Source organism: Paracoccus sp. P2 (assembly GCF_046335115.1).
Lineage (GTDB): Bacteria > Pseudomonadota > Alphaproteobacteria > Rhodobacterales > Rhodobacteraceae > Paracoccus > Paracoccus pantotrophus.
In genome coordinates this window covers 1-54,971 of the sequence record NZ_JBGOSN010000003.1, presented here as the reverse complement: position 1 = coordinate 54,971, position 54,971 = coordinate 1, and the positions used below count along the sequence as shown (strand labels likewise).

General features: G+C 68.2%; 54 protein-coding genes, 1 other RNA gene and 1 pseudogene (1 of these 56 running past the window's edge). 38 read left to right on the top strand and 18 right to left on the bottom strand.

Features of this window, described 5'->3' with window-relative positions; translation table 11 throughout:
• Positions 1 to 437, bottom strand: partial view of an alpha/beta hydrolase gene (locus ACDP63_RS02630; RefSeq protein WP_024845182.1) — the 5' end (the start) only. Its footprint begins 508 nt before the window's first position; 437 of the gene's 945 nt are visible here — the first part of the coding sequence; its start codon is at positions 435 to 437; the stop codon falls past the left edge of the window.
• 3 nt (positions 438 to 440) lie between these two features.
• Positions 441 to 725 (bottom strand): SCP2 sterol-binding domain-containing protein, encoded by a 285-nt coding sequence (locus tag ACDP63_RS02625; RefSeq protein ID WP_024845183.1) that lies wholly within the window; start codon positions 723 to 725, stop codon positions 441 to 443.
• A gap of 49 nt (positions 726 to 774) precedes the next feature.
• Here ACDP63_RS02625 and ACDP63_RS02620 point away from each other — a divergent pair, with 49 nt between their 5' ends.
• From ACDP63_RS02620 to ACDP63_RS02600, 5 genes are all read left to right on the top strand, one after another.
• Positions 775 to 1,500 (top strand): tetratricopeptide repeat protein, encoded by a 726-nt coding sequence (locus ACDP63_RS02620; protein WP_028709880.1) that lies wholly within the window; start codon positions 775 to 777, stop codon positions 1,498 to 1,500.
• The gene (locus ACDP63_RS02615; RefSeq protein WP_028709881.1) at positions 1,500 to 4,427 is read left to right on the top strand and encodes a helicase-related protein; all 2,928 of its coding nucleotides are present in this window, start codon (positions 1,500 to 1,502) and stop codon (positions 4,425 to 4,427) included. The genes ACDP63_RS02620 and ACDP63_RS02615 overlap by 1 nt, the downstream gene beginning before the upstream one ends.
• Entirely contained in the window at positions 4,424 to 4,693 is a 270-nt protein-coding gene (locus ACDP63_RS02610; protein ID WP_024845186.1) for an RNA-binding S4 domain-containing protein, read from the top strand. The genes ACDP63_RS02615 and ACDP63_RS02610 overlap by 4 nt, the downstream gene beginning before the upstream one ends.
• A gap of 164 nt (positions 4,694 to 4,857) precedes the next feature.
• Positions 4,858 to 5,196, top strand: a complete 339-nt coding sequence (gene fdxA / locus ACDP63_RS02605; RefSeq protein WP_024845187.1) for a ferredoxin FdxA — start codon at positions 4,858 to 4,860, stop codon at positions 5,194 to 5,196.
• A 465-nt stretch (positions 5,197 to 5,661) separates the two neighbouring features.
• Positions 5,662 to 6,171, top strand: a complete 510-nt coding sequence (locus ACDP63_RS02600; protein WP_024845188.1) for a CarD family transcriptional regulator — start codon at positions 5,662 to 5,664, stop codon at positions 6,169 to 6,171.
• Positions 6,172 to 6,300: 129 nt separating this feature from the next.
• Here the strand turns inward: ACDP63_RS02600 and ACDP63_RS02595 are convergent, their stop codons facing one another.
• Both ACDP63_RS02595 and ACDP63_RS02590 read right to left on the bottom strand, forming a co-directional pair.
• Positions 6,301 to 6,876 (bottom strand): LysE family translocator, encoded by a 576-nt coding sequence (locus ACDP63_RS02595; protein ID WP_409927680.1) that lies wholly within the window; start codon positions 6,874 to 6,876, stop codon positions 6,301 to 6,303.
• A gap of 168 nt (positions 6,877 to 7,044) precedes the next feature.
• The gene (locus ACDP63_RS02590; RefSeq protein WP_024845190.1) at positions 7,045 to 8,430 is read right to left on the bottom strand and encodes a M20/M25/M40 family metallo-hydrolase; all 1,386 of its coding nucleotides are present in this window, start codon (positions 8,428 to 8,430) and stop codon (positions 7,045 to 7,047) included.
• A gap of 169 nt (positions 8,431 to 8,599) precedes the next feature.
• Here ACDP63_RS02590 and hemA point away from each other — a divergent pair, with 169 nt between their 5' ends.
• The 3 genes from hemA (at position 8,600) to ispG (ending at position 12,432) form a co-directional block, all read left to right on the top strand.
• Entirely contained in the window at positions 8,600 to 9,829 is a 1,230-nt protein-coding gene (hemA, locus tag ACDP63_RS02585) for a 5-aminolevulinate synthase (RefSeq protein WP_024845191.1), read from the top strand.
• Between the two features lie 108 nt (positions 9,830 to 9,937).
• Positions 9,938 to 11,158: a helix-turn-helix domain-containing protein gene (locus ACDP63_RS02580; RefSeq protein ID WP_024845192.1), complete on the top strand. Its 1,221-nt coding sequence runs from the start codon at positions 9,938 to 9,940 to the stop codon at positions 11,156 to 11,158.
• Between the two features lie 152 nt (positions 11,159 to 11,310).
• Entirely contained in the window at positions 11,311 to 12,432 is a 1,122-nt protein-coding gene (ispG, locus tag ACDP63_RS02575; protein WP_024845193.1) for a flavodoxin-dependent (E)-4-hydroxy-3-methylbut-2-enyl-diphosphate synthase, read from the top strand.
• Between the two features lie 89 nt (positions 12,433 to 12,521).
• On the opposite strand, the gene ACDP63_RS02570 is transcribed toward ispG, so the two are convergent.
• A complete protein-coding gene (locus ACDP63_RS02570) occupies positions 12,522 to 13,274 on the bottom strand; it encodes a DsbA family protein (RefSeq protein WP_074990313.1) in 753 nt (250 codons plus the stop codon).
• 135 nt (positions 13,275 to 13,409) lie between these two features.
• On the opposite strand from ACDP63_RS02570, the gene ACDP63_RS02565 reads away from it, so the two are divergent.
• The 5 genes from ACDP63_RS02565 (at position 13,410) to ACDP63_RS02545 (ending at position 20,904) form a co-directional block, all read left to right on the top strand.
• The gene (locus tag ACDP63_RS02565) at positions 13,410 to 14,546 is read left to right on the top strand and encodes a pyridoxal phosphate-dependent aminotransferase (protein ID WP_024845195.1); all 1,137 of its coding nucleotides are present in this window, start codon (positions 13,410 to 13,412) and stop codon (positions 14,544 to 14,546) included.
• Complete coding sequence (locus ACDP63_RS02560; RefSeq protein ID WP_024845196.1) at positions 14,543 to 15,778, top strand: N-acetylmuramoyl-L-alanine amidase; 1,236 nt, start codon at positions 14,543 to 14,545, stop codon at positions 15,776 to 15,778. Before ACDP63_RS02565 ends, ACDP63_RS02560 begins: the two co-directional genes overlap by 4 nt.
• A gap of 70 nt (positions 15,779 to 15,848) precedes the next feature.
• Positions 15,849 to 18,386: a penicillin-binding protein 1A gene (locus tag ACDP63_RS02555; protein WP_024845197.1), complete on the top strand. Its 2,538-nt coding sequence runs from the start codon at positions 15,849 to 15,851 to the stop codon at positions 18,384 to 18,386.
• Between the two features lie 88 nt (positions 18,387 to 18,474).
• On the top strand, positions 18,475 to 19,602 hold the full coding sequence (gene prfB / locus ACDP63_RS02550; protein ID WP_024845198.1) for a peptide chain release factor 2: 1,128 nt from the start codon (positions 18,475 to 18,477) through the stop codon (positions 19,600 to 19,602).
• A 246-nt stretch (positions 19,603 to 19,848) separates the two neighbouring features.
• On the top strand, positions 19,849 to 20,904 hold the full coding sequence (locus ACDP63_RS02545) for a patatin-like phospholipase family protein (RefSeq protein WP_024845199.1): 1,056 nt from the start codon (positions 19,849 to 19,851) through the stop codon (positions 20,902 to 20,904).
• A 65-nt stretch (positions 20,905 to 20,969) separates the two neighbouring features.
• On the opposite strand, the gene ffs is transcribed toward ACDP63_RS02545, so the two are convergent.
• Positions 20,970 to 21,066: signal recognition particle sRNA small type (gene ffs / locus ACDP63_RS02540), an RNA gene on the bottom strand.
• A gap of 48 nt (positions 21,067 to 21,114) precedes the next feature.
• Positions 21,115 to 22,974, bottom strand: a complete 1,860-nt coding sequence (locus ACDP63_RS02535; RefSeq protein WP_074990309.1) for a bifunctional 2',3'-cyclic-nucleotide 2'-phosphodiesterase/3'-nucleotidase — start codon at positions 22,972 to 22,974, stop codon at positions 21,115 to 21,117.
• 155 nt (positions 22,975 to 23,129) lie between these two features.
• Between ACDP63_RS02535 and ACDP63_RS02530 the strand changes: the two genes are divergently transcribed.
• Positions 23,130 to 23,594 carry a hypothetical protein gene (locus ACDP63_RS02530; protein WP_409927679.1) on the top strand — a complete coding sequence of 155 codons (465 nt, stop codon included), beginning with the start codon at positions 23,130 to 23,132 and terminating at the stop codon, positions 23,592 to 23,594.
• 12 nt (positions 23,595 to 23,606) lie between these two features.
• Here the strand turns inward: ACDP63_RS02530 and ACDP63_RS02525 are convergent, their stop codons facing one another.
• On the bottom strand, positions 23,607 to 24,491 hold the full coding sequence (locus ACDP63_RS02525; protein ID WP_024845202.1) for a prephenate dehydratase: 885 nt from the start codon (positions 24,489 to 24,491) through the stop codon (positions 23,607 to 23,609).
• Between the two features lie 163 nt (positions 24,492 to 24,654).
• On the opposite strand from ACDP63_RS02525, the gene ACDP63_RS02520 reads away from it, so the two are divergent.
• From ACDP63_RS02520 to ACDP63_RS02495, 6 genes are all read left to right on the top strand, one after another.
• Positions 24,655 to 25,185 (top strand): c-type cytochrome, encoded by a 531-nt coding sequence (locus tag ACDP63_RS02520; RefSeq protein ID WP_024845203.1) that lies wholly within the window; start codon positions 24,655 to 24,657, stop codon positions 25,183 to 25,185.
• A 204-nt stretch (positions 25,186 to 25,389) separates the two neighbouring features.
• On the top strand, positions 25,390 to 27,252 hold the full coding sequence (locus ACDP63_RS02515) for an extracellular solute-binding protein (RefSeq protein ID WP_024845204.1): 1,863 nt from the start codon (positions 25,390 to 25,392) through the stop codon (positions 27,250 to 27,252).
• A gap of 43 nt (positions 27,253 to 27,295) precedes the next feature.
• Complete coding sequence (locus tag ACDP63_RS02510; RefSeq protein WP_024845205.1) at positions 27,296 to 28,435, top strand: microcin C ABC transporter permease YejB; 1,140 nt, start codon at positions 27,296 to 27,298, stop codon at positions 28,433 to 28,435.
• Positions 28,435 to 29,541, top strand: a complete 1,107-nt coding sequence (locus ACDP63_RS02505; RefSeq protein ID WP_024845206.1) for an ABC transporter permease — start codon at positions 28,435 to 28,437, stop codon at positions 29,539 to 29,541. Before ACDP63_RS02510 ends, ACDP63_RS02505 begins: the two co-directional genes overlap by 1 nt.
• Entirely contained in the window at positions 29,538 to 31,154 is a 1,617-nt protein-coding gene (locus ACDP63_RS02500) for an ABC transporter ATP-binding protein (RefSeq protein WP_024845207.1), read from the top strand. Before ACDP63_RS02505 ends, ACDP63_RS02500 begins: the two co-directional genes overlap by 4 nt.
• Positions 31,151 to 32,368 (top strand): glycosyltransferase, encoded by a 1,218-nt coding sequence (locus tag ACDP63_RS02495; protein WP_024845208.1) that lies wholly within the window; start codon positions 31,151 to 31,153, stop codon positions 32,366 to 32,368. Before ACDP63_RS02500 ends, ACDP63_RS02495 begins: the two co-directional genes overlap by 4 nt.
• Here the strand turns inward: ACDP63_RS02495 and ACDP63_RS02490 are convergent.
• The 3 genes from ACDP63_RS02490 to ACDP63_RS02480 all read right to left on the bottom strand — a co-directional run bounded on the left by ACDP63_RS02490 (position 32,365) and on the right by ACDP63_RS02480 (position 34,520).
• Complete coding sequence (locus ACDP63_RS02490; protein WP_024845209.1) at positions 32,365 to 32,847, bottom strand: hypothetical protein; 483 nt, start codon at positions 32,845 to 32,847, stop codon at positions 32,365 to 32,367. The genes ACDP63_RS02495 and ACDP63_RS02490 overlap by 4 nt on opposite strands.
• Positions 32,848 to 32,927: 80 nt before the next feature.
• A complete protein-coding gene (locus ACDP63_RS02485) occupies positions 32,928 to 33,983 on the bottom strand; it encodes a lysine-2,3-aminomutase-like protein (RefSeq protein ID WP_024845210.1) in 1,056 nt (351 codons plus the stop codon).
• 81 nt (positions 33,984 to 34,064) lie between these two features.
• A complete protein-coding gene (locus ACDP63_RS02480; RefSeq protein WP_231486861.1) occupies positions 34,065 to 34,520 on the bottom strand; it encodes an Lrp/AsnC family transcriptional regulator in 456 nt (151 codons plus the stop codon).
• Positions 34,521 to 34,659: 139 nt separating this feature from the next.
• Here ACDP63_RS02480 and hppD point away from each other — a divergent pair, with 139 nt between their 5' ends.
• Positions 34,660 to 35,772 (top strand): 4-hydroxyphenylpyruvate dioxygenase, encoded by a 1,113-nt coding sequence (hppD, locus tag ACDP63_RS02475; RefSeq protein ID WP_028709884.1) that lies wholly within the window; start codon positions 34,660 to 34,662, stop codon positions 35,770 to 35,772.
• Between the two features lie 30 nt (positions 35,773 to 35,802).
• Here hppD and ACDP63_RS02470 read toward each other — a convergent pair whose 3' ends face one another.
• Both ACDP63_RS02470 and ACDP63_RS02465 read right to left on the bottom strand, forming a co-directional pair.
• Entirely contained in the window at positions 35,803 to 36,267 is a 465-nt protein-coding gene (locus ACDP63_RS02470) for an SRPBCC family protein (RefSeq protein WP_024845836.1), read from the bottom strand.
• A gap of 208 nt (positions 36,268 to 36,475) precedes the next feature.
• Positions 36,476 to 36,856 carry a hypothetical protein gene (locus ACDP63_RS02465; RefSeq protein ID WP_024845837.1) on the bottom strand — a complete coding sequence of 127 codons (381 nt, stop codon included), beginning with the start codon at positions 36,854 to 36,856 and terminating at the stop codon, positions 36,476 to 36,478.
• On the opposite strand from ACDP63_RS02465, the gene ACDP63_RS02460 reads away from it, so the two are divergent.
• The 3 genes from ACDP63_RS02460 to ACDP63_RS02450 all read left to right on the top strand — a co-directional run bounded on the left by ACDP63_RS02460 (position 36,805) and on the right by ACDP63_RS02450 (position 38,130).
• On the top strand, positions 36,805 to 37,410 hold the full coding sequence (locus ACDP63_RS02460; RefSeq protein WP_338119174.1) for a PepSY domain-containing protein: 606 nt from the start codon (positions 36,805 to 36,807) through the stop codon (positions 37,408 to 37,410). The two genes, ACDP63_RS02465 and ACDP63_RS02460, sit on opposite strands and share 52 nt — an antisense overlap.
• Positions 37,410 to 37,691: a response regulator transcription factor gene (locus ACDP63_RS02455; protein WP_024845839.1), complete on the top strand. Its 282-nt coding sequence runs from the start codon at positions 37,410 to 37,412 to the stop codon at positions 37,689 to 37,691. The genes ACDP63_RS02460 and ACDP63_RS02455 overlap by 1 nt, the downstream gene beginning before the upstream one ends.
• Positions 37,692 to 37,827: 136 nt before the next feature.
• Complete coding sequence (locus ACDP63_RS02450; RefSeq protein WP_409927678.1) at positions 37,828 to 38,130, top strand: ATP-binding protein; 303 nt, start codon at positions 37,828 to 37,830, stop codon at positions 38,128 to 38,130.
• 40 nt (positions 38,131 to 38,170) lie between these two features.
• Here the strand turns inward: ACDP63_RS02450 and panC are convergent, their stop codons facing one another.
• Complete coding sequence (gene panC, locus ACDP63_RS02445) at positions 38,171 to 39,019, bottom strand: pantoate--beta-alanine ligase (protein ID WP_024845841.1); 849 nt, start codon at positions 39,017 to 39,019, stop codon at positions 38,171 to 38,173.
• The gene (gene panB, locus ACDP63_RS02440) at positions 39,016 to 39,846 is read right to left on the bottom strand and encodes a 3-methyl-2-oxobutanoate hydroxymethyltransferase (protein WP_024845842.1); all 831 of its coding nucleotides are present in this window, start codon (positions 39,844 to 39,846) and stop codon (positions 39,016 to 39,018) included. The genes panC and panB overlap by 4 nt, the downstream gene beginning before the upstream one ends.
• Before the next feature lie 448 nt (positions 39,847 to 40,294).
• Here panB and argC point away from each other — a divergent pair, with 448 nt between their 5' ends.
• Together argC and ACDP63_RS02430 are read left to right on the top strand one after the other, a co-directional pair.
• The gene (argC, locus tag ACDP63_RS02435) at positions 40,295 to 41,323 is read left to right on the top strand and encodes an N-acetyl-gamma-glutamyl-phosphate reductase (RefSeq protein WP_024845843.1); all 1,029 of its coding nucleotides are present in this window, start codon (positions 40,295 to 40,297) and stop codon (positions 41,321 to 41,323) included.
• Positions 41,324 to 41,400: 77 nt separating this feature from the next.
• Positions 41,401 to 41,568 (top strand): hypothetical protein, encoded by a 168-nt coding sequence (locus ACDP63_RS02430; protein WP_167521697.1) that lies wholly within the window; start codon positions 41,401 to 41,403, stop codon positions 41,566 to 41,568.
• Positions 41,569 to 41,656: 88 nt separating this feature from the next.
• On the opposite strand, the gene efp is transcribed toward ACDP63_RS02430, so the two are convergent.
• Positions 41,657 to 42,223 carry an elongation factor P gene (gene efp, locus ACDP63_RS02425; RefSeq protein WP_024845844.1) on the bottom strand — a complete coding sequence of 189 codons (567 nt, stop codon included), beginning with the start codon at positions 42,221 to 42,223 and terminating at the stop codon, positions 41,657 to 41,659.
• 134 nt (positions 42,224 to 42,357) lie between these two features.
• Between efp and epmA the strand changes: the two genes are divergently transcribed.
• From epmA to ACDP63_RS02405, 4 genes and pseudogenes are all read left to right on the top strand, one after another.
• Positions 42,358 to 43,407, top strand: a complete 1,050-nt coding sequence (epmA, locus tag ACDP63_RS02420; protein WP_024845845.1) for an EF-P lysine aminoacylase EpmA — start codon at positions 42,358 to 42,360, stop codon at positions 43,405 to 43,407.
• Between the two features lie 130 nt (positions 43,408 to 43,537).
• A complete protein-coding gene (locus ACDP63_RS02415; RefSeq protein ID WP_024845846.1) occupies positions 43,538 to 44,812 on the top strand; it encodes a lytic murein transglycosylase in 1,275 nt (424 codons plus the stop codon).
• 406 nt (positions 44,813 to 45,218) lie between these two features.
• Positions 45,219 to 45,906 (top strand): annotated as a pseudogene (locus ACDP63_RS02410) (IS5 family transposase); the annotation flags it as partial.
• A gap of 149 nt (positions 45,907 to 46,055) precedes the next feature.
• Positions 46,056 to 46,664: an AmiS/UreI family transporter gene (locus ACDP63_RS02405; RefSeq protein ID WP_024845848.1), complete on the top strand. Its 609-nt coding sequence runs from the start codon at positions 46,056 to 46,058 to the stop codon at positions 46,662 to 46,664.
• Here ACDP63_RS02405 and pobA read toward each other — a convergent pair.
• Positions 46,658 to 47,827 carry a 4-hydroxybenzoate 3-monooxygenase gene (gene pobA / locus ACDP63_RS02400; protein ID WP_024845849.1) on the bottom strand — a complete coding sequence of 390 codons (1,170 nt, stop codon included), beginning with the start codon at positions 47,825 to 47,827 and terminating at the stop codon, positions 46,658 to 46,660. The two genes, ACDP63_RS02405 and pobA, sit on opposite strands and share 7 nt — an antisense overlap.
• A 93-nt stretch (positions 47,828 to 47,920) precedes the next feature.
• Here pobA and ACDP63_RS02395 point away from each other — a divergent pair, with 93 nt between their 5' ends.
• On the top strand, positions 47,921 to 48,778 hold the full coding sequence (locus tag ACDP63_RS02395) for a helix-turn-helix domain-containing protein (protein ID WP_409927677.1): 858 nt from the start codon (positions 47,921 to 47,923) through the stop codon (positions 48,776 to 48,778).
• A 21-nt stretch (positions 48,779 to 48,799) separates the two neighbouring features.
• Here ACDP63_RS02395 and ACDP63_RS02390 read toward each other — a convergent pair whose 3' ends face one another.
• Positions 48,800 to 49,720 (bottom strand): LysR substrate-binding domain-containing protein, encoded by a 921-nt coding sequence (locus ACDP63_RS02390; RefSeq protein ID WP_177209307.1) that lies wholly within the window; start codon positions 49,718 to 49,720, stop codon positions 48,800 to 48,802.
• A gap of 67 nt (positions 49,721 to 49,787) precedes the next feature.
• Between ACDP63_RS02390 and pcaD the strand changes: the two genes are divergently transcribed.
• The 7 genes from pcaD to ACDP63_RS02355 all read left to right on the top strand — a co-directional run.
• The gene (gene pcaD, locus ACDP63_RS02385) at positions 49,788 to 50,564 is read left to right on the top strand and encodes a 3-oxoadipate enol-lactonase (RefSeq protein ID WP_024845852.1); all 777 of its coding nucleotides are present in this window, start codon (positions 49,788 to 49,790) and stop codon (positions 50,562 to 50,564) included.
• The gene (gene pcaC, locus ACDP63_RS02380) at positions 50,561 to 50,944 is read left to right on the top strand and encodes a 4-carboxymuconolactone decarboxylase (RefSeq protein ID WP_024845853.1); all 384 of its coding nucleotides are present in this window, start codon (positions 50,561 to 50,563) and stop codon (positions 50,942 to 50,944) included. Before pcaD ends, pcaC begins: the two co-directional genes overlap by 4 nt.
• A complete protein-coding gene (gene pcaH / locus ACDP63_RS02375; protein ID WP_024845854.1) occupies positions 50,941 to 51,678 on the top strand; it encodes a protocatechuate 3,4-dioxygenase subunit beta in 738 nt (245 codons plus the stop codon). Before pcaC ends, pcaH begins: the two co-directional genes overlap by 4 nt.
• Positions 51,678 to 52,289, top strand: a complete 612-nt coding sequence (gene pcaG, locus ACDP63_RS02370; protein WP_036748373.1) for a protocatechuate 3,4-dioxygenase subunit alpha — start codon at positions 51,678 to 51,680, stop codon at positions 52,287 to 52,289. Before pcaH ends, pcaG begins: the two co-directional genes overlap by 1 nt.
• 10 nt (positions 52,290 to 52,299) lie before the next feature.
• On the top strand, positions 52,300 to 53,148 hold the full coding sequence (locus ACDP63_RS02365) for a 3-keto-5-aminohexanoate cleavage protein (protein WP_024845856.1): 849 nt from the start codon (positions 52,300 to 52,302) through the stop codon (positions 53,146 to 53,148).
• A gap of 103 nt (positions 53,149 to 53,251) precedes the next feature.
• Positions 53,252 to 54,565, top strand: a complete 1,314-nt coding sequence (locus ACDP63_RS02360) for a lyase family protein (protein ID WP_024845857.1) — start codon at positions 53,252 to 53,254, stop codon at positions 54,563 to 54,565.
• Positions 54,566 to 54,652: 87 nt separating this feature from the next.
• Positions 54,653 to 54,971: helix-turn-helix domain-containing protein (locus ACDP63_RS02355; RefSeq protein ID WP_409927676.1), on the top strand; the 319-nt coding region annotated here is incomplete at its 3' end.

Genomic DNA, 54,971 nt, shown 5'->3' with positions numbered 1-54,971 from the left:
ACCACGCTTTGCACCGGCAGGCCCGCACCAAGCGCGGCAAGGCCGATGGTGCCGCCCATGGAATGCGCCAGCAGGTGCCAGGGCCGCGGCAGGTCCAGTTCCTGCGCCGCGACCACCAGTTCGACCACGTCGCGCTGGTAATCGGCGAAATCGCCGATATGGCCGGGCCGGGCATTGTCCTGCAACCGGTCGGACATGCCCTGTCCGCGCCAGTCCAGCGCCAGCACGTCCAGCCCGGCGGCGTTCAGCTCGGCCGCGACCTCGGCATATTTCTCCAGGTATTCGGTGCGGCCCGGAAACAGCAGCACCGTTCCCGAGGCGCCGCCCGCCGGCCAATGCGCCGCCCGCAGGCGCACCCCGTCCTCGGCCCGCAGCCAGAAGGCGCGGGCCGTGGGCAGCGGATCGCCGGGCAAGGTGTTGAAGGGCGCCGGCCTCATCGCTCAGGACAGCAGCGCGCCCAGCTTCATCGCCGTGCCCATCGAGCCGTCGACCCGCAGCTTGCCGGTCATGAAGGCGGTGGTCGGGTTCACGTCGCCCGACAGCAGGCCCTCGAAGGTCTCGCGGCTGGCGGTCAGCGTCACCTCGGCCTCGTCATCGGCGGCGCGGGCGCCGTCGGCGTCGATATAGACCGATCCCTCGCCCTCGATGACGAATTTGGCGGTGCCGTCGAAGCCCTTGGCCTTTTCGTCCAGAGCGGCCACGGCTGCCTCGACCACTTTGCTCATTCTCGATCTCCTGTTCTCGTGTCTGGAATTAGACGATGGGGAAAGTTACATGGGGAATATGCTTTTGCCAGTCCCCCATTTCCATCATGCCGTCGCGGCAGCACTTTTCCTGGGGCTGGCGGGGGCCGGGGCCGGCCATGCGCGGCAGGACGGCGCCGCCGCGCCCGATGCGATGCCGGTGCAGGATCTGCCGCTGCCAGAGGATCCGCCGCAAGCCGAAAGCGATGCGCTGCCCGAAAGCCCGCTTTCCGAACCCGCCGCCGCCTCCGAGCCGACCGCCGAGGCGCGGCTGCGCGAGCGCGAAGACCTGGACCTGCTGTTCGCCGAGCTGGCCCAGCCGGGCGGCGAGACCTGGGCGCGGGCCGAGACCGACATCCTGCGCATCTGGTCGCGTTCCGGCTCGGCGGCGATGGACCTGCTCTACAAGCGGGGCGAGGCGGCGCTGGACGCGGGCGATACCGTCACCGCCATCGGCCACCTGACCGCGCTGACCGATCATGCGCCGGATTTCGCGGCCGGCTGGTATCTGCGCTCGGTCGCCTTCTATCTGGACGGCGATTTCGGCCCGGCCATCGCCGACCTGGGGCAGGTGCTGCGGCTGGAGCCGCGCCATTTCGGCGCCCTGACCCAGCTCGGCACCATCCTCGAGGAACTGGGCGACGACCGGGACGCGCTGGTGGCCTTTCGCCGGAGCCTGAAGATCCATCCCCATCAACAGGAGGCGCAGGATGCCGTCCAGCGCCTCGAACGCAAACTGCAGGGCACCGACGCCTGATGAATGACAGATCGCGGGTCACGGCCGTCCTTGGCCCGACCAATACCGGCAAGACGCATTACGCCATCGACCGGATGCTGGCGCATCGCACCGGGGTCATCGGCCTGCCGCTGCGGCTGCTGGCGCGCGAGGTCTATGACCGCATCGTCAAGGCGCGCGGCCCCTCGGTCGTGGCGCTGGTCACGGGCGAGGAGCGGATCGTGCCCGAGCGCGTGCAATACTGGGTCGCCACCACCGAGGCCATGCCCGAGGTCGGGGCCGATTTCGTCGCCATCGACGAAATCCAGCTTTGCGCCGACCCGGAACGCGGCCATGTCTTCACCGACCGGCTGCTGAACATGCGCGGCCTGCATGAAACCCTGCTGCTGGGCAGCGACACCATGCGCCCGGCCATCGCCGCCTTGGTGCCGCAGGCGCAGTTCATGCGGCGCGAGCGATTCTCGACGCTTTCCTGGGCCGGTTCGAAGAAGATCAGCCGCATGCCGCCGCGTTCGGCCATCGTCTGCTTCTCGGTCGAGGAGGTCTATGCCACGGCCGAGCTGATCCGTCGCCAGAAGGGCGGCTGCGCCGTGGTCATGGGGGCGCTGAGCCCGCGCACCCGCAATGCCCAGGTCGCCATGTATCAGCAGGGCGAGGTCGATTACCTGGTCGCCACCGACGCCATCGGCATGGGGCTGAACCTCGACATCCGCCACATCGCCTTTTCCGCCACCGAGAAATTCGACGGCCGCCGCTATCGGCCGCTGTTTCCGCACGAGCTGGGCCAGATCGCCGGCCGCGCCGGGCGGCATACCGAGCCGGGCACATTCGGCGTCACCGGCGATGCGAGCCCCCTGGACGAGGGGCTGGTCGAGGCGATCGAGAACCACCGCTTCCAGCCGATCAGCCGGCTGATGTGGCGCAATGCCGCGCTGGAATTCGGCACGGTCGAGCGGCTGCTGCAAGGACTGGAGACGCAGCCGCAATCGGAATGGCTGGCGCGCGGGCGCGAGGCGGACGACATCCGCGCGCTCAAGGCGCTGTCGGCGATGCCCGAGATCCGCGACCAGGTGACGCATCCGCGCGAGGTGCGGCTGCTCTGGGACGTCTGCCGGATCCCGGATTTCCGCTCGATCTCGGCGGCCGAGCATTCGACGCTGCTGGCGCGGATCTTCGGCTTTCTGCGCGAGGGCAAGCTGCCTGGCGACTGGCTGGAGGGGCAGATCCGCCGCATTGACCGGATTCAGGGCGACATCGACACATTGTCGAAACGATTGGCATATATACGCACCTGGACCTATGTTGCCCAACGATCCGGCTGGGTGTCGGACGAAAGTCATTGGCGTGCCGAGACGCGCGCGGTAGAAGATCGGTTGTCGGACGCGTTGCACGCGGCTCTGACGCAAAGATTCGTGGACCGGCGCACGTCCGTGCTGCTGCGCCGGCTCAAGCAGAAGGAGAGCCTTTTGGCCGAGGTGAATGACAAGGGCGAAGTGACGGTCGAGGGCGAGTTCGCCGGCCGTCTGGAAGGCTTCCGCTTCCACGCCGATCCGAGCGCAACCGGGGACGAGGCGCGGATGCTGCAACGCGCCGCCTATGAGGCGCTGCGCCCCGAGTTCCATCTGCGCGCCGACCGCTTCTACAACGCGCCGGATACCGAGTTGGACTTCACCGAACAGGGCGGCCTGATGTGGGGCGCCTCGGCGGTGGGCAAGCTGGTCAAGGGCGCCGAGGCGCTGAAGCCCGGCGTCGAGGCCTTCGTCGATGAGGAGGCGGGCCCCGAGATCGCCGAGAAGGTGCGCCGCCGGCTGCAGCATTTCATCGACCGTAAGATCGCCACCCTGTTCGAGCCGCTCTTGGCGCTGAAAAACGACGAGACGCTGGCCGGGCTGGCCCGCGGCTTCGCCTTCCGCCTGGTCGAGGCGCTGGGCGTGCTGCCGCGCGAGGGCGTCGCCGCCGAGGTCAAGGAACTGGACCAGGATGCGCGCGGCCTCTTGCGCAAGCATGGCGTGCGCTTCGGCCAGTTCACCATTTTCCAGCCGGCGCTGCTGAAGCCGGCGCCGACCCGGCTGCGGCTGGTGCTTTGGGGGCTGGACCAGGGCCTGTCGGAATTTCCCGAAAGCCCGCCCCCCGGCCTGGTGACGATCCCGAACCTGCCCGACGTGCCCAAGGGCTATTACACGCTCTCGGGCTATCACCCGGCGGGTGAACGCGCGATCCGCATCGACATGCTGGAACGGCTGGCCGACATGCTGCGCGGCCAGGACAGCCGTGGCGGCTTCGAGGCGACGCCGGACATGCTGTCGATCACCGGCATGACGCTGGAACAATTCGCCGGGCTGATGCAGGGCCTGGGTTATCGCGCCGAAAAGGGCGAGAGGCCCAAGGTCCGCGTCGAAACGGCTCCTGCCGCGGCGCCGGCGCCGGAGGAGGCCGATCACGAGCATCCGCTGACCGAGGAAGAAAGCGTGCTTGCCGCCGAAACCCGCGCCAAATGGGAGGCCGAGCAGGCCGCTCGCAAGGCCGCCGAGGCGGAGGCTCAGGCCGAAGCCGGGGATCCGGCCGGGGCAGGGGACGAAGCCGGCGAACCGGCGCCCGAGACCGAGGTGTTCTATACCTTCACCTGGGCGCCGCGCCCCCGCGGCGGCCATCGCCGGCCCGAGCGCGGCGAGCGCCAGGGTCAGGGCCAGGGGCGTCCGCAAGGCGAACGTGGCCCGCGCCGCGAGCGCGAGGCCGGACAGGAGAACCGGCGCGAGGGCAAGCCCTTCGAAGGCAAGCCGCGTGGTGAACGCGGCGACCGACCCGAACGCGGGCCGAAGGGCAAACCCAAGGGCAAGCCGCGCCATGACGGTCCCAAGAGCTTCGAGGCCCGCCCGCCGCGGGCCGAGAAACAGGCCGACCCGGACAGCCCCTTCGCCGTTCTCGCCGCGCTCAAGAACAAGACGTGATCGGGGAAGGCGGCGAAAGCATCAGGCTCGACCGCTGGCTGCATCACGCGCGGCTGTTCAAGACCCGCACCCTGGCCGCCGATGCGATCGGCGCCGGGGGCATCCGGCTGAACGGCCAGCCTTGCAGCAAGCCGGCGCAGGCGGTGCGGGGCGGCGATACCGTCACCGTTTCGGCCCATGGCCGGGTGCGGGTGCTGCGGATCCTGCTTCTGGGCGCGCGGCGCGGCCCGGCCAGCGAGGCGGCGACGCTTTACGAGGAACTCTAGGCAAGGCGGGGCAAAGAACCGGGTTCCGGTCCGCGCCCCTGCGACAGAACGCCATCCCATCCCGGACGGGGCTCGGCCATATCCTCGTCTTTTCGCCGGCGGTGGCCTTGATTGATGGCGGCGGCGGGCGTAACTAGCCGATCAGGAAACAGGAATATCTCGCCATGACCTATGTCGTCACTGAAAACTGCATCATGTGCAAATACACCGACTGCGTCGAGGTGTGCCCCGTGGACTGTTTTTATGAAGGCGAGAACACGCTGGTCATCCATCCCGACGAATGCATCGACTGCGGCGTCTGCGAACCGGAATGCCCGGCTGACGCGATTCGCCCCGATACCGAGCCCGACATGGAGACATGGGTCGAGTTCAACCGCAAATATGCCGAATCCTGGCCGGTGATCACGCGCAAGAAGGATCCGATGCCCGGCTATCAGGAGATGGACGGCATGCCCGGCAAGCTGGAGAAATATTTCTCGGAAGCGCCCGGTGAAGGGGATTGAGACCTCCGGTTCCGCTGGTGGTCCCCGATCTTGTTTGAAATGCTAACGACTGTGCCTGCCGCGCATCATGTCCCGTCTCATATGTGGGATTTGACTGCCGCATCGCTGGCGGGCCGGGGGCGCGGCCGCTAGATCGTGTCCGTGGCGAGGGCGTCGATTCGCCCTGACCATGCATCGGCTCTGTTCGGTGAGGCGTTTTCCTGGTGTTGAGTTTAAACGATTTTCTTTCGCCAAACGGGGCCGGTGCCGCTTTTCAGGGAACCTTTGAACCGGCGCGATTTTTGTGCTATGGTGCAGCCATCTCGCGCCGGTCGGGCTGCTTTTGTGGCCTGGCCGGCGTTGCTGCCTGTCCTGATCGACTGCCCGGTCAGAAGTGCAAGAACAACAATGTTGGCCCGTAAGGGGGGATCGTCCCTCCTTGGGGGTTTTTGTGTCGCGCGGCGGCGCAACTGCGAAGGATGCCCAATGTCGAAAGCCAAGAAGACCGAATTTCGCCCCGATGACTTTGTCGTCTATCCCACGCATGGCGTGGGCCGCATCGTGTCGATCGAAGAGCAGGAGGTGGCGGGGCTGCGCCTCGAGATGTTCGTGATCTCGTTCGAGAAGGACAAAATGACCCTGCGCGTGCCCACCGCCCGCGCGACCGAGATCGGCATGCGCGGCCTCTCGACCCCGGACCTGGTCGAGCGGGCGCTGGACACGCTGAAGGGCAAGGCCCGCGTCAAGCGGGCGATGTGGTCGCGCCGCGCCCAGGAATATGAGCAGAAGATCAATTCGGGCGATCTGATGTCGATCGCCGAGGTGGTGCGCGACCTGCATCGCACCGACGACCAGCGCGAACAGTCCTATTCCGAGCGCCAGCTTTACGAGGCCGCGCTGGACCGCCTGACCCGCGAGGTCGCCGCCGTTTCCGGCATGGACGAGGCCGGCGCCCAGAAGAAGGTCGAGACCGTGCTGACCGCCCGCGCCGCCTGAAGGACGGCCCGCCGGGATGATCGGGGCGCCCGCGGGGCGCCCCTTTTCATGCCGGGATGCGGGTCCGCGCCGAGGCTGCCTGCCGCCCCGGAGCCGAGGCGGAGCCCCGCGGGACAGCGCCGCCGGGCATCAGACGCGCATGAGGCCGAACACCAGCGAAATCGAGACGAATGCAAGCCAGACCGAGGCGACGCGCTGGACGCCCTGCAGCCGTTCCCGGCCGCCGTTTCCCGCCTGCGCCAGGATCCCGGCGCAGCCCCAGGCCAAGGCCGCGCCGATCACCATCAGGCAGAACATCCCCAGCCGCGTCGCGAAAGCCGGATCCTGCGGCGCGGGCAGCAGGACAAGGCCAAGGATCAGCGCCTTGGGGTTCAGGACGGTGGTCACATAGATCCGCCGGGCGCCGATGTCCCGGCTTTCTCCATCGCTGCCCGGCGCCCGCCACAGGGCCGTCGCCAGAACCATGATCCAGCTGGCCGCCGCCAGTTTCAGCCCGACCGCCAGGGCCGGCATCTGTTCAAGCAGCCCCGCGCCCAGGAAGGCCAGCGGCAGGATGGCGGTCAGGTAGCCTGCCAGCTCTGCCGGCAGCAGGCGCGCGACGCGGGCCAGGCCACGCTGCGCCCCCGCGATTCCCATCAACGTATTCGTCGGCCCCGGCGCCAGCAGCAGCGCCAGAACCGTCGAAACGAATGCAGCCGTGGTCATGTTGGATGCCTGTCCTTTCAATGCTGCCCGCGCCCTATCACGGCGCTTGCCCCCATGAATTGATCTGGGTCACGGGCGCAAGCCAAGGATCCGGTCTCGGCCCCTTTTTCGCCGCTGCCGCCGCGCCGAGGGAGGCGACCCGGCCGGGCCGCCGTCCCCGGTCTCCTCTCAGCCCAGGGCGGCCAGGATGCGCGCCCAGCTGCGCGCGCCCCTGGCAAAGCTGTCGAGGTCGTATTTCTCGTTCGGGGAATGGATGCGGTCGTCGTCGCGGGCAAAGCCGATCAGCATGGAGTCCATGCCCAGGATCTCCTTGAAATCCCCGGCGATGGGGATCGAGCCGCCGGCGCCGATATAGGCGGCCTCGCGGCCCCATTCCTGGCTCAGCGCCGCCTTGGCCGCGGCGAAGGCCGGGTCCGAGATGTCCATGCGGCTGGCCGGGCTTGCGCCATGGCCATGGAACTCGACGGTGCAATCCTCGGGCACATGGGCGCGGACATGGGCGCGGAAGGTCTCGCGGATGCGGTCGGGATCCTGGGTGCCGGTCAGGCGGAAGCTGACCTTGGCGCGGGCCTCGGCCGGCAGGACGGTCTTGAAGCCCTCGCCGGTATAGCCGCCGGTGATGCCGTTGATCTCGAAGGTGGGGCGGTTCCAGACCATCTCCAGCCCGGTGCGGCCCGTCTCGCCGACCGGATGCTTCAGCCCGACGCGCGCCAGGAACTCGGCCGGGTCGAAGCCGAGCGCGTCCCAGTCGGCGCGCAGTTCCGGGGACAGTTCCTCGACGCCCTCGTAGAAGCCGGGCAGGGTGACGCGGCCGCTGGCGTCCTTGACCGTCGCAAGCGCGTTGACAAGGATCTGGACCGGGTTCGCCGCCAGCCCGCCGAAGCTGCCGGAATGCAGGTCGCGGTCCGCGGCGCGGATCACGATCTCCTCGCCGCAAAGCCCGCGCAGCTGGGTGGTGATGGCCGGGCGGCCGTCGGCATAAAGCCCGGTGTCGCAGATCATGGCGATGCCGGCGCGCAATTCCCCGGCATTCTCGCGCAGGAAGGGGCGCAGGCTGGGCGAGCCGGATTCCTCCTCGCCCTCGAACAGCAGCACCAGGTCCGAGGGCAGGCTGCCATGCACGGCCTTCCAGGCCCGGAACGCCTCGATGAAGGTCATCAGCTGGCCCTTGTCGTCCGAGGCGCCGCGGCCGCGGATCACCCTGCCCTGGGGCGTATGCTCGATGCGGGGCTCGAAGGGGGGATGGTGCCACAGTTCCAGCGGATCGACCGGCTGCACGTCGTAATGGCCATAGAACAGCAAGGGCCGCCGCGTGCCCTTGGGCGAATGCGCGACCACCATCGGATGGCCGGGCGTGTCGCGCAACGCGGCCTGGAAGCCCAGCGAGGTCAGTTCGGCGCAAAGCCACTCCGCCGCCCGCCGCACCTCGGCCGCATAGGCCGGGTCGGTCGAGACCGAGGGAATGCGAAGAAATTCCATCAGCCGGTCGAGCGCCTGGGGCAGCCCCGCGTCCAGCGTTGAAAGTACTTCGCCGATTCTGGAATTGTCCGTCATCCTTCGCCTTTCCTGATTGATTTTATCAGAGAAAATGCCTGTCATCTTGGTATGGGTGCGACATTTTTACGCTGTATTTTCTCTGGCTTGATGCGTATCAAGGTATGACCCGCGGGATCGCAGCATGATCCCCCAAGCGAGCAAGTTCAAGCAAGGCAAGGGATCCGTGATGGACTATTCAGCCGCCCTCGATCAGGCCATCGGCAAGCTGCACGAAGAGGGTCGTTATCGCACCTTCATCGACATCGAGCGCCGCAAGGGGGCCTATCCGCAGGCGGTCTGGACCCGTCCCGACGGGACCGAGACCCAGATCACCGTATGGTGCGGGAACGACTACCTGGGCATGGGCCAGCATCCGGTGGTGCTGGCGGCGATGCACGAGGCGCTGGATGCCACGGGGGCGGGTTCCGGCGGCACGCGCAACATCTCGGGCACCACCGTCTATCACAAGCGCCTGGAAGGGGAACTGGCCGATCTGCACGGGAAAGAGGCCGCGCTGGTCTTTTCCAGCGCCTATACCGCCAATGACGCGACGCTCTCGACCCTGCGCAAGCTGTTTCCCGGCCTCATCATCTATTCGGACGAGCTGAACCACGCCTCGATGATCGAGGGGATCAAGCGTTTCGATGGCGCCAAGCGCATCTTCCGCCACAACGACGTGGCGCATCTGCGCGAGCTGCTGGAGGCCGACGATCCCGAGGCGCCCAAGCTGATCGCCTTCGAGTCGATCTATTCCATGGATGGCGATTTCGGCCCCATCGCCGCGATCTGCGACCTCGCGGACGAGTTCAACGCCCTGACCTATCTGGACGAGGTCCATGCCGTCGGCATGTATGGCCCCCGCGGCGGCGGCGTGGCCGAGCGCGACGGGCTGAGCCATCGCATTGACATCTTCAACGGCACGCTGGGAAAGGCTTTCGGCGTCTTCGGCGGTTATATTGCCGCCTCGGCCAAGATGGTGGACGCGATCCGCTCCTATGCGCCGGGCTTCATCTTCACCACTTCGCTGCCGCCGGCGGTGGCGGCGGGCGCCGCGGCCTCGATCGCCTTCCTCAAGACGGCCGAGGGGCAGTTGCTGCGCGACCAGCAGCAGCTGAACGCCCGCATCCTGAAGATGCGGCTGCGCGGGCTGGGCATGCCGATCATGGACCATGGCAGCCATATCGTGCCGGTGCATGTCGGCAACCCGGTGCATTGCAAGGCGCTGTCCGACATGCTGCTGGCCGATTTCGGCATCTATGTGCAGCCGATCAACTTCCCGACCGTGCCGCGCGGCACGGAACGGCTGCGCTTCACGCCCTCGCCGGTGCATGACCCCAAGCAGATCGACCACCTGGTGAAGGCCATGGACAGCCTCTGGTCGCAGTGCAAACTGAACCGTTCAACTTCGGCTGCCTGAGACGGTTTCGGGGTGAAGACCTCTCGCGCCCGTGATAACCTTGCTTTAATCAAGTTCTGAGAGTCTTCCGATTCGCGGGGACGAGCAGCAAAGTATGGGGCAGGCGCAATGATCGGGCTAAGGGGGAACCCCCCGTCCAATGGCCATGAGGAGCCGGCGGCCTTGCCGCCCGGTTTCGACGATCCTGACATTCGTCTCGGAGATCTGATGCGGGGCGAACGGGCCACGCTGGGCAAGTCGCTGCTGGATGTCCAGCGCGAATTGCGCATTCGCGCCTCCTATGTCGCCGCCATCGAGAATTGCGACATTTCCGCCTTCGACACGCCGAGCTTCATCGCCGGCTACGTGCGTTCTTATGCCCGCTATCTCGGCATGGATGCCGATTGGACCTTCCGCCGCTTCTGCCAGGAATCGGGTTTCCAGCCCACGCATGGCATGGCCCCCGCCGCCGCGGGGCCGAAGCCGCAGCGCCGCCCCTCGGACCCGGCCGAGGCGCTGGCCAATCCGCATCCGATCTTCCTGCCTCGGCAGGAAAGCATCTGGAGCTCGATCGAGCCGCGGGCCATCGGCTCGCTGCTGGTCATGGTCGTGCTGGCCTGCGGGTTGGGCTATGGCGGCTGGGCCGTGCTGCAAGAGGTGCAGAAGGTCAACCTGACCCCCGGCGAGCAGGCGCCCGGCGTGATCGCCGCGCTGGACCCGGTGCAGGAGGCGGCCGAGCCCGAAACCGTCGAATCGGCCCAGGTCAACCTGCCGCGCCCCGAGGGGCTGGACCGCACCTACCGGCCGCAGGCGCTGGAACTGCCCGTGCTGGTCGCCCGCGACGGGCCCATCGCCGCCATCGACCCGCGGCTGGACACCTCCACGCCCAAGCCGGAAGGCGCCGTGCCTGCGACCCGCAGCGCCGCGGTCCACGACCGGGTCTATGGCCCGCAGATGCCGCCCGAACAGGCGGCTGTGCGCACCGTTGCCCCCGATGCGCCCGAGATCGAGATCCTTGCCGCCCGTCCCGCCTGGGTGCGCGTCACCTCGGCCGACGGCACGGTGCTGCTGGAAAAGACCATGGACGCGGGCGAGCGTTTCGCCCTGCCCAAGCTGGAGGCGCCGCCGGTGCTGCGCGCCGGCAATTCCGGCGCGGTCTATTTCGCGGTCAACGGCCGCACCTACGGCCCGGCCGCACCCGGCGCCAAGGTGGTCAAGAATGTCGAGCTTTCGCCGACGGCGCTGACGGCGCAATATGCCTTTGCCGATCTCAGCAAGGATCCGCAGCTGGCCGAAATGGTCGCCCTGGCATCGGCCGAGCCGCCGGAACAGGCCCCCGCGCAGGATTGACCGGGCGCCGGGTCATGGCCGCCGGAGCATGAATCCGGGGTCACGGATGCGGCATCGCGCGCCTGACCGGGACCGGATGGCTTGCCCGTCTGGCCGGATCGGCCTATTTCTGACGGGTGAAGCCGCCCCTGGCGCAGGAAAAGGCACCAGCCATGTCGCATAATCCGATCCGCCCCTGGCGCAATATCGACCGGCGCAAGTCGCGCCGGATCATGGTCGGCAACGTGCCGGTCGGGGGCGACGCGCCGATCAGCGTGCAGACCATGACCAATACCGACACCTCGGACGTGCGCGCGACGCTGGACCAGATCATCCGCGCCGCCGACGTCGGCGCCGACATCGTCCGCGTCTCGACCCCCGACGAAGCCTCGACCCGCGCCCTGCGCGAGATCTGCCGCGAAAGCCCGGTGCCGATCGTGGCCGACATCCATTTCCACTACCGCCGCGCCATCGAGGCCGCCGAGGCCGGCGCCGCCTGCCTGCGCATCAATCCCGGCAATATCGGCGACGCTGCCCGCGTGCGCGAGGTGATCAAGGCCGCCCGCGACCATGGCTGCTCGATCCGCATCGGCGTGAATGCCGGCAGCCTGGAACGGCACCTGCTGGAAAAATACGGCGAGCCCTGCCCGGATGCGATGGTGGAATCCGGCCTCGACCACATCAGGATCCTGCAGGACAACGATTTCCACGAATTCAAGATCAGCGTGAAGGCCAGCGATGTCTTCCTCGCCGCCGCCGCCTATCAGCAGCTGGCCGAGGCGACCGACGCGCCGATCCACCTGGGCATCACCGAGGCGGGCGGGCTGGTGTCGGGCACGGTGAAATCCGCCATCGGCCTGGGCAACCTTCTGTGGATGGGCATCGGCGACACCATCCGGGTCAGCCTCTCGGCCGATCCGGTCGAGGAGGTCAAGGTCGGGTTCGAGATCCTGAAATCCCTGGGCCTGCGCACCCGTGGCGTGCAGATCATCTCCTGCCCCAGCTGCGCGCGCCAGGGCTTCGACGTGATCAGGACGGTCGAGACCCTGGAAAAGCGCCTCGAACATATCAAGACGCCGATGAGCCTGTCGATCATCGGCTGCGTGGTGAACGGGCCGGGCGAGGCGCTGATGACCGATATCGGCTTCACCGGCGGCGGCGCGGGTTCCGGCATGGTCTATCTGGCCGGCAAGCAGGACCACAAGATGACCAACGAGCAGATGGTCGACCATATCGTCGAACTGGTCGAGAAACGCGCCGCCGAACTCGAGGCCGCGCAAGCCGCCGCCGAATAGGCGAAAGGGCGGCCCTCGCGAGCCGCCCCGTGCTTCTTCGTTCCTCAAATACCCATTCCGCCCGCGCAACCCGCCCAGGCGGCGCAGCCTCAGCCCTCGGCCTTGGCCGCGCGTGCGCGGGCAATCGCGCCCTCCAGCCCCTCGGTGGGCATGCCGCGCAGCATCTCGCCGCCGATGATGAAGGTGGGGGTGCCCATGATGCGCATTTGCTCGGCCAGCTGGTGGTTCTTGCGCAGCACGGCCGAGACCTCCTCGGTGTTCATCCGGTTCAGCACCGCCTGGCTGTCCAGCTCCAGGTCTCCGGCCAGCTTGGTCAGGCTTTCCAGGTTCACCGGCCCGCGCGATTCCATCAGCGCGTCATGCGCCTGCTTGTAGGCATCGGGCCCCGCCTCCTGCTGCACCGCGACGGCAAAGCGCGCGGCCATGTCGCTTTCCTGGGTCAGGATCGGGAATTCCTTGACGATCCAGCGGATGTTGCCATCGGCCGAGATCAGCTTTTCCACGTCCGGGCTGACCCGCTTGCAGACGCCGCAGCGGTAATCGACGAACTCGACCAGGGTCACGTCGCCCTCGGGATTGCCGCCGACCCAGCTGTGGCCGTCGTCGAAGATCGCCGTGCGATTGTTCTCGACCAGCAGTTCGTCGTTCCTGGCCTCGTCGGCAAGGCGGCGTTCCTCCAGCACGTTGATCGATTCGATCAGCACGTCCGGATTGGCCATCAGGTAGTCGCGCACCGCCTCGCCGAAGGCGGCCTTCTCGGCCTCGGTCATATTGGCCGGGTCGAAGGCCAGGGCGGGCAGGGCGGTGGCGCTGATCAGCGCGGCGGTCACAAGGGCTTTCATGGAACAATCCTCTCCGGTTCCCGGCAACTTGACCGCTTGCGCGCGGTGTTGCAAGCGGCCGGCCGGGGCATCACGCGGGCTTGACCGGGCCGTCCGCAGGCCCGATACCCGGCAAAAACCACGAGGCAGGCTGACATGAGACAATCCCGTCGCGGGCAGGTGGATCCCTTCATCGTCATGGATGTGATGGAGGCCGCCCGCAAGGCCGAGGCCGGAGGCCGCCGCATCATCCACATGGAGGTCGGCCAGCCCTCGACCCCCGCGCCCGAGGGGGCGCGCCGGGCGCTGGCGGCGGCGCTGGACCGGCCGCTGGGCTATACGGTGGCGCTCGGGCTGCCGGAACTGCGCCGGGGCATCGCCGGGCTTTACCGGCGCTGGTACGGGCTCGACCTCGACCCGGCCCGTGTGGTGGTGACGCCGGGCTCCTCGGGCGCCTTCATCCTGGCCTTCTCGGCGCTTTTCGATGCGGGTGAGCGGGTGGCCTTGGGCGAGCCGGGCTATCCCAGCTATCGCCAGATCCTGCGCGCCATGTCGCTGGAGCCGGTGGGCATCCAGACCCGGGCCGAGGACCGCTATCAGCCGCGTCCCGACGACCTGCCGGCGGATGCGCAGGGGCTGATCCTGGCCTCGCCGGGCAACCCATCCGGTACGGTGCTGCGGCGCGAGGAACTGGCGGCGCTGACCGCGCGGGCGGCGGAACTGGGCATGAGCGTGATCTCGGACGAGATCTATCACGGGCTCGATTACGGCGCCGGCTTCCATTCCGCGCTGGAGGTCACGGACGAGGTCTTCGTCATCAACAGCTTCTCGAAATATTTCAGCATGACCGGCTGGCGCGTCGGCTGGATGGTGGTGCCGGACAGCATGATCCGCACCGTCGAGCGCATCGCGCAGAACATGTTCATCTGCCCGCCGCATGCCAGCCAGGTCGCGGCGCTGGCGGCGCTGGATTGCGTGGAGGAGGCCGAGGCGAACCTGGCCGTCTATGCCGAGAACCGCCGGCTGATGCTGGACCGGCTGCCGAAGATGGGATTCGACCGCATCGCCCCGCCCGAGGGCGCCTTCTACATCTATGCCGACGTGTCGGACCTGACCACGGACAGCCTGAGCTTCGCCGCGGAAATCCTTGAAAAAGCGGGCGTGGCGGTAACGCCGGGGCTGGATTTCGATCCGCGTCGCGGCGCGCGGACCCTGCGCTTCAGCTATGCCGCGGGGCCGGCCGAGATCGCCGAGGGGCTGGACCGGCTGGCGGCCTTCATGGCCGCACGATGAGATGGCTCTGGGCCTTGTTGCTGGTCTGGCTGGCGCTGCCTGCGCTGGCCGATGACGGCGCGCGCCCGGCACCTGCGACGGTCGATCTGGCGCAATCCTCTCTGATGGCCGAGGGGCGCGACCGCGGCAAGCCGCGGCCGATGGAACTGCGGCTGACGATCAGCCGGCCGGTGCCCTACCGGGTCTATTTCCTCGACGGGCCGCCGCGGCTGGTGGTGGATTTCCGCGAGATCGATTTTTCCGGCGCCGATGCCGACGCAATGCCTGGCCGCGAACTGGTGCCGGCGCTGCGCTGGGGCCGCTTTCGTGCCGGCTGGTCGCGGCTGGTGATGGAGCTGCCCGGACCCTATGCCCTGCGGCTGGCGGTGCAAGGTCCGGCCGAGGGCGGTGCCAAGAGGGCGCTGGTCAGGCTGCGCATGGAGCCGGTCAAGCCCGAGGATTTCGTCACCCGCGGCAATGCGCTTTCGGCGCTGTGGGACTTGCCGCAGCCGGCGGCCGTGGCCTCGTTGCCGCCGCGACGCGCGGGCACGCGGCCCCTGCGCGTGGCGCTGGATCCCGGCCATGGCGGCCACGACCCCGGCGCCCAGGTCGGCGCGATCAGCGAGGCGGCGCTGATGCTGGGCTTTGCCCGCGAGTTGACCGAGATCCTGACCGCCGCCGGTTTCGAGGTCATCGCCACCCGCAAGGACGACAGCTTCATTCCGCTGGAACAGCGCATGACCATTGCCCGCGCCGAGCGGGCGGACCTGTTCATCTCGCTGCATGCCGATGCGTTGCCGGCGGGCGAGGCGGCGGGGCTGTCGATCTATGTCTGGAATCCGCAGGCCGACGACCGCGCCACGCGCGAACTGGCGATGCGCCACGACCGGGCCGACCTGCTGGCCGGGCTGGACCTGTCGGGGACCGACGACCAGGTCGCCGACGTGCTGATGGACCTGGCGCGGACCGAGACGCATCCGCGCTCGGAAGCCTTTGCCAAGTTCGCAGTCTCCGAACTGAACCGGGCGGGCATCGCCATGCATCGCCGGCCGGTGCGCGGCGCGGCATTTTCGGTGCTGAAATCGCCCGACATCCCCTCGGTGCTGGTCGAGCTGGGCTTCCTGACCGATCCGGGCGACCGCGCCAACCTGTTCGACCCCGAATGGCGCGCGCAGACCGCCCAGGCGCTGGCGCAGGCCATCGGGCTTTGGGCGCAGGACGATGCCGCCCGCGCCGCCCTGCTGCGCAAGTAGCGCAAGGTTGCTTTGACGGGCGCGGCCTCGCTGTCTATAGAGGCGCAGGTTATCCCCAGAGGCTTGCCCATTGCTGCGCTTCCTGCTGTCTTTCATCGGTGCGATCTTTTCCTGGCTCGTGACCGCGGTCTTCTTCATCGCCCTGACGGTCGGGGCGGTGTTCTGGATGTATTCGCGCGACCTGCCCAGCCATGAACAATTGGCGCAATACGCGCCCAAGACCATCAGCCGGATCTATTCCGCCGAAGGGCGGCTGATCGACGAGTTCGCCGAGGAACGCCGCATCTTCGTGCCCATCGACGAGATCCCGCCGCTGGTGAAGCAGGCCTTCATCAGCGCCGAGGACAAGCATTTCTACAGCCATCACGGCTTCGACCCGATGGGCATGGGCAAGGCGGCGCTGGATGCGATCAGTTCGGGCGGGCGCAACCTGCGCGGCGCCTCGACCATCACCCAGCAGGTGATGAAGAACTTCCTGCTGTCCAGCGACCGCAGCATCGAGCGCAAGATCAAGGAGCTGATCCTGGCCACCCGGCTGGAATCGACGCTGAGCAAGGACCAGATCCTTGAGCTTTACCTCAACGAGATCTTCCTGGGCCAGAACAGCTTCGGCGTGGCCGCGGCGGCGCAAAGCTATTTCAACAAGCCGCTGACCGAACTCGCGCCGCATGAGGCGGCGACGCTGGCCGCCATGCCCAAGGCGCCGGGCCGCTATCACCCGGTCCGCGCCAGAGAGGCGCTGACCGAGCGGCGCGACTATGTGCTGCGCGAGATGTGGCAGAACGGCTATATCGACCAGGCCACCTACGAGGCCGAGGCCAGGCAGCCGCTGCGCTCGGTGCAGAACGGCGATTTCCCCGCCTTCCAGCAGCAATTGCCGCCGCGCGACTATTTCACCGACGAGATCCGCCGCCAGCTTTCGGCGCAATTCGGCGCCGAGGAGTTCTTCGGCGGCGGGCTGGCGATCCGGGCGACGGTCGATCCCAAGCTGCAACAGGTCGCCGCGCATGCGCTGCAGCAGGCGCTGGAGAAATACGACCGCGGTCGCGGCGTCTGGCGCGGCACCCGGCTTACGATCCCGGCCGAGCAGCTGGGCGACGAGCAGGCATGGCGCGCCGCGCTCTCCGATGCCGCCGTGCCGCGCGACATCGAGGGCTGGTTCCCGGCCGTGGTGCTGGCGCTGGGAGAGGGCGACGCCACCATCGGCATCGAGGACCAGGAAGGTACGGCGACAATCCCGGCCAAGGACGTGCAATGGGCCAGGAAGCGGCGCGCCGACGGCACGTTGGCGCCCAAGGCCCAGGTGGCCTCGGACCTGCTGGATGTGGGCGACGTGGTGCTGGTGCGTCGCATGACCAGCGACAGCGACGGCAGCTTCATCCGCTGGACCCTGCGCCAGGTGCCCGAGGTGCAGGGCGGCTTCATGGCCATGGACGTGAACACCGGCCGGGTCATCGCCATGCAGGGCGGCTTTTCCTATCAAAGCTCGGTCTTCAACCGCGCCACCCAGGCGCAGCGCCAGCCGGGCTCCAGCTTCAAGCCCTTCGTCTATGCGGCGGCACTGGATTCGGGCTTCAACCCGGCGACCATCGTGGTTGACGAGCCGATCACCGTGAACACGCCGCAGGGGCTGTGGACGCCCAAGAACGCCAGCGGCAAGTTCTACGGCCCGACACCGATGCGCACCGGGATCGAGCAGTCCCGCAACCTGATGACCATCCGCATCGCCCAGGGCATCGGCATGGATACGGTGGCGAAATATGCCGAGAAATTCGGCGTCTACGACCATCTCGGCCATTTCCTGGCGAACAGCCTCGGCGCACAGGAAACGACGCTGTTCAAGATGGTCGCCGCCTATGCCATGTTCGCCAATGGCGGCGAGCGGGTGGAACCCACGCTGGTCGACCGCGTGCAGGACCGCCGCGGCCGCACCATCTATCGCCACGACCGCCGCGACTGCGTGACCTGCGGCCAGCCGACCCTGCCCGCCGGCGCCGCGCCCGAGATCCGTTCGAACCGCGAGCGGGTGATGGACGCGATCACCGCCTATCAGCTGACCTCGATGCTTGAGGGCGTGGTGAAACGCGGCTCGGGGCGCGGGGTGAACCTGCCGGTGCCGGTCGCCGGCAAGACCGGCACAACCAACGATGCCAAGGACGTGTGGTTCATCGGCTTTACCTCGAACATCGTTGCCGGCTGCTACCTGGGCTATGACCAGCCGCGCACGCTGGGCGCCAACGCCTATGGCGGAACGCTTTGCGTGCCGGTCTTCAACGAGTTCATGCAGGAGGCGGTCAAGGAATTCGGCGGCACCGCCTTCAAGGTTCCGCCGGGCGGGCATTTCGTCAATATCGACCGCTTCAGCGGCGCGATCCTGGGCCCGGATGCCAAGGGCGACAACGTCATCGCCGAATATTTCCGCGACGGCCAGGATCTGACCGGGCTGGTGCTGGTCGACGGTGGCTTCGGCCGCGCCGATCCGGGCACCTTGCCGCTGTTCACCCAGGGCCGCGACGGCGGCCAGGCGGTGACGACCTCGACCGGCAAGAAGAAGGTGATCCCGAAAAAGGCCGATTTCGGCACCCTGTCCTCGGGCGGGCTGTATTGAAGGCGCTTTGCCGGGCGGGTGCTTGCCGCCGCCCGCCGCCCGCGCTATTTGTCCTGCCCTGACCGAAATCCGAACCCAGAGAGTGCCCATGCGCGCCGAAACCCAAGCCACCATCGAGGCGATCCGCAAATCGCTGAAACTGCTCGGCCAGCGCATGGACTGGGAAACCGCGCCGCACCGGCTGGAAGAGCTGAACGCCATGATCGAGGCGGGCGACATCTGGTCCGACCCGGCCCGCGCCCAGAAATTGATGCGCGACCGGCAGATGCTGTCCGACGCGGTCGAGACCTATCGCCGCATCGACACCGAGCTCAAGGACAATGCCGAGCTGATCGAACTGGGCGAGGCCGAGGGCGATGCCGAGATCGTCGCCGATGCCGAGGGCGCGCTGAAATCGCTGGCCGAACTCGCGGCGCAGAAGGAACTGGAGGCGCTGCTGAACGGCGAGGCTGACGGCAACGACACCTTCCTGGAGATCAATGCCGGCGCCGGCGGCACGGAAAGCGCCGACTGGGCCAGCATGCTCGCGCGCATGTATGTCCGCTGGGCCGAGAAGAAGGGCTATAATGTCGAGCTTCTGTCCGAGACGCCGGGCGAGGAGGCGGGCATCCGTTCCGCCGCCTACAAGATCTCGGGGCCGAACGCCTATGGCTGGCTGAAGTCGGAATCGGGCGTGCATCGGCTGGTGCGCATCTCGCCCTATGATTCGGCGGCGCGGCGGCATACCTCGTTTTCCTCGGTCTGGGTCTATCCGGTGGTGGATGACAATATCGAGATCACCATCCCCGACAATGAGATCAGGATCGACACCTATCGGTCGTCCGGCGCGGGGGGGCAGCACGTCAACACCACCGATTCGGCGGTGCGCATCACCCACCTGCCGACCGGCATCGTCGTGACCAGCTCGGAAAAATCGCAGCACCAGAACCGCGCCAACGCCATGGCGGCGCTGAAGGCGCGGCTGTACCAGCTGGAACTGGACAAGCGCAATGCCGCGATCAACGCCCAGCACGAGGCCAAGGGCGATGCCGGCTGGGGCAACCAGATCCGCTCATACGTGCTGCATCCCTATCAGATGGTGAAGGATCTGCGCACCGGGCACGAGACCTCGGACACGCAGGGCGTGCTGGACGGCGACCTGGATGCCTTCATGGCCGCGACGCTGGCGCTGGACGTGGCGGGCAAGAGCCGGGCCGAGGCGCAGGCCGAGGACTGATCCGCCGCGCCCGTTGCGCGGCCGCATGAGTATTGGGGAAACGGTGAAGCAGGCGCCGCGCGGGTGCGGGGCGCTGTACGAGCGTCTTCTCTGTTCCCCAAATACCCATGCACGGGCGACGCTGACACGGCCGCATGGGTATTTGGGGAACGAAGAAATGCGCAGAGGCCGGGCGCGGGGTGCGGGGTTTTGTGTCGCGTGGCGCCGGGTTAGCCTGCGGGCGGTCTGGATCGACAGGGGCGCGGCATGGACGTGAAGCGGATCAATCTGGCGCTGCAGGGCGGCGGTGCGCATGGCGCATTCGCCTGGGGCGTGCTGGACCGGTTGCTGGACGAGCCGGACATCGAGATCCGCGGCATCAGCGGTACCTCGGCTGGGGCGCTGAACGGGGCGGCCCTGGCGGCGGGCCTGTCCTGCGGGCCGGGCCGGCGCGGGCGCGAGGCGGCGCGGCAGAACCTGGCCCATATCTGGTCGCAGGTGGGGCAGGTCAGCGACAATTCGGTGGTGCGCTGGCTGCATTCCATGTTCCCGGTGCCGCGCGCCTGGCAGCGGCTGACCGAGCTTTTCTCGCCCGTGGCATGGATGGAATCGCTGACGCGAGTGTTCAGCCCCTATGATTCGGGGCCGTTCTATACCAACCCGCTGGCCGCTATCCTGCGCGAGATGCCGCATCCCCGGTTGGGGCGCGAGGAGGGGCCGGCGCTTTTCGTTACTGCGACCAATGTGCGCACCGGGCTGGTGCGGGTCTTTGGCGGGGCCGAGGTGACGGTCGAGACGGTGCTGGCCTCGGCCTGCCTGCCCGAGCTGTTCCGCGCCGTCGAGATCGACGATCCGCTGACCGGAAGGCGCGAGGCCTATTGGGACGGCGGCTATTCCGGCAACCCGGCGCTGTTCCCGCTGTATCGCGGCGACCTGCCGCGCGACATCGTCATCGTCAACATCAACCCGATGCTGCGCGAGGCGATCCCCAAGACCCCGGCCGCGATCCAGGACCGGGTGAATGAGATCAGTTTCAACGCGGCGCTTCTGGCCGAGCTGCGGGCGATCAATTTCGTCAAGCGGCTGCATGCCGAGGAGCGGCTGACCGGGCGGCCGATGAAGAACGTGCTGCTGCATGCGATCATGGACGAGGATCTGATGAACTCGCTGAGCGCCCGGACCAAGCTGCTGCCGAATCCCGGCCTGTTGCAGCGCATGCATGATGCCGGGGTCGAGGCCGCCGAGCGATTCCTGGACAAGGATGCGGCCAATATCGGCGCACGTGATTCCTATGACCTGGCGCAGCTTTTCGGCCGCCGATAGCCCGGCATCGGTGCCGGTCGACCGCGGATATGCGGGCACGATCCTTGCCATCGTCGGGAAATCTGGGTGAGAGGCTGGACAGCGACCCAAGCGGGACTCGTTACGGCTGCTTCCTTCCGGACCTGACCGGGTTGGCGAGGCGCCTGCCCGCGCCAACCTCTCGCCGCCTAGATAGGCGCGCGCGCGGCGGGATGCAAGCGGCTTGGCCGCCTACAGGTGCAGGCGCAGGCGCAGGAAGCCGTCGGGGGCGATTCCGGCCGGCTCGACCGGGGTGGAAAGCCCGTCGAGATGCCCCGCCGCCGCAGGCCCGGTCTCGAACAGGACCGAGGTGCCGGGCAGGGGGCGAAAGCTCCAGCCGGCGCGGGGGTTGGGGGCCAGCACCCGGCGTTGCGCCACGTAGCGGCGCAGCACCTCGCGGGTGGGGCAGGAGCTGTCCAGCAGCACCGGCCGTCCCGCCGTCACCGGGGCGAAGAGCCCGCTGTCCGACAGCCGGTAGCTGTTCGTCACCAAGATGAAGGGCTGGTCCGGCGCGACCGGGCGCATGCGGTGGGTCAGAGCGCAGATGCGGTGCGAATCGGGATGGGCCAGCTTTCCGTCGGGCGCGTAGCGCGGCGGGCGGCTCAGGTCGATCTGCCAGCCCAGCCCGTCGATGATGTCGAAATTGTAGCTGGGAAACTCGGGGTCGATCAGCGGTTGGTCCGGCTTGCCCGGCTCGATGCGCAGGAACATGCTGGCCGAGCGTTCCAGCCATTCGCACAGCTCGGCCCCGGTCAGGCGGATGGCGCAGATCCGGTTCGGAAACAGATAGAGATCGGCGATGTTGCGCAGCGTCAGCCGCCCGGCCGGGACGTCGGTGTAATGCTGCGGCCCGCCGCGGCCGCCGGCGCGGAACGGTGCGACCGCCGACAGGATCGGCAGATCCTGCCAGCGCGTGCCGCGCAGGGCGCGCCGCACGTGCCAGCGTTGCGCCATGGCCACCAGCCGCAGGCCGGGATCCTCGCCGATCAGCGAGAAATAGCTGCTCAGCGGCCGCTCGGTGCGGCCGATCCGGCGGCGGAAATGCCGCAGGGTCTGGCGATGGGCGGACAGGGCCGGGCCGGTGACGGCGGGGTGATCCTCGTCGGCGCCGACCGGCTCGGCGCGGCAGGTGAAATCGGCGATGCGCCAGCCCTGGGCCAGCGGCTCCAGCCGCAGGTCGATCACCCCCAGATGCGAGCCCCAGAAACCGGGCATGACCGCGGGCTTGCCGGCCAGCGTGCCGCGGCGGGCGTCGATCCCCGGCCCCTGCGGGTGGTCGGCCGAGGGGAACACCCGATGCGTATGGCCGGCGATCACCACGTCGATGCCGGGCAGGGCGGCCAGCGCGGTGGCCGCGTTCTCCATCATCGGCGCCGGGGCGAGCGCGCCGATGCCGCTATGCGCCAGCGCCACGATCAGTTCCGCGCCCTGTTCGCGCAGGGCCGCGATGCCGGTGCGGGCGGCCAGCAGGATGTCCTGAACCTCGATCTCGGCCTTCAGCCCGCGTTCCCATTCCACGGTCTGCGGCGGCAGAAAGCCCAGCACGCCGATGCGCAGCGCATGCGTCCGGCCCTGGTCGTCGTGGAACTGCCGCGTCAGCAGGGCATGGGCCTGCACCGGCAGGGGATGGTGCGGGCGCAGGTTGGTCGAGACGACGGGAAACTCGGCGCCCTCCAGCGTGCGGCGCAGAAAGCCCAGGCCGAAGCTGAAATCGTGGTTGCCGATGGTCGCCGCGTCATAGCCGAGCGCGTTCATCGCCGCGATGGCCGGATGCGGCTGGCGGGCGCCGATGTCGTCCATCTCGGCCAGGTAGTCGCCCATCGGGCTGCCTTGCAGCCCGTCGCCATTGTCGAACAGCAGGCAATTGCGTGCCGTCTGGCGTGCTCGGGCGATCAGGGCTGCTGCCCGCGACAGCCCCAGCCGCCCCGAGGGGCGGTCGGCGAAATAGTCGTAACCCAGCATATGCATGTGCAGATCGGTCGTCGCCAAGACGCGAACTGCAATGGACTTGACGCCAGAATGCGATTTGGGAACGGAGCATATGCAAGTCATGACGCATGAATGCAGTCTATTGATACATATTGCAACCTTGGATTGTATTTCATGCCTGCGGCCTGTTGGCCCTTGCGGGCGGCGACTTGCATGCCCCGGCACAACATGGGATGACCGGGGCGGTGCCTGGTTTCTTTGATTTGACTGGATCAGCAATGAAGTTTTCGACCCGACGGGATGTCGACCTGGCCGCGGAGGCCCTGTTCCGTGCAGCCAGCAATTTTCACGCCATCGAGCGGATGCTGGTGCGGCGCGGGGCGACGGTGCGCCGGCTCGACGACCTGGCCGCCCCTGGGGTGGGAATGCGCTGGCTGATCGGCTTCGACTGGCGCGGCCGTCATCGCGAAGTCACGGCCGAGGTGGTGCGGCTGGACGCGCCCGAGTTGCTGGTCCTCAACGGCACATCCGACCAGTTCGACCTGGTCATCCGCATGTCCGTGGTGGCGCTGACCCGGACGAAGTCGCGGATGATCTTCGAGACCGAGGCGCGTCCGCGCAGCATGAAGGCGCGGCTGATGTTGCAGACCGCCAAGCTGGGCAAGGCGCAGCTGGACTGCAAATTCGGCCGGCGGATCGGCGAGTTCATCGCCGACCTGGCCTCGGGCGCGCAGGCTGCCTAACGGCCGGCCTGCCTATCGCGCGGCGGCCTGCGACTGCGCGGCGCGCAGCGGATCGGCCGGATAGACGCCCAGGATGTTCAGGCTGGAAGTGAAATAGTCCAGTTCCTCCAGCGCGCGGGCGACATGCGGATCCTCGGGATGGCCCTCGATGTCGGCATAGAACTGCGTCGCGGTGAAGACGCCGTCCACCATGTAGCTTTCCAGCTTGGTCATGTTGACGCCGTTGGTGGCAAAGCCGCCAAGCGCCTTGTAGAGCGCCGCCGGGATGTTGCGCACCCGGAAGACGAAGCTGGTCATCATCGTCGTGCCGCCCTGGGCATTGGTGCGGCGGCTGAAATCGGGCTGGCGCGCCATGACCAGGAAGCGGGTGGTGTTGTTCTGCCGGTCCTCGATGCCCGAAGCGAGTTCCTCGAGCCCGTAGATCTCGCCCGCCAGCGGCGCGGCCAGCGCGGCCAGCGACGGCTCGGCCCGGCGCGCGACCTCCAGCGCCGAGCCGGCCGTGTCGGCGCCGACGATGCTGCGGATGGCGTGGCGGCGCAAGAAGCCGCGGCATTGACCCAGCAGCACCGGGTGGCTCATTGCCTCGCTGATCTGCGACAGCTTGGTGCCGGGCACCGCCAGCAGGCTGATGCGCACCCGCACGAAGCCCTCGTCGATGATGTGCAGCCCGGTTTCGGGCAGCAGGTGGTGGATGTCCGCCACCCGGCCATAGGTCGAGTTCTCGACCGGCAGCATCGCCAGCTCGGCCTTGCCGGCCCGCACCGCCTCGATCGTGTCCTCGAAGGTGCGGCAGGGCAGCGCCTCCATCTGCGGGCGATAGAAGCGGCAGGCCTGGTGGCTGTAGGCGCCGGGTTCGCCCTGGAATGCGATCACGTTCTGGGTGGGGGCGTCGGTCATGGATCACACCTTGGCTCGGGGTGGCGGCCTGGGCCTTGCCCTCGTGCCGGGCTGGCCTCCTGGTCCGTTTTGTGCTTTGCCAGCGACAACTACACCTTGAACCGGTGGAACAAAAGCGGGTAGATACGGCCAAATCCACGGACAGCCCAGGGGATCCGCAGACATGTTCGATACCATGACCGTCACCAAGGCAGCCGGTGCGCTAATCGGCTCGCTTCTGTTCCTGCTGTTGATGAGCTGGGCGGCATCGGGCATCTTTCACGTCGGCGTCTCGGGCCATGGCGCCGAGGGCGAGGAACACGCCCAGGCATACACCATCCCGGTCGAGGATGCCGGCGGGGCCGACGACGCCGCGGCCGATGAAGGCCCGGATTTCGCCACCGTCCTGGCTTCGGCCGATGCGGCCGCGGGCGAGAAGGTGTTCGGCAAGTGCAAGGCCTGTCACAAGCTGGACGGCAACGATGGCGTCGGCCCGCATCTGAACGGCGTCGTCGGCCGCGCGGTCGCCGGCGTCGATGGCTTCAACTATTCCGACCCGATGAAGGCGCATGGCGGCGACTGGACGCCCGAGGCGCTGCAAGAGTTCCTCGCCAATCCCAAGACCGTGATCAAGGGCACCAAGATGTCCTTCGCCGGCCTGCCCAAGATCGAGGATCGCGCCAACCTGATCGCCTATCTGCAGGGCCAGCAGTAAGCGGCGCGGCCCGCGCGGCAGGCATGGGGCGTCCCTTGGGGCGCCCTTTTTCGTTGCCGCGGCCCGGCCCCGCGCGGCGGATCACGCATTTGCATGTTGAACCGGGCCCGAGGGCTGCTAGCCTTGCCGCGGGCGCCCCGCCGCCCTCGAGCAAGGCCAGAACCAGAACAAGGCCAGAACCAGAACAAGGATCGACAAGACCCGATGACGATGCGTTTCCTGCGACATGCCCCGATGCTTGCCTTCACGGCGCTTCTGCCCGGCCTGGTCTTGGCGCAGGAGCCGCAGGAGCCCCGGACCATCGTGTCGCATGGCATCGCGGTCTTCGGCGAACCCGAACTGCCAGCCGATTTCCCGCATCTGCGCTATGTGAACCCCGATGCGCCCAAGGGCGGCGAGATTTCGGAATGGTTCAGCGGCGGCTTCGACAGCTACAACCCCTATACCCACCGCGGCCGCGCGGCCATGCTGTCCAACGCCATGCTGGAGCCGCTGATGGAAGGCGTCGCCGACGAGATCGGCACCGCCTATTGCCTGCTCTGCGAGACCATCGAATATCCCGAAAGCCGCGACTGGGTGATCTTCCACCTGCGCCCCGAGGCGAAATTCTCGGACGGCACGCCGCTGACCGCGCATGACGTGCTGTTTTCCTTTGAACTGCTGCGCGACAAGGGCCTGTCCTCGTATCGCACGATCATTTCCAAGATCGTCGCCAAGGCCGAGGTGATCGACGACCGCACCATCAAGTTCATCTTCCGGCCGGATTATCCGCGCCGGGACGTGATCCAGTCGGTCGGCGGCCAGATCGTCTTCTCGCGCGAGGATTTCCGCAAGAACAAGCGCGACATCGAACAGTCGAGCAACATCCCCTTCGTCGGCTCGGGGCCTTACATGTTCGACCGGGCCGATGCCGGCCGCTCGATCACCCTGCGGCGCAATCCCGACTATTGGGGCAAGGATCTGCCGATCAATGTCGGGCGGCACAATTTCGACCGCATCCGCGTCGAGTATTTCGGCGATTACGACAGCGCCTTCGAGGCCTTCAAGGCCGGCGTCTATACCTTCCGCAACGAGGCAAGCTCGATCCACTGGGCGACGCGCTATGATTTCCCCGCCGTGCAATCCGGCGCGGTGAAAAAGGAGGCGCTGCCCGACGGCAGCATCGCCAACGGCCAGGGCTGGGTCTTCAACCTGCGCCGTCCCAAGTTCCAGGACATCCGCGTGCGCGAGGCCATCGGGCTGATGTTCAACTTCGAATGGTCGAACGAGACGCTGTTCTATGGGCTTTACGCGCGGGTGAACTCGCCCTGGGAAAACAGCCCGCTGATGGCCGAGGGCAAGCCCACGCCGGCCGAGCTGGCGCTGCTGGAGCCCCTGGCCAAGGATCTGCCGCCGGGCGTGCTGACCGACGACGCGGTGCTTCAGCCCGTTTCGGGCAAGACCCAGCTCGACCGGCGCAACATGCGCCGCGCGGCGCAGCTGCTGGACGAGGCGGGCTGGAAGCCGGGCGCGGACGGCATGCGCCGCAATGCCCAGGGCGAGGTGCTGCGGGTCGAGTTCCTGAACGACAGCGCCACCTTCGACCGGGTGATCAACCCCTTCGTGCAGAACCTGCGGGCCATCGGCATCGACGCGGTGAACCTGCGGGTGGACGACGCCCAGTTGACCGCGCGCACCCGCAGCCATGATTTCGACATCGTGACGGATCATGTCTCCCAGGGCTATTTCCTGACCGGCGATACCGAGCAGACCTTCGGCTCGGAAAATGTCGGCGACGTGTTCAATCCGATGGGCTTGGCCAATCCGGCCATCGACCGGCTGATCCAGCTGGGCATCGAGGCAAAGACCGAGGAAGAGATGATCACCGTGGCCCATGCGCTGGACCGCAGCCTGCGGGCGCTGCGCTTCTGGGTGCCGCAATGGTTCAAGGCCCAGTATACCGTTGCCTATTACGACATCTTCGGCCATCCCGAGACCCTGCCGCCCTATGCGCTGGGTGAGCTTGATTTCTGGTGGTATGACGCGGATAAGGCGGCAAAGCTGAAACAATCCGGCGCGCTGCGCTAGGCCCTGCGGGGCCGGCGCGGATCAAGGCGGAGCAAGGGGACGGATGGCAGCCTATATCCTGCGGCGCTTGCTGCTGATCATACCCACGCTGATCGGCATCATGCTGGTCAACTTCACGCTGACGCAATTCGTTCCCGGCGGCCCGATCGAGCAGATCATCGCCCGCGTCCAGGGCGAGGGCGACGCGCTGCGCAACATTACCGGCGGCGCGGGCGAGTCGCCGCAGAGCACCGAATATGCCGGCGCCCGCGGCATCCCGCCCGAATTGCTGGACCAGCTTGAGGTGCAGATGGGCTTTGCCCGCATCGCCTGCATGCCGGGCCACCAGGGCGAGCCGGACCTGAAATCCCCCGATTGCAGCAAGGAAAAGATCGGTGCGGCCGAGCGTTTCCTGATCATGCTGGGCAATTACGTCCGCTTCGATTTCGGCACCAGCTTCTTCCGCTCGATCTCGGTCATCGACCTGGTGCTGGAAAAGATGCCGGTCTCGATCACGCTGGGCCTGTGGTCGACCCTGATCGCCTATCTGATCTCGATACCGCTGGGCATCCGCAAGGCGGTCAGGAACGGCACGCCCTTCGACACCTGGACCTCGGGCGCGATCATCGTCGGCTATGCCATCCCGGCCTTCCTGTTCGCGGTCCTCTTGATGGTGCTGTTCGCGGGCGGCAGCTATTGGCAGATCTTTCCGCTGCGCGGCCTGACCTCGGACAACTGGGCTGATCTGAGCCTCTGGGGCAAGGTCAAGGACTATCTGTGGCACATCGCCCTGCCGGTGACGGCCACCACCATCTCCAGCTTCGCCACGCTGACGCTCTTGACCAAGAACAGCTTCCTGGACGAGATCAACAAGCAATATGTCATGACCGCCCGCGCCAAGGGCCTGACCGAGGGCCGGGTGCTTTACGGCCATGTCTTCCGCAACGCCATGCTGATCGTGATCGCCGGGTTTCCGTCGATGTTCCTGGGCGTGTTCTTCGGCTCCTCGATCCTGATCGAGACCATCTTCTCGCTCGATGGCCTCGGCCGACTGGGCTTCGAGGCGGCGGTGCAGCGCGACTACCCGGTGATCTTCGGCACGCTTTACGTCTTCGGCCTGCTGGGCCTGCTGGTCGGGATCCTCTCGGACCTGATGTATGTGCTGGTCGACCCGCGCATCGATTTCGAGCGGAGGGCCGGCTGATGGCGATGACCGAGCTGAACCGCCGCCGGCTGCGCAATTTCCGCCGCAACAAGCGCGCCTTCTGGTCGCTGGTGGTCTTCACCATCCTGTTCGTCGCCTCGCTGTTCGCGGAACTGATCGCCAACGACAAGCCGATCCTGGTCAGCTACAGGGGCGAGTTGCATTTCCCGGTCTATCGCTTCTATCCCGAGACCGCCTTCGGCGGCGATTTCGGCACCGAGGCGATCTATACCGATCCCGGCGTGCAATGCCTGATCCGCACCGGCGGGCGTGAGGAATGCTGGGACGACCCCGAGGCGACCGAGCAGGAGGCGCGCGAGACCGGCCAGGTCGCGGGCGAGGCGGTCGAGCGGGGCTGGATGCTCTGGCCGCCGATCCCCTATCACTATCGCACCATCAACAATGTCGGCACCGCCCCCAGCGCGCCCGATGCGGCGCATTGGCTGGGCACCGACGACACGGCGCGCGATGTGCTGGCGCGGGTGATTTACGGCTTTCGCCTGTCGATCCTGTTCACGCTGATCGTGACCGTGGTCGCCTCGCTTCTGGGCATCGCGGCGGGGGCGGTGCAGGGCTATTTCGGCGGCCGCACCGATCTGGTCTTTCAGAGATTGCTTGAGATATGGGGTTCAACCCCTTCGCTTTACGTGATTATCATCCTGTTCGCGATCCTGGGGCGAAGTTTCTGGCTCTTGGTCTTCGTCTCGATCCTGTTCGGCTGGCCGGCGCTGGTCGGTGTGGTGCGGGCCGAGTTCCTGCGGGCGCGCAACTTCGAATATGTCCGGGCGGCGCGGGCGCTGGGGGTGAATGACCGCACGATCATGTTCCGCCATATCCTGCCCAATGCCATGGTGGCGACGCTGACCATGCTGCCCTTCGTCGTCACCGGCACCATCTCGTCGCTGGCGGCGCTGGATTATCTGGGCTACGGCCTGCCCAGCTCGGCCCCCTCACTGGGCGAGTTGGCCCTGCAGGCCAAGCAGAACCTGCAGGCGCCCTGGCTGGGCTTCACCGCCTTCTTCAGCTTCGCCATCATGCTGTCGCTGCTGGTGTTCATCTTCGAAGGCGTGCGCGACGCCTTCGACCCAAGAAAGACCTTTCGATGACGCCGGTTCTGGAAGTCAGCGACCTGCGGGTGGGGTTCCGGCAGGACGGGCAATTGGTGCCCGCCGTCAAGGGCGTCAGCTTCACCGTGGCCAAGGGCGAGACGGTGGCGCTGGTCGGCGAATCCGGCTCGGGCAAGTCGGTCACGGCTTTGTCGACCGTGCGGCTGCTGGGCGAGGCGGCCGAGGTCGCGGGCTCGGTCCGCTATGACGGGCGGGAACTGCTGGGTGCCGCCGAGGCGGAATTGCGCCGGGTGCGCGGCAATGACATCAGCTTCATCTTCCAGGAACCGATGACCTCGCTGAACCCGCTGCACACGCTGGAGCGGCAGCTGGCCGAAAGCCTGGCGCTGCACCAGGGCCTGCGCGGCGCGGCGGCACGGGCGCGGATCATCGAGCTTTTGACCCGCGTCGGCATCCGCGACCCGGAAACGCGGCTGGCCGATTACCCGCACCAGCTGTCGGGCGGCCAGCGCCAGCGGGTGATGATTGCCATGGCGCTGGCGAACGGGCCGGAGCTGCTGATCGCCGACGAGCCGACGACAGCGCTGGACGTGACCATCCAGGCGCAGATCATGGAGCTGCTGGCGGAACTGAAGGCCGCCGAGGGGCTGTCGATGCTGTTCATCAGCCACGACCTGGGCCTGGTGCGCCGCATCGCCGACCGGGTCTGCGTGATGAAGGGCGGCGAGATCGTCGAACAGGGCCCGGTCGAGCAGATCTTTGCCCATCCGCAGCACGAATATACCCGCATGCTGCTGGCGGCCGAGCCCAAGGGCCGGGCCGAACCGCTGGCCGGCGACCCGCCCGAGGTGGTCTCGACCCGCGATCTGAAGGTCTGGTTCCCGATCCAGCGCGGCTTCCTGCGCCGCACCGTCGGCCACGTCAAGGCGGTGAACGGCGCCACGCTGTCGGTCCGGGCCGGCGAGACGCTGGGCATCGTCGGCGAATCCGGCTCGGGCAAGACCACGCTGGCGCTGGCGATCATGCGGCTGATCGAAAGCGACGGGCCGATCCTCTACATGGGCCGCGACATTTCCAAGGTGCCGGGCCGGGCGCTGCGCGGCCTGCGCCGCGACATGCAGATCGTGTTCCAGGATCCCTTCGGCAGCCTGTCGCCGCGCATGACGGTCGAGCAGATCATCGCCGAGGGCCTGGGCGTGCATGGCATCGAGCCGGGCCGCAACCGCCGCGAGATGGTCGAGGCGATGATGCGCGAGGTCGGGCTGGATCCCGCCACCCTGCATCGCTATCCGCATGAGTTCAGCGGCGGCCAGCGCCAGCGCATCGCCATCGCCCGCGCCATGATCCTGAACCCCAAGCTGGTGGTTCTGGACGAGCCGACCAGCGCGCTGGACATGACCGTGCAGGTGCAGATCGTCGAGCTTTTGCGGCGCTTGCAGCGCAAGCTTGGGCTGGCCTATCTTTTCATCAGCCATGACCTGCGCGTCGTGCGCGCCATGTCGCATCAGATCATGGTCATGCGCGCCGGAGAAGTGGTCGAGCAAGGCTCGACCGACGCGGTCTTCGAGCGTCCCGAAAGCGATTATACCCGCCAGTTGATCCAGGCGGCATTTCTTGCGGTAACAAGTGAAGATCTTAAGGCAACCAGTTGAAAATCCTTTTAATTCACCAGAATTTCCCCGGCCAGTTCCTGCATCTGGCGCCGGCCCTGGCCGCGCGCGGCCATCACGTCATGGCGCTGACGGACGAGAAGAACCAGCGCGCCTCCCCGGTCCGCGTGCTGCGCTACAAGACACCGGGCGCGCTGGACCTGCCGCCCATGCTGGGCCGGACCTACGGCGAGATGGCCGAGCGCGGCTGGGTCGCGGCCCGCGGCTGCCGGGCCTTGCGCGACCGGCACGGCTATGCGCCCGACCTGATCTTCGGCCATAGCGGCTGGGGCGAGACGCTGTTTCTGCGCGAGATCTGGCCCGAGGCGAAGTTGCTGGTCTATGCCGAGCTGATGTATCGCACCCGCGGCCATGACGTCGGCTTCGACCCCGAGATCAGCCCCGGCAGCGACGAGGCGCGGGTCGGCACCGTCGCGCGCTCGGCGCATCTGATCCAGGGGCTGGTGCAGGCCGATGCCGGGCTGTCGCCGACGCAATACCAGGCGAAATCCTTTCCGCCGGAATTGCGCGGCAAGCTGACGGTGATCCACGACGGCATCGACACGCAGAAGGTCCGCCCTGATCCGCAGGCCGAGCTTGCGCTGCCCGACGGGCGCAAGCTGCGGGCGGGGGACGAGGTTCTGACCTATGTCTCGCGCTCGCTCGAGCCCTATCGCGGCTTTCACCGCTTCATGCGCGCGTTGCCCGAGGTGCTGCGGGCGCGGCCGAACGCGCAAGTGGTGCTGGTCGGCGCCGATGGGGCCAGCTATGGTGGCCTGCCCAAGGACACGCCAAGCTGGCGCGAAAAGCTGCTGGCCGAACTCGACGGCCGGCTGGACCTGGCGCGCATCCATTTCCTGGGCCGGGTGCCTTATTCGCACTATCTGGCGCTGTTGCAGGTCAGCCGGGTGCATTGCTACCTGACCTATCCCTTCGTGCTCAGCTGGTCGCTGACCGAGGCGATGGCGGCGGGCTGCTATGTCGTCGGTTCCGATACCGAGCCGGTGCGCGAACTGGTCCGCGACGGCGAGAACGGCCGGCTGGTGCCGTTTTTCGACCAGCCCGCGCTGGAGGCGGCGCTGATCCGCGGCCTGGCCGGCGATCCCGAGGCGCCGCGCCTGCGGGCGGCGGCGCGCGACACCATCCGGCAGGGCTATGACCTGCACGGCCATTGCCTGCCGCGGTTGATCGACTGGGTGGAAAGCTTCGCGCCCTAAAGCTCGATCTCGCTTTCGGGGTCGCGTCCGGGCAGTGGCGGCGTCGCCTCGGGCGGCGGGGCCAGGCGCGGGTCGTCCTCGGGCGCGGGGCGCAGCATGTCGCGCAGCGCATCGCCCACCGGCGGGGGCGGCGGCGCGTCGGCGCGGCGGCGGATCAGGATGTCGCCATTCTCCAGTCGCTCGGGTGCCTGGTAGTTGCGCACGTCGTCCATCAGCTTGCCGATGTCCTGCAGCACCGGCGCGACCGCGCCCAGCGTATCGCCCAGGTCGCGGCCCAGCCGGTCCAGATGCGGCTCGGCCTGTTCCAGCAGGTTGCGCATGAAGTTTTCCAGCCCGCGCTCCAGCGTGTCGGATTCGTCGGGCGCAGGCAGGCCCTGCGGCGGCGGCTCGTCGGCCAGCGGGGGTTCGTAATCCTGTGCCCCGGCTGCGGCGGGCATCAGCGCGGTACAGAGGATCAGGGAAAGAAGCGATTTGCGCATGGGGCCGGTCCTTCGGCTGTTCGCAGGGGAAACATGCGCGGGGCCGGCCGGGTTCCCTGGCGCCGGGGCCGCCCCTGCGGTCAGTCGCAAGCGTCGCCGCCTTCCGGATCGCGATATTCGTGCAGCCGTCCCCGCCAGTCGCGGATCGCATAGCGGCCGGGCGCGGTCGGCCGGACGTGGTCGGGGCCCAGCGGCACCTTGCCGTGCCCGCCCGGCAGGTCCAGCACATAGGTCGGCAGGCATGTCCCCGACAGCCGCCCGCGCAGGGCCGCCATGATCGCCTGTCCCTCGGCGATGGAGGTGCGGAAATGGCCGGTGCCGCGCGCCAGGTCGCAATGATGCAGGTAATAGGGCTTGACCCGGTTGCGGATCAGCGCCCGGAACAGCTCGGCCAGCACCTCGGGATCGGCATTCACTCCCCGAAGCAGCACGGTCTGCGACAACAGCGGGATGCCCGCATCGGCCAGCCGCGCCAGCGCGGCGCGGGCGGCCTCGGTCAGTTCCTGCGCGTGATTGGTGTGGATCACCACCCAGACCGCCAGCCGCGCCGGCCGCAGCGCCGCCAGCATGGCCGCGTCGATGCGGCCGGGGGCCACCACCGGCACGCGGGTATGGAAGCGTACGACATCGACATGGGCGATCGCCTCCAGCCGCGCCATCAGTGCCGCGATGCGGCGCGCTGACAGCACCATCGGGTCGCCGCCGGTCAGGATCACCTCGCGGATCGCCGGGGTGCGGGCGATATAGTCCAGCGCCGCCGCCAGCTGGGGCTCGGGCAGGGTGCCCTCCTCGCCCACCACCTCGCGGCGAAAACAGAAGCGGCAATAGACCTCGCATGTCCTGGTGACATGCAGGATCACCCGGTCGGGATAGCGATGGGTCAGGCCGGGCGTCGGGCTGTGCGCGTCGTCCCCGATCGGATCGGCCAGTTCCTCGGGGCGGATCCGCAATTCGCGCGCATCGGGCAGGAATTGCGCGGCGACGCCGTCGCCGGGCGCCTGCATGGCCTGGCGCATGGCGGGCGAGATGCGGATGCGGAACTCGGCCGCCACCGCGTCCAGTGCCTCGGCCTGCGCGGCATCGGCCAGGCCGGCCTCGACCAGGGCGGGAACGGTGGTGATCGGGCGCTGGGACAAGGCGGCCTCTTGCGGCGAAAGGGAAGGGCGGTTTATCGACCCCCTGGCCGGTCTTGGCAAGAGCGGGCCTTGCCGCATGGATCAGGGCAGCACCAGGCTGCGGTCGTCCTTGAGCGTCCTGAGCACGATTTCGGAACGCACCTGGGCCACCTGCGGTTGCGGCAGCAGGTGGCGATGGATGAAGTCCGAAAACGCCTCCAGATCACGCAGCCGTACGTCGAGGATGTAATCGGCATCGCCCGAGACCGAAAAGGCCGAGCGGATCTGCGGATGCGCGGCGACGAAGCGGGCGAAATCGTCCTCCTTGCCCTGGCCATGGCTGCGCAGGTTCACCCGGATGATGGCGCGCAGGCCAAAGCCCAGTTTCTGCGGGTTCAGCCGCGCGGCATAGCCCTCGATCACGCCCGCCTCCTCCAGCGCCGCCCGCCGGCGCGAACATTGCGAGGCCGACAGGTTCACCAGTTCGGCCAGCGCGGCATTGGTCATCGCCCCGTCGCGCTGCAGGGCGTCGAGAATGGCGATGTCGAATCCGTCCATGCGTGTTTCTGGCATAAATCGTCTCATCCATGCGCGTTTCGTGCCTTTGTGTCCCGATCATGGCACAGTTTGCGCCCGGTTTGCATCGCATTCGCGCGATCATGGTTTCAGGACACGCGAACACTAGGGAGGAGACGCCATGGGACCGTTCCCGCATGACGCCCCGAAAGCCACGATCAGCGCCGAAAATCCCGCCGGGACGGACGGGTTTGAATTCGTCGAATTCGCCCATCCGCAGCCCGAGACCCTGGACCGCATCTTTCGCCAGATGGGTTTCGCGCCGGTGGCGCGGCACAGGCGCAAGGACATCACGCTCTATCGCCAGGGCGACATCAATTATCTGCTGAATGCCGACCCGGACAGCCATGCCGCCGGTTTCGTGCGCGAACACGGCCCCTGCGCCCCGGCCATGGCCTGGCGCGTGGTCGATGCCCAACACGCCTTGCGGCGGGCGCTGAACCTGGGCGCCAGGGAATATACCGGCAGCGGAAAATCCATCGAGGCGCCGGCGGTCTACGGCATCGGCGGCTCGCTTCTGTACTTCATCGACCGCTACGGCGATGCCGGCAGCGCCTATGCGGCCGATTACGACTGGCTGGGCGAGCCCGACCCGCGCCCCGAGGGGTTCGGCTTCTACTATCTCGACCACCTGACGCATAACGTCGTGCGCGGCAATATGGACACCTGGTACAAGTTCTACCACGACACGTTCAATTTCCGCGAGATCCGGTTCTTCGACATCAAGGGCAAGCAGACCGGGCTGGTCAGCCGGGCGCTGACCTCGCCCGACGGCAAGATCCGCATCCCGATCAACGAATCGACCGACGATCACAGCCAGATCGAGGAATACCTGCGCGCCTACAAGGGCGAGGGCATCCAGCACATCGCCATCGCCACCGAGGACATCTATGCCGCCACCGACCGCATCGCCGAGGCGGGGATGAAGTTCATGCCCGGCCCGCCCGACACCTATTACGAGATGTCGCACGACCGGGTGAAGGGCCATCAGGAACCCGTCGAGCGCATGAGAAAGCACGGCATCCTGATCGACGGCGAGGGCGTCGTCGGCGGCGGCATGACGCGGGTGCTGCTGCAGATCTTCTCGAGGACCGTGATCGGGCCGATCTTCTTCGAGTTCATCCAGCGCAAGGGCGATGACGGTTTCGGCGAGGGCAATTTCCGCGCCCTGTTCGAATCGATCGAGGCGGACCAGATCCGCCGCGGCGTGCTGAAGATCGACGCGGCGGAGTGAGACGCGGCGGAATGAAAGGCCGGCCGGGCCCTACAGGCTTTTCGCCAGGGCCTCGAGCTGGTCGGCGGCCATGTTCCAGCCCTCGTGAAAGCCCATCTGCTCGTGCTGCCTGAGCGTTTCCTCGTTCCAGTGCATGGCCTGGGCGCGGTAATGCGTCCGCTGGCCCCGCGGTTCGAAATGCACATGCGAGACCATGAAGGCCCGCGCGGTCGGCAGCCAGCCCGGCCGGAAGGCGTCGGTCGAGACCAGCCGGCGCTGCGGCTCGATCTCCAGGAACACGCCGATATTCTCGAACCGCTCGCCGTCGGGGCCGTTCATGACGGTGAAGAAGGCCCCGCCCGGTCGCAGGTCGATGCGCGCCTCGGAGACATGCCAGGGCTTCGGGCAGAACCATTGCTTCAGCAGGTCCGGCTGGGTCCAGCAGCGCCAGAGCCGGTCGACGGGCGCATCCAGGACGCGCTCGAGCGTCAGCACGTGGTCGGGTGCGGTGGTCATGGCATTTCCTCCTTGCGGGCCGATCTGCGGGATGCGCTTGCGGGGCGAAACCCGCCTTGGCTGGCGGGGGAAGAGGCCGCCGCGTCCGGGAGCCGGGATCGCCCGCCCCCGATACTGGCGGGAAAATGCCCGCCGGCATAGCCCGCAAGCAGGGAAAGCGCCGCCGCCGGCACATGCGGCGGCATCCTGCCGGTGGCGCTGTTTCCGATCAGAAGGCGAAGTCGCCCAGGTCGAGCTGCGCCTTCTGCACGTCCTGGATGGTGACGATGGTATCGGCGGATAGCCGCAGCACCAGGTCGTCGCCGGCCTGCCGGGCACTGTTGATGACGGCCTGCACCTGCGCACGGCTGAATTCGTCGAAGTCCAGCCGGTCCATGCCGTTCTGGAAATCGGTGGTGATGCCGCGCCCGAACTCGAAGACATTGGCCGCCGCGCCGCCGGTCAGGACGTCGTTGCCGCGCCTGCCCTCCGGCCGGTCGTTGCCGCCAAAGCCGAATAGCCGGTCCTGGCCAGCCATCTTCGACAGCCCGTCGCCGGATGGCGTGCCGTTCAGCGTCTCGGCGAAGCTCGTCCCGCTCTTGCGCAGCATCTCTTGGCCCTTTCATGGTAAGGTGGCGGTTGCCCGTCCGCGGGATAACGGGGCCGCAATGCCGCAGGCTTGCTGACTGCCCTCTGATCCGGCCTGTCAGGCCGTCGTCAGGAACGCCCCGCCTGGGCGGAAGGCCGCCGGGCCGGGCTGTTGCCGTTTCGGCACGCCGCGCGCGGCGGCAGGGCCCCGCGCCGGTTTGGTCAGCCGCCCGTCGGTTCCCGGACGCTAACAGGGGCGGCACGAGACGGCTTGCCGCCATTCTCCTTCTGTCGCTGCTGCCGCCCTTTCTGGCGGTCGGCCAGGGCATCGCCAAGCCGGATTTCGAACAGGCGCGCGAGGCGGTCGAGGGCGGCCGGATCCTGCCCCTTGCCGAGGTGCTGGCACGGCTGCACGAAACCCAGCCCGGACGGGTGATCGAGGTGGACCTGGACGACGAGGACGGCATGATGATCTATGAGGCCGAGCTGGCGACCCCCGACGGCCGCCTGATCGAGGTCGAGATCGACGCGGCCTCGGGGCGGATACTGGCCCTGGACGAGGAGGACGGGGACTGATGCGCACCTTGATCGTCGAGGATGAGCTCCGGATCGCCGCCGATCTGGAGCGGGGGCTGAAGGCGGCGGGCTTCCTGGTCGAGACGGCCGGCGAAACCGCGCTGCGCACGCTTCCCGGCCCGCGCGGCGAGCCGCTGCTGGCCAACTGGCTGCAGATCACCGTCGGCCCGCGTCCGCTACGCCAGGTCGGCGCCATGTCGATCGCGAACTGGCCCGCGCCTGCCTCCGGTCCGGCCGCGATGCACAAAGCGCCGAGCCGGGGCGGATCGCGACCCGGCTGATCGGCGTGCTGCGCCGCACGCCGCTGGGCGCCGGCATCGACTGGCAGTTTTCGGCGCCCCCCCGGCCTTGCCGCCCGCACCGACCCCGACGAACTGACAGAGGCGCTCGGCGCGTTGCTGGAAAACGCCATGCGCCATGCGCACCGTTCGCGTCTCGGCCCGCCGCAAGGCCGGCCGCATCCTCGTCGCTGTCCGGGACGACGGGCCGGGCATTCCCGAGACGGATCTGGAACGGCTCCTCCAGCGCGGCCTCAGCCTCGATCCCAGCGGTGAGGGGCAGGGTATCGGCCTGGCCGTGGTCGCCGAGATCGTCGATGTCGCGCAGGGGGAACTGCGGATGCGCAACGCCCGTCCCGGCTTCCGGGCCGAATTGCATCTCGACGCGGCAGCGCCCCATTCCCAGGTCGCGCCGCTTTCACCGTTTTGCAGATACTCATGAGGCAGGCGCCCCCGGTGCTGTCCTGGCCCGATGAATGCACTCAGGGCAGCGTGACCGCCAGGTTGTCGATCAGCCGCACCCCGTCGAGCCAGGCCGCGACCAGCAGCCGCGCCGGCCGGCCCGGCTGCGGCTTGCCCAGGGTTTCGCCGTCGCGCAGTTCCAGATATTCGACCGGACCCACGCCCGCCGCCTCCAGCCCGGCCTGCGCCGCGGCCAGAGCGGCCTCGGCGGGCTCGCCGGCCTCGATCCGCCGCGCCGCCTCGAACAGCGCCTGCGGCAGCGCGGCGGCGCGCGCCCGCCCCTCGGCCGTCAGGCGCTGGTTGCGCGAGGACAGCGCCAGCCCGTCCCCGGCCCGCACGCAGGGGCAGGGCACGATCTCGACCGGCAGCTTCAGATCCTGCACCAGCCGGCGTACCAGCTGCAGCTGCTGCCAGTCCTTCTCGCCGAAAAACGCCCGGTCGGCCTGGGTCATGTTGAACAGCAGCGTCACCACCGTGGCCACGCCGTCGAAATGGCCCGGACGATGCGCCCCTTCCAGCGGGGCCGTCACGCCCGAGACCGAGACCACCGTGGCGTGGTCGGGCGGATAGACCTCGTCGCCATCGGGCACGAACAGCGCATCGACGCCCAGGGGCGCCAGCAGTTCCGCATCGGCATGTTCGGTGCGGGGATAGCGGGCGAAATCCTCGGCATTGTTGAACTGGCGCGGGTTGACGAACAGGGTCACGATCACCCGGTCGCAACTGGCCCTGGCGGCCCGGACCAGGCTCAGGTGCCCTTCGTGCAGCGCGCCCATGGTCGGCACCACGCCGATGCTTTCGCCGCGGGATTTCCAGCCGCGCACCAGCGCGCGCAGCTCGGCCAGCGGCCGGACGATGGGCGCGCTCATGCGGGCCTGCCCTCGCCGAAGACATGTTCGGGGCCAGGAAAGCGCCGGGCGCGGACCTCGGCGGCATAGCCGGCGATGGCGGCATCGGCATCGCGGCCCAGTTCGGCATAGCGCTTGACGAATTTCGGCCGGAAATCCGCGAACAGGCCCAGCATGTCGTCCACCACCAGCACCTGCCCGTCGCAATCGAGACCCGCCCCGATGCCGATGGTCGGCACGGCGATCTCCTGCGTGATGCGCGCCCCCAGCGCCGCGGGCAGCTTCTCCAGCACCACGGCAAAGGCGCCGGCGTCGGTCAGCGCGGCGGCGTCCTGGGCGATGCGGTCGGCCTCGTCCCGGCCGCGGCCCTGCACCTTGTAGCCGCCCAGCACATTGACCGCTTGCGGCGTCAGCCCGACATGGCCCATGACCGGAATGCCGCGCGCGACCAGGAAGGCCACCGTCTCGGCCATGTGCCGCCCGCCCTCCAGCTTGACCGCCTGGCAGCCGGTCTCGGCCATCAGCCGTGCCGCGTTGCGCATGGCCTGTTCGCGCCCTTCCTCGTAGCTGCCGAAGGGCATGTCCACCACCAGGCAGGCGCGCGAGCAGCCCCGCGCCACCGCCTTGCCGTGCAGGATCATCATCTCCATGGTCACGCCGATGGTCGAGGGCAGGCCGTGCAGGACCATGCCTAGGCTGTCGCCGACCAGCGCGATGTCGCAATGCGCATCGACCAGCCGGGCCATGGGGGTGGTATAGGCGGTCAGGCAGACCACCGGCTCGCCGCCCTTGCGGGCGCGGATGTCACCGGGGCCAAGCTGGCTCTTGCGATCAGGGGTCGCGCTCATCACTTCCTCCGTTATCCAGGGCCTTGGCGGCCGCCGCCCGAATATTGGATTCGCGCCGCCATGTCTCGCAATAAAATGATGCAGATGCAGCATTCTTGCGCAGGAAAATAAGCCGGCCGGCCGGGGCAGCAATCGATGCTCAGAATTTCAAAAGCAAATACAATATGTTGGAATTAACCCCGCCCCAAGGCCGGCCCCCGTCCGGCAAGGCATGGCCGCCCCCGCGCGGCCGGCGGCTTCTTCGTTCCCCAAATACCCATGCGGCGGTGCCATCCGCGGCCAGACCTGCCCGCATGGATGCCCGCCCGCATGGATGCCGGCCCGCCCGATCCGCCCCGGCCCGCGGCTTGACATGCCGGGGACCGGGGCCTAGTGCCGGATCTGGCCCCTTGCGGGGCCGGACCAACCAGCGCCGCGCCGAATGCGGCCGTTTCCTCGGGATCGAGACATGACGCTGAAAGCTGCCATCCTTGGGGCCTCGGGCTATACGGGTGCCGAACTCGTCCGCATCCTGGCCACCCATCCCCGGATCCAGATCGCCGCGCTGTCCGCCGACCGCAAGGCGGGGCAGGGCTATGACGAGGTCTTCCCGCATCTGCGACATCTCAGGCTGCCGGCGCTGGTCAGGATGGAGGAGATCGACTTCTCGGCCATCGACCTGGTGTTCTGCGCCCTGCCGCACGGCCTTAGCCAGCCGCTGGTCGGGCAATTGCCGGGCGATGTGAAGATCGTCGACCTGGGCGCCGATTTCCGGCTGCGCGACCCGGCGGATTACCGGAAATGGTACGGGCTCGACCATGCCGCGCCCGAGATCCAGCCGCAGGCGGTCTATGGCCTGACCGAGTTCTATCGCGACCAGATCAAGGGCGCGCGGCTGGTCGCCGGCACCGGCTGCAACGCCGCCACCGTGCAATTCGCGCTGCGGCCACTGATCGCATCAGAGCTGATCGACCTCGACGACATCATCTGCGACCTCAAGAACGGCGTGTCCGGGGCGGGGCGCTCGCTCAAGGAAAACATGCTCTTCGCCGAACGCTCAGAGGATGTGGCGGGCTATTCCCAGGGCGGCAAGCACCGCCACCTGGGCGAGTTCGACCAGGAGTTTTCGGCCATTGCCGGGCGCGAGGTGCGCATCCAGTTCACCCCGCATCTGGTGCCGGTGAACCGCGGCATCCTGGCGTCCTGCTATCTCAAGGGCGAGCCGCAGGCGGTGCATGCCGCGCTGGCCGAGGCCTATGCCGACGAGCCTTTCATCGTCGTGCTGCCCTTTGGCCAACTGCCGGCGATGGCGCATGTGCAGGGTTCGAACTTCTGCCATATCGGCGTGACCGGCGACCGGATCTCGGGGCGGGCGCTGGTCGTCTCGACGCTGGACAACCTGTGCAAGGGCTCTTCGGGTCAGGCGGTGCAGAACGCCAACCTGATGCTGGGCCTGCCGGAAACCGAAGGGCTGATGCTGGCGCCGATCTTTCCCTGACCGGAACCATAGGGCGAGGTTGCGCGTCTTGTCTGGGATAGGGGCGGCGTTTCGCCGCCCTGAAGGAGGACAGCAAGATGCGTAGCCTGATTGCGACTGCCGCTTCCGCCATGCTGCTTGTTCTGGCCGGTTGCGGCGACAATCCCACCGAACGCGCCGCCACGGGCGGTCTGGGCGGGGCGGTCATCGCCGGTCCCGCCGGCGCCGTGGTGGGCGGGACCATCGGGGCCGCGACTGCCGATTGATCCGCATGATCCCGCGAGCCTGCGGATGATGCGGCGGAACGCAAAGGGGCAGGGCGCGAGGACGCCCCGCCCCCGAAAGCTTCAGCGATCAGCTCTTGGCGCGCTCGACATAGGTCAGGTCGGCGGTGTTGATGACGACCTTGGTGCCCACGCCGATATGCGGCGGCACCATGATGCGCACGCCGTTATGCGCCATCGCCGGCTTGTAGCTGGACGAGGCGGTCTGGCCCTTGACCACCGGTTCGGTCTCGACCACCTCGACCGTCACCTTCTGCGGCAGCTCGATGGCGATGGCGACGCCGTTATGGACCTGCAGGAAGACGCTGATGCCGTCCTCCAGGAACACCTTGTCGTCGCCGACCACCTCGGGCGAGACCACGACCTGCTCATAGCTTTCCGGCTCCATGAAGTGAAAGCCCTCGCCGTCCTCGTAAAGGAAGTTATAGGCGCGCTCGTCGACATGGGCACGCTCGACCTGTTCGGTGGTCTTCCAGCGTTCCGAGACCTTGTTGCCGTCCGAGATGCGGCGCAGCTCGACCTGGGTCGTCGGGGTGCCCTTGCCGGGGTGGAAATTGGTCGCCGTCAGGACGACATGGAGCTTGCCGTCGATCTCGACGACATTGCCTTTGCGAAGGCTGGAGGCGATGACTTTCAAGGCGGTTTCCCTTGCCTGCTTTTCAAATTCCGGGATGCCGGATACCAAGTCCGGCAGGATGACATCCCATAGCGTTTTTCGCAGCTTTGCGCCAGCCGCAAGGGAAAAACGACACAGATGCAGGAGGTGCGCGCATGAAACCCGCCGATGAAAGCCCCTGGTGGGACCGTGACCGCCATGCCGGGCGCCGGCCGCTGCTGCTGGCGCGAAACCGCATCCAGGCCGCGATCCGCGACTGGCTGGGCGCGCAGGGCTTCGTCGAGGTCGATCCGCTGGCCCTGGCGGTCAGCCCGGGCAACGAGGCGCATCTGCACGCCTTCGCCACCGACCAGATCGGCAATGACGGCGTGCCGCGGCGGATGTATCTGCATACCAGCCCCGAATTTGCCATGAAGAAACTGCTGGCCGCGGGCGAGGAGCGCATCTTCGCCTTCGGCCATGTCTGGCGCAACCGCGAGCGCGGGCCGCTGCACAGCCCCGAGTTCTGCATGCTGGAATGGTATCGGGCGGGCGAGGATTACCGCGTGCTTTTCGACGATTGCGCGCAATATCTGCGCCATGCGGCGGAATGCGCGGGCGCCGAGATGCTGCGCTTTCGCGGCGCCGAATGCGACCCCTATGCCACGCCCGAGGTGATGAGCGTGGCCGAGGCCTTCCGCGACTATGCCGGCATCGACCTGCTTTCGACCTGCGACGGGGCCGAGACCGATGCCGCGGCCCTGCGCGCCCAGGCCGAGGCGCGGGGGATCCGCCTGGCGGCGGACGACGGCTGGTCCGATATCCTGTCGCGCGTGCTGGTGGAGCGGGTCGAGCCGCATCTGGGCCATGGCCGGCCGCTGATCCTGGACCGCTACCCCGCGCCCGAGGCGGCGCTGGCGCGGCGCGCCGCGGACGAGCCGCGCGAGGCCGAGCGGTTCGAGCTTTACGCCTGCGGCGTCGAGCTGGCCAACGGTTTCGGCGAACTCACCGACCCGGCCGAGCAGCGCCGCCGCTTCGAGCTGGAGATGGCGGAAAAGGCGCGGGTCCATGACGAACGCTATCCGCTGGACGAGGATTTCCTGCGCGCGCTGGCCTTCATGCCGCCGGCCTCGGGCTGCGCGCTGGGGTTCGACCGGCTGGTGATGCTGGCCACCGGCGCACCGCGCATCGACGAGGTGATCTGGACCCCGCTGCCGGCCGGATGATGCCCCGCCACCGGCAGGGGCCCGATGCCCTTTCGGGAAGGGCGGCCTCTTGCCGGCGCCGGTTTTCCGGCTTTCGGCGCGGGACATCGGACGCTAGGCTGCGGCAAAAGGCTTGACCAAGGGGACAGGAATGCGGCTTTCATTGCGACTTTCGGCGACGCTCACGGCCATGGCTCTGCTGCTTGGGGGGTGCGCCGGCCAATATCCCGGCGCGGGGGTTCCCCAGCAGAGCCAGGAGATCAAATGGGGCCGCTACCAGAACCCGCCGGCCGAAAAGGTCGCCGGGCTGCGCAACTGGGTCGAAGGCTTCAAGGCCAGCGCCCGCGGCCAGGGCATCAGCGACGGCACGCTGGAATTCGCCTTCCGCGACGTGACCTATAACCCCGAGGCGCTGCGCCGCTCGCAGAACCAGGCGGAGTTCAAGAAATCGCTGTGGGAATACCTGGAGAACGCGGTTTCGGAAAAGCGTCAGGCCAACGGCCGGGCGGCGCTGGCGCAATATGGCGGCGTGCTCACGCGGGTCGAGGCGACCTATGGCGTGGACAAGGAGGTCGTTGCCGCGGTCTGGGGCATGGAATCGACCTATGGCGAGCGGCGCGGCGACCTGCCGCTGATCGAAAGCCTGGCCACCCTTGGCTATGAGGGCTATCGCGGTGATTTCTTCCGCAGCCAGCTGATGGCGGCGCTGAAGATCCTGCAATCGGGCGACATCGACCCCGGCCACATGACCGGCAGTTGGGCCGGCGCCATGGGGCATACCCAGTTCATCCCGACCACCTATCTTGCCTTCGCGGTGGATTTCACCGGCGACGGCCGGCGCGACATCTGGTCGAACGACCCGTCCGACGCGCTGGCCTCGGCCGCGAACTACCTGGCGAAATCGGGTTGGCAGCGCGGCCTCCCGGCGGCGGTCGAGGTCACGCTGCCGCCCGGCTTCAACACCGCGCTGGCCGGCAAGGGCAAGCGGCGCAGCGTCGCGGAATGGCAGTCCCTGGGCGTGCGCCAGGCCAACCAGCGGCCGCTGCCGCCCGCCGGCACCTCGACCGAGCTGATCGTGCCCGGCGGTGCCTCGGGCGCGGCCTTCCTGATCACCCGCAACTTCCACGCCATCCTGCGCTACAACAATGCCGACAGCTATGCGCTGGCGGTGTCGCATCTGGCGGACCGGCTCAAGGGCTATCCGGGACTGGCCAATCCCTGGCCGGCCGACCATCCCGGCCTGCGCATCGAGCAGCGCAAGGAGATGCAGCGCCTGCTGACCGCCCGCGGCTTCGACACCCAGGGGGTGGACGGCAATGTCGGCTCGAACACGATCAGCGCCATCCGCGCCTATCAGGCCTCGCGCGGGCTGCCGGTGACGGGCGAGCCGTCGGCCGCGTTGCTCGAGCAGCTGCGTCGCGGCTGACGGGTGAAGCGGCCGGGCCGGCGCCGCCCGGCCTTTCTCGGCATCGGTTCCCTGCTTGCTGCCGGGTCGCGTGGGAAGGCGGGCGCTGATCGGTGCCCCGATTGCGGGCCCCGGGCCGGGTGCCCGCCCTTGCGGCTTTGGCGCCGGGCTCATCGGCCTTTGAGTCCCGTATTTGCCCTGGCGAGGGTATTGCGAACCGCGCGGACCGTTTTCCTGCGGATCTTCGCGCCAAGCCATTCGACAGGCCGCAAGCCGGTGTTCACCAAGGGCAAGGACACGGCTGATGCCCTGGCATGATCCATGTTCCCGGCCAGAATCTTGCCGGTCGCTATGGCGCGTTTGACGGTCGCCGGTAGCAAGGTCGCCGGCATCCCGCGGAAGAGTGATCCGCCGCGCCCGGCTTGGATCGCGGCGCCGGAAGCGCCTGAAGGTCGGCATTCCCTATCGCGGATCGCAGGGACCGCTGCACCTGTCGATCGACAGCATTGGCATCACGGCCGGGGGCGAGGGGAATGGAACGCGCGCAAGCATGGCGGGCCCAAGCGGCGCGTCCGGCGCAAGATCCGCCTGGGGATTGGCGAGAAAACCCCGGAAATACGGGCGGCAGAATGCACCAGCAGCGACCTCGGCGACGCACCGATGCTGCCAGAACCTCTCGACCCGATCCCTGCGGATCAGGATATCGCCAGCGTCACCGCCGACGGTGCCTTCGGCATGCGCAGGTGCCATGATGCCAGCGTCGCCCGTGGTGCCGCCGCGATCATGCCGCCCCGCAAGAACGCCAAACCCTGGGTGACGAACACAGCCGCAGCGATCATCCGCAGCAAGGCTCGGCGTGCATCCAGACGCTTCGGCAAGGCCATCTGGCGACGACGGCGCGGCTATCATCGCCTGGGCCGTGTCGAGAGATGTAAGGAGGATCAGAAAACGGTCCAGTGGACTGTTTTCCCGATGATCGGATGCATTGCGTGAAGCTGCCGGGTCAGCGACTGACAGCGCGGGACTTCGACCGTCAAGCTGCAGAGTTCCGGGCCCGGGTTGCCGTGCTGAACGGGTTCACCGCCCTCGACATATCCGTCACCCAAGCCGTGGGACAAGCCTGTCCGGGGAAAGGGGCACTCCGGCCATCAACCGATTCGTGCAGCAGAGCCGCGGCATGGCGAAATACGGCGTCATCAACCCGATCTTTCGGCCTTAGCCCATCGACCTGGATTTCGACGATACCCTGATCTTCGAGGGCATCTTGGTCGACGAACGCACGGGCGAGCAATATTACCTCGACGCGCATGTCGCTTGTCGCCGGGCCTGCTTCAACGCCATGGAATATCTGAGGAGGCTCGGCCGTTCGGGCGAGCAGGGCTACATGATCCTCGGCGCCGTCCCGGTCGAGAGCCGCATCGCCGGCATCGTGGACATCCCCCTGTCGGCGCGACGCCGGCGCTCCCGACCGGCATCCTCGACTTCGACATCCGGCCCGGCGGTGACGGGCCGAAACGCCCGGTCACGGGGGGGCGGTCGCCAGGACCGGCTGACGGCGCCCCGCGCCCGCGTCCCGGCTTTCGGCACGTACGGCTCCACCAAAAGAGAGGTCCATGCCGCTTGCTTTCTATTGTTCCATATGGGCGCGGTGCAGTTTCTCAGCGGGCTGTGGCTCATGGGCCGGATCGAGGATCGCGAGATCGTGGCGATCAACCTGGTCTCGGGCCTGACCAAGCGCGACCGCCTGCCGATCTGCGTTTGCAGCCTGTGCAAGAAGAAGGCGCGGTCTCCCTTGCGGCGCTGGATGCGGGGCAATGCTGGGCACCGTTTGTCGGACCGCCTTGCTGCAAGCCCAGGCCATGCATGTCAGTAGGGCAGGCCCACGTAATTCTCGGCCAGTTCGCGGCGCGCGGTCTCGGATTCCGCCAGATGTGCCAGCGTGGCGCGGCGCATCTGCGCGGCGAAACCGTCCTCGCCGTCGAAACGGTGCAGCATCATGGTCATCTGCCAGCTGAAGCGCATCGCCTTCCAGATCCGCGCCAGCGCGCGGTCGGAATAGGTGTCGAGCCCGGCCTGATCGCCCTGCTTCAGCGCCGCAATCAGCGCCTGATGCAGGTAGAACACGTCCGACACCGCCAGGTTCAGCCCCTTGGCGCCGGTCGGCGGCACGATATGCGCGGCATCGCCCACCAGGAACAGCCGGCCCCAGCGCAGCGGCTCCGAGACGAAGCTGCGCAGCGGCGCGACGGATTTCTCGATCGAGGGGCCGGTGACCAGCCGCGCCGCGGCCTGGGCGGGGATGCGGCGGCGGAACTCGGCCCAGAAGCGGTCGTCGGGCCAGTCCTCGACCCGGTCGCTCAGCGGCACCTGCACGTAATAGCGCACGAGATTGTGGTTGCGCATCGAGGCCAGCGCGAAACCATGCGGCGAATTGGCATAGATCAGCTCGTCGGCGACCGGCGGCGTGCGCGACAGGATGCCCAGCCAGCCGAAGGGATAGACCCGCTCGAATTGGCGGCGCCGATCCTCGGGGATGGTCCTGCGCGAGACGCCGTGAAAGCCGTCGCAGCCCGCGACATAGGCGCAGCTCAGGCGGTGGCGCCGGCCGCCCTGCGTGTATTCGACCGCCGCCTGCGGCCCGTCGAGGTCGAGGATGCGCACATCCTCGACGCCGTGCAGGATGGTGGTGCCCATGGCGTCCTGCGCGTCGTAGAGGTCATGCGTGACCTCGGTCTGGCCATAGACCATGACCTGCCTGCCGGTCAGCGCCTTGAAATCGACATGCACCATCAGGTCGGCATCGGTGAGCCAGGCGCCGTCATGCGCGATGCCCTCGGCATCCATGCGGGCGCCGACCCCGGCCTCGCGCAGCAGCTCGACGCTGCCCCATTCCAGGATGCCGGCGCGGATGCGCGACAGCACATGCTCGCGGCTGGCGCGTTCCAGGATGACCGTGGCGATGCCGGCGCGGTTCAGAAGCTGCGACAGCAGCAGCCCCGAAGGCCCGCCGCCGATGATGACGACCTGAGTGTCCATGACGATGTCCGCTTGTTTCCCTGACTTGCAGCATAGGCGGCGGGCGGGCGGCGATGAATGGACGCGGGCGGCAAAGACTTGTATGAATCGTGCATGAGCGCGCCCGGCCCCATCCCGGTCTTCAACCTGTTCGGCGAGACTGCCGCCTTCCCGGACGTGATCCATTGCGAGCGGATCTGGGACCGGGCGCGTCTGCACGACTGGGCGATCTCGCCGCATCGCCATCGCGAGATGATGCAGGTCTTCGCCATGCGGCAGGGCGAGGCGCAGGTGATGCTGGACGGCGATGCCGCGTGCCTGCATGACGGGCAATTCCTGTTCGTGCCGGCGCTGGTCGTGCATGGTTTCCGCTTCCGCAAGGGCAGCGAGGGCATGGTGCTGTCCTTTCCGCTGAGCGTCGCCGCCGGCTTGCAGGCCGCCTCGGCCGAGATCGGCCGGCACCTGTCGCGCCCGTTCTTCGGCGCGCTGGACGAGGGGCTGCTGACGCTGATCGGCCAGCTCTCTGACGCCTTCGCCGGCCAGGGCGCCTATCGCGGGCCGCTGCTGGCGGCGCTGTCGCATGCCCTGCTGACCGCGATCTGCGAACTCGACCGCGCGGCCTTGGCCGAGACGGTCGGCGGCAGCCCGCAGCGGCTGCAGCGGCTTGCGGCGCTGGTCGCGGCGCATATGGCCGAGGGCTGGCGGCCCGGCGACTATGCCCGCGCGCTGGCGATCACGCCCGGCCATCTGAACCGGCTGTGCCGCGAGGCGACGGGGGGCAGCGCCTCGCGCCATATCGAGGGGCTGGTGATGGCCGAGGCCTGCCGGCTGCTGGCCTTTACCCAGCTGCCGGTGGCCGAGATCGGCTATCGGCTGGGCTTTCACGACCCGGCGCATTTCTCGCGCCGGTTCCGGCTTTTGCGCGGCACGACGCCAAGCGCCTATCGCCGGCCCTTCATGACCGTCGCCTGACTGCTGGCACCAATCGCGCCGTCAGCCGCCCGCCGCCCGGCCGGCGATCTGGCGCGCCACCTGTTCCAGCGTGGCAAGGCCCGGTGCCGCGGCGGCTTGCCGGCGGGTCATGCCGACCGCGCCGGACAGGAACCTGGCACCGGTCGGGAATTCGACCAGCAGGCCGCGCTCGACCTCGTCCAGCACCACCCCGCGCGAGATGAACCACAGGCTGTCCGAGGCCAGGCAGATCCCCCGCCCCAGCGCCAGCGACACCGTCTCGACCAGCGGCCGGCCGCCGGCCAGCCCCAGCGAGACCAGATAGGCATCGACCGAGGCGCGGATCAGCGCCGTCGCCGGCGGCAGGATCAGCGGCGCCTCGCGCAGCGCCTCGGCGGCCGGCCGGCCGGCCGCGGGATGGCCGGCGCGCGCCACCAGCACGACGTCCTCCTCGTAAAGGTGATCGAAGCTCAGCCCCGCCATTTCCGAGGGGCTGGGCAGGCGCCCGATCATCAGGTCGATGCTGCCCGCGCGCAGCATGCGGATCAGGTAGTGATGCGGCCCGGTCTCGACCGCCAGCGTCACCTCGGGCAGGATCTGCCGCAGCCGCAGCACCACCTGCGGAAAGAACCGCGTCGCCACCGTGGGCAGCACGCCGACCCGGATCGTGCCGCTGGTCCCCGGCCGCAGCGCCGCCGCGCCTGCCTCCAGCGCCTGCAGGGCCTGGGCGGCATGGTGGCGAAACAGCGCGCCCTGTTCGGTCAGCACCAGCCGCCGCCCCTGGCGCAGGAACAGCCGCTGCCCCAGCAGCGTCTCCAGCTCGGCCAGGGTGCGCGACAGCGCCGGCTGGGTGATGCCTTGCCGGCGGGCGACGGCGGACAGCCCGCCCTCGGCCGCGATGTCCAGAAAGGCGCGGATATGGCGCAGCTTGATCGCCGGATGCATAATGGAATGATTATACATGATCGCTCGTTTAGCATTTTTCGCCCGGAACAGGCTGTGGCAGATTATGGGTGAGAGAGGAGTTGCCATGCAAGTTCTGATGCGACCCTGGGGGGCGATGCATTACCGGATCGACGGGCCCGAGGACGGGTTGCCGGTGGTTTTCGCCAATTCCCTGGGCACCGACCTGCGGCTTTGGGACGCGGTGCTGCCGCTTCTGCCGGGCATCCGCGCCATTCGCTACGACAAGCGCGGCCACGGCCTGTCCGATTCCGGCGGCCCCGTCTCGATCGCCGATCTGGCCGAGGACGCCGCGGCGCTGACCGAGGCGACCGGCGGACCGGCGGTCTTCGTCGGCCTGTCCATCGGCGGCATGATCGGCCAGGCGCTGGCCGCGCGCCGGCCCGAGTTGCTGCGCGCGCTGGTGCTGTCGAACACGGCGCCCCGCATGGGTGCGCCCGAGATCTGGGCCGCCCGCATCGCCGCCGTCCGTGCCGGCGGCGTCGCCAGCATCGCCGATGCGGTGATGGAGCGCTGGTTCGCCCCCCCCTTCCGCGCCACGCCGGCGCTGCATCCCTGGCGCAACATGCTGGCCCGCTGCGACGCGCAGGGCTACATCGCCGCCTGCGAGGCCATCGCCGCCGCCGACCTGACCGAAGCCGCCGCCAGCCTGCGCCTGCCCGCGCTGGTGATCGCCGGGGACCAGGACGGCTCCTCGCCGCCGGATCTGGTGCGCGGCACCGCCGATCTGATCCCCGGCGCGGATTTCCACGTCATTCCCGGCGCCGGCCATCTGCCCTGCGTCGAAACCCCCGCCGCATGGGCCGCGCTGCTGGCCCCCTTCCTTCAGGACCACGCCCGATGAGTGACCGTTACGACCAAGGCATGACCACCCGGCGCCGGGTGCTGGGCGATGCCCATGTCGCCCGCGCCGAGGCCGCCAAGACCGATTTCGACGAGCCCTTCCAGAGGCTGATCACCGAATCCGCCTGGGGCGCGGTCTGGTCGCGCGACACGATCAGCCCGCGCGAGCGCTCGATGCTGACCATCGCGCTGCTGGCGGGGCTGGGCAACGACCACGAACTGGCCTTGCATATCCGCGCCACCGCGAACACCGGCGCCACGCCCGGCGACGTGATCGAGGCGCTGCTGCATGTCGCCATCTATGCCGGCGTCCCGCGCGCCAACCACGCGATCAAGATCGCCAAGGAGACCTTTGCCGAAATGGAGGCGGCCAAGCGATGACCCTCAGCAATGCAACCGACCGCGGCCCGCTGTTCTTCCGCGACCGCGACTGGCACCCGCCGGCCTATACGCCGGGCTACAAGACCTCGATGACCCGCGCCCCGCATCGCGCGCTGGTGGCGCTCGGCTCGACGCTCAGCGAGGAAACCGGCCCCGCCTTCGGCCATGACATGATCGGGGTGCTGGACAACAACCTGGTGATGAACTTCACCGGCCAGCCTGCCATCGGCGAACGCATCATCATGCACGGCCGGGTGCTGGACGAGAACGGCCGCGGCGTGCCGAACGTGCTGGTCGAGATCTGGCAGGCCAATGCCGGCGGCCGCTACCGCCACAAGAAGGACGGCTACCTGGCGCCGCTCGACCCGAATTTCGGCGGCTGCGGGCGCACGCTGACCGGGCCGGACGGAAGCTACGAATTCCTGACCATCCGCCCGGGCGCCTATCCCTGGCCGAACCATGTCAACAACTGGCGGCCGATGCATATCCACATCTCGGTCTTCGGCACCGGCTTCGGCCAGCGCCTGATCACCCAGATGTATTTCGAGGGCGACCCGCTGATCGCGAAATGCCCGATCGTCAACACCATCGGCCAGGACCGCGCCATCCAGGCGCTGGTGGCGCCCCTGGACATGAACCGGGCGATCCCGATGGACTGCCTGGCCTACAAGTTCGACATCGTGCTGCGCGGCCGCCGCCAGTCGTTCTTCGAAAACCGCAAGGAGGGGATGTGATGCAGGGACTGGACTATCTCAAGGAAACCCCCTCGCAGACCGCCGGCCCCTATGTCCATATCGGCCTGACCCCGAACGCGCTCGGCAATCCCGGCATCTATCCGCAGGACCTGGGCCTCTCGCCGATCCGCGAGGGCGCGCGGGGCGAGCGCATCATCATCACCGGCCGCGTCATCGACGGCGCCGGCATGGTCCTGCGCGATGCGCTTTTCGAAACCTGGCAGGCCGATGCGGATGGCATCTATCCCGGCAACGACCCGCGCGGCGCCGCCGATCCGAACGTCACCGGCTGGGCCCGGGTCGCGGCGGATTTCGACACCGGCATCTGGCGGCTGGAAACCGTCAAGCCGGGCCGCGTGCCCTTCCCGGACGGCCGGCTGATGGCGCCGCATATCAATGTCTGGCTGGTGGCGCGCGGCATCAATCTCGGGCTCCAGACCCGGATCTGCTTCGAGGACGAGGAGGCGGCCAATGCCGAATGCCCGGTCCTCGCCCGGATCGAGCACAAGGCCCGCATCCAGACGCTCATGGCGAAGCGGACCGGACCGGGCGAATACGGCTTCGACTTCAAGCTGCAGGGCGAGAACGAAACCGTCTTCTTCGACATCTGAGGGCAAGGCCATGACCGCAACCCCCTGCATCATCTGCGTCGCCATCACCGGCTCGCTGCCGACCAAGGACAACAACCCGGCGGTGCCGATCACCATCGAGGAGCAGGTCGAATCGACGCAGGAAGCCTTCGAGGCCGGCGCGACGATCGCCCATTGCCACGTCCGCGACGACGAGGGCCGGCCGAGTTCCGACCCCGAACGCTTCGCCCGGCTCAAGGAAGGGATCGAGACGCATTGCCCCGGCATGATCGTCCAGCTCTCGACCGGCGGCCGCTCGGGGGCGGGTCGCGCACGCGGCGGCATGCTGCCGCTGGCCCCCGACATGGCCTCGCTCTCGGTCGGTTCGAACAATTTCCCGACCCGGGTCTACGAGAACCCGCCGGACCTGGTGGACTGGCTGGCCGCCGAGATGGCGAAATACGATATCAAACCGGAAATCGAGGCTTTCGACCTCAGCCATATCCTCAAGGCGCATCAGATGTGGCAGGCGGGCCAGATCAAGGACCGGCCCTATGTGCAATTCGTCATGGGGGTGAAAAACGCCATGCCCGCCGACCGCGAGGTCTTCGACTATTACGTCCATACGGTGAAGCGCCTTTTCGGCGCCGATGCGCCCTGGTGCGCGGCGGGCATCGGGCCGAACCAGATCGTGCTGAACGACTGGGCGATCTCTGCCGGCGGCCATGCCCGCACCGGGCTCGAGGACAATGTCCGCCTCGACCGCGACAGGCTTGCCCCCTCCAACGCCGCGCTGGTGAAACGCGCCGCGGCGCTTTGCGAGAAATACCGCCGCCCGGTGGCGACCTGGCGCCAGGCCCGGCAGATCCTCGGCCTGCGCTCCCCTGAGCCTGCCGCCTGAGCCCCGCTGCCTGCCTCTCGCATCTTCTTTCTTGTCCCAATATCCTCGGGGGGTCCGGGGGGCAGACGGCCCCCCGGTCCTGCCATTGCAAAAGGACCGACCGATGCCCGCCGCAGCCGCCGACAGCGCCCTCTATCGCAGCCTGTTCTCGGATGACGAGACCGCCGCGCTCTTCGCCGACAGCGCCGAGATCCGCGCCATGCTGCTGGTCGAGGGCGCGCTGGCCCGCGCGCAGGCCCGGCTGGGCCTGATCCCCGAAACCGCCGGCGCCTTCATCGAGCGCGCCGCGCGCGAGGTGCAGATCGACCCCGCCGCGCTGGCTGCCGAGACGGCGACCAACGGCGTGCCGGTCCCGGCGCTGGTCGCGGCCTTCCGCAAGGCCATGGAGGCGCCCGATCATGCGCAATACCTGCATTGGGGCGCGACCAGCCAGGATATCATGGAAACCGGGCAGGCGCTGCGGCTGCGCCGGCTGACGGGGATCTGGGACGACAGGCTCGGCCGGCTGGCTGCCGCGCTCGGCCGGCTGGCCCGCGAGCATGCCGATCTGCCGATGGCGGCGCGGACCTACGGGCAGGCGGCGACGCCGACCGGCTTCGGCGCCGTGATCGCCGGCTGGGGCCATCCGCTGCTGCGCCACCGCGCACGCCTTCAGGCGCTGGCGCCGGACCTGGCCACCGTCTCGCTGGGCGGGGCGGCGGGCACGCTCTCGGCCATGGGGGCCGAGGGCCCCGCCGTGCGCGCCGGCCTGGCCGAGGCGCTCGGCCTCCATGATCCCGGCCACGGCTGGCATGCCGAACGCGACCGCATCGGCAATTTCGCCGCCTGGATGGCGGGGCTTTGCGCCAGCCTGGGCAAGATGGGCGAGGACCTGATCCTGATGGCGCAAAGCGGCATCGGCGAAATCCGCATCTCCGGCGCCGGCGGTTCCTCCACCATGCCGCAAAAGCAGAATCCGGTCGGCCCTTCGGTGCTGGTGGCGCTGGCGCGGCAGGCGGCGGCGCTGGCCTCGGCGCTGCACGGCGCCGGCATCCACCGCCAGCAGCGCGACGGCGCGGCCTGGTTCGTGGAATGGCTGACCCTGCCGCAGCTCTGCATCTCGACCGGCCGGGCGCTGGCGCTGGCGCTGGACCTGTCGGGGCGGATCGCGCCCGATGCGCAGGCCATGGCGCGCGGGCTCGACGACGGCAGCGGGCTGATCCATGCCGAGGCCTTCACCTTCGCCCTGGCCCGCCACATGCCGCGCCCCGAGGCGCAGGCCAGGATCAAGGCGCTCTGCGCCGAGGCGCAATCCGGCGGCCAGCCGCTGCCGGCGCTGGTCGCCCGCGACTTCCCGGATCTGGACCTTTCCGCCGCCGGCGGGCTCGGCACCGCCCCGGCCGAGGCGCGGGCCTTTGCCGAGGCTGCCGGCGCCTAAAGCCTGATCGTTTCAGGCTGGATCGGGCGCTCCCAGATCGGGGATGGTCTGCTTCGACATGGCTGCTGGGAAAGGAGGCCGGCATGCATGGCGAGACCTTTGTCCAGCGATCTTCGGACACGCGTTGTTGCGCGCGTTGCTGAGGGAGAGACGGTGCGCGCGGTTGCGTCTCTGTTCGGCCTCAGCGTGCCGAGCGTTGTGAAATGGTCCCGGAGATGGCGCGCGACAGGCAGTTGCGAGGCCAGTCCGATGGGCGGTAAGCGGCGCGATGTGATGGCGCCGGGACGGGACGACGCGCTGGCGCGGCTTGCGGAACACCCCTCGCTGCCCCTGCGCCGGCTCCGGGCCGGGCTGGCCGCGCGCGGGGTCAGGGTCAGCTATGGCGCGTTGTGGCGTTTCGCCCATG

Excerpts from the sequence above, each read along its gene's own strand:
- pcaC (WP_024845853.1), top strand. The coding sequence starts at position 50,561 with ATGAGTGACCGTTACGACCAAGGCATGACCACCCGGCGCCGGGTGCTG.
- ACDP63_RS02500 (WP_024845207.1), top strand. The coding sequence starts at position 29,538 with ATGACGCCGGTTCTGGAAGTCAGCGACCTGCGGGTGGGGTTCCGGCAG.
- ACDP63_RS02470 (WP_024845836.1), bottom strand. The coding sequence starts at position 36,267 with ATGACCACCGCACCCGACCACGTGCTGACGCTCGAGCGCGTCCTGGAT.
- ACDP63_RS02395 (WP_409927677.1), top strand. The coding sequence starts at position 47,921 with ATGAGCGCGCCCGGCCCCATCCCGGTCTTCAACCTGTTCGGCGAGACT.
- ACDP63_RS02595 (WP_409927680.1), bottom strand. The coding sequence starts at position 6,876 with ATGACCACGGCTGCATTCGTTTCGACGGTTCTGGCGCTGCTGCTGGCG.
- ACDP63_RS02490 (WP_024845209.1), bottom strand. The coding sequence starts at position 32,847 with ATGCGCAAATCGCTTCTTTCCCTGATCCTCTGTACCGCGCTGATGCCC.
- ACDP63_RS02450 (WP_409927678.1), top strand. The coding sequence starts at position 37,828 with ATGCGCACCGTTCGCGTCTCGGCCCGCCGCAAGGCCGGCCGCATCCTC.
- pobA (WP_024845849.1), bottom strand. The coding sequence starts at position 47,827 with ATGGACACTCAGGTCGTCATCATCGGCGGCGGGCCTTCGGGGCTGCTG.
- ACDP63_RS02615 (WP_028709881.1), top strand. The coding sequence starts at position 1,500 with ATGAATGACAGATCGCGGGTCACGGCCGTCCTTGGCCCGACCAATACC.
- ACDP63_RS02390 (WP_177209307.1), bottom strand. The coding sequence starts at position 49,720 with ATGTATAATCATTCCATTATGCATCCGGCGATCAAGCTGCGCCATATC.
- ACDP63_RS02455 (WP_024845839.1), top strand. The coding sequence starts at position 37,410 with ATGCGCACCTTGATCGTCGAGGATGAGCTCCGGATCGCCGCCGATCTG.
- ispG (WP_024845193.1), top strand. The coding sequence starts at position 11,311 with ATGTCGCATAATCCGATCCGCCCCTGGCGCAATATCGACCGGCGCAAG.
- hemA (WP_024845191.1), top strand. The coding sequence starts at position 8,600 with ATGGACTATTCAGCCGCCCTCGATCAGGCCATCGGCAAGCTGCACGAA.
- epmA (WP_024845845.1), top strand. The coding sequence starts at position 42,358 with ATGAAACCCGCCGATGAAAGCCCCTGGTGGGACCGTGACCGCCATGCC.
- ACDP63_RS02545 (WP_024845199.1), top strand. The coding sequence starts at position 19,849 with ATGGACGTGAAGCGGATCAATCTGGCGCTGCAGGGCGGCGGTGCGCAT.
- panC (WP_024845841.1), bottom strand. The coding sequence starts at position 39,019 with ATGAGCGCGCCCATCGTCCGGCCGCTGGCCGAGCTGCGCGCGCTGGTG.
- ACDP63_RS02580 (WP_024845192.1), top strand. The coding sequence starts at position 9,938 with ATGATCGGGCTAAGGGGGAACCCCCCGTCCAATGGCCATGAGGAGCCG.
- ACDP63_RS02365 (WP_024845856.1), top strand. The coding sequence starts at position 52,300 with ATGACCGCAACCCCCTGCATCATCTGCGTCGCCATCACCGGCTCGCTG.
- ACDP63_RS02465 (WP_024845837.1), bottom strand. The coding sequence starts at position 36,856 with ATGCTGCGCAAGAGCGGGACGAGCTTCGCCGAGACGCTGAACGGCACG.
- pcaG (WP_036748373.1), top strand. The coding sequence starts at position 51,678 with ATGCAGGGACTGGACTATCTCAAGGAAACCCCCTCGCAGACCGCCGGC.
- ACDP63_RS02565 (WP_024845195.1), top strand. The coding sequence starts at position 13,410 with ATGAGACAATCCCGTCGCGGGCAGGTGGATCCCTTCATCGTCATGGAT.
- pcaD (WP_024845852.1), top strand. The coding sequence starts at position 49,788 with ATGCAAGTTCTGATGCGACCCTGGGGGGCGATGCATTACCGGATCGAC.
- ACDP63_RS02515 (WP_024845204.1), top strand. The coding sequence starts at position 25,390 with ATGACGATGCGTTTCCTGCGACATGCCCCGATGCTTGCCTTCACGGCG.
- ACDP63_RS02590 (WP_024845190.1), bottom strand. The coding sequence starts at position 8,430 with ATGACGGACAATTCCAGAATCGGCGAAGTACTTTCAACGCTGGACGCG.
- ACDP63_RS02460 (WP_338119174.1), top strand. The coding sequence starts at position 36,805 with ATGGCGTGCCGTTCAGCGTCTCGGCGAAGCTCGTCCCGCTCTTGCGCA.
- ACDP63_RS02535 (WP_074990309.1), bottom strand. The coding sequence starts at position 22,974 with ATGACTTGCATATGCTCCGTTCCCAAATCGCATTCTGGCGTCAAGTCC.
- ACDP63_RS02360 (WP_024845857.1), top strand. The coding sequence starts at position 53,252 with ATGCCCGCCGCAGCCGCCGACAGCGCCCTCTATCGCAGCCTGTTCTCG.
- ACDP63_RS02510 (WP_024845205.1), top strand. The coding sequence starts at position 27,296 with ATGGCAGCCTATATCCTGCGGCGCTTGCTGCTGATCATACCCACGCTG.
- prfB (WP_024845198.1), top strand. The coding sequence starts at position 18,475 with ATGCGCGCCGAAACCCAAGCCACCATCGAGGCGATCCGCAAATCGCTG.
- ACDP63_RS02530 (WP_409927679.1), top strand. The coding sequence starts at position 23,130 with ATGAAGTTTTCGACCCGACGGGATGTCGACCTGGCCGCGGAGGCCCTG.
- ACDP63_RS02480 (WP_231486861.1), bottom strand. The coding sequence starts at position 34,520 with ATGGACGGATTCGACATCGCCATTCTCGACGCCCTGCAGCGCGACGGG.
- ACDP63_RS02600 (WP_024845188.1), top strand. The coding sequence starts at position 5,662 with ATGTCGAAAGCCAAGAAGACCGAATTTCGCCCCGATGACTTTGTCGTC.
- ACDP63_RS02625 (WP_024845183.1), bottom strand. The coding sequence starts at position 725 with ATGAGCAAAGTGGTCGAGGCAGCCGTGGCCGCTCTGGACGAAAAGGCC.
- ACDP63_RS02570 (WP_074990313.1), bottom strand. The coding sequence starts at position 13,274 with ATGAAAGCCCTTGTGACCGCCGCGCTGATCAGCGCCACCGCCCTGCCC.
- pcaH (WP_024845854.1), top strand. The coding sequence starts at position 50,941 with ATGACCCTCAGCAATGCAACCGACCGCGGCCCGCTGTTCTTCCGCGAC.
- argC (WP_024845843.1), top strand. The coding sequence starts at position 40,295 with ATGACGCTGAAAGCTGCCATCCTTGGGGCCTCGGGCTATACGGGTGCC.
- panB (WP_024845842.1), bottom strand. The coding sequence starts at position 39,846 with ATGAGCGCGACCCCTGATCGCAAGAGCCAGCTTGGCCCCGGTGACATC.
- ACDP63_RS02430 (WP_167521697.1), top strand. The coding sequence starts at position 41,401 with ATGCGTAGCCTGATTGCGACTGCCGCTTCCGCCATGCTGCTTGTTCTG.
- hppD (WP_028709884.1), top strand. The coding sequence starts at position 34,660 with ATGGGACCGTTCCCGCATGACGCCCCGAAAGCCACGATCAGCGCCGAA.
- ACDP63_RS02620 (WP_028709880.1), top strand. The coding sequence starts at position 775 with ATGGGGAATATGCTTTTGCCAGTCCCCCATTTCCATCATGCCGTCGCG.
- ACDP63_RS02505 (WP_024845206.1), top strand. The coding sequence starts at position 28,435 with ATGGCGATGACCGAGCTGAACCGCCGCCGGCTGCGCAATTTCCGCCGC.
- ACDP63_RS02520 (WP_024845203.1), top strand. The coding sequence starts at position 24,655 with ATGTTCGATACCATGACCGTCACCAAGGCAGCCGGTGCGCTAATCGGC.
- ACDP63_RS02415 (WP_024845846.1), top strand. The coding sequence starts at position 43,538 with ATGCGGCTTTCATTGCGACTTTCGGCGACGCTCACGGCCATGGCTCTG.
- ACDP63_RS02560 (WP_024845196.1), top strand. The coding sequence starts at position 14,543 with ATGAGATGGCTCTGGGCCTTGTTGCTGGTCTGGCTGGCGCTGCCTGCG.
- fdxA (WP_024845187.1), top strand. The coding sequence starts at position 4,858 with ATGACCTATGTCGTCACTGAAAACTGCATCATGTGCAAATACACCGAC.
- ACDP63_RS02525 (WP_024845202.1), bottom strand. The coding sequence starts at position 24,491 with ATGACCGACGCCCCCACCCAGAACGTGATCGCATTCCAGGGCGAACCC.